Raw genomic sequence first — 54,516 nt, 5'->3', positions numbered from 1 at the left:
GGAGGGTGGTGCGGCGCTGCCCTGGGTGTTCCTCACCGCGATCAGCGTGCTGGCCGTACCGCTCGTGATCGGGCTCGACCGGCGGCCCGCGGCCACGAGCCAGTCCGCACCGGCCGGGGACGTCGCCCCCGTGGAGCAGCTCGACGGCGACCCCGTCGGCTGAGCCTGCCCCCGCATATTGAGCGCGCATCGCGCTCAACGCCTGCCGCCGCCCCAGCAGCACACCGGGCGGCGGTAGGCGTTTCCCGTGTTCGCCATTCATCAGCCCGCGGCCCGCGGCCCGCGGCCCTGCGGCCCGCGGCCCTGCGGCCCGCGGCCCTGCGGCCCTGCGGCCCGCGGCCCTGCGGCCCTGCGGCCCTATGCCGTCCCGGCCGGAACCAGCGCGCCGCCCGCGAGGCCGAGCGCGCGCCGAGCCGTTCGCCGCCGAGCGCGATGCCGGCCGCGGCGGCCCACAGTGGTTCCGTGCCGAGCAGCATGTTGACCCGGGGCGGGGACGTACGGCGCACGGCCCACATCTGCACGAAGAACGCGGCCAGCGTGCACAGCACGGACAGGAACAGCGGCCCCGTCCACTCCCCGGCGCCGGAGCCAGTTCTCCGCCTCCCCGGGGGTGTCGCCACACGCTCACCCCGTCACTCGCCGCGCCGCGCAGCCGCTCGACCACGATCCGGCCGCCGACCTCGCGAGGGAAGTCCCTCAGCGATCCGGCGTACTCGACGAGCCGTTGCCGCGCGCCGCGCAGTCCCGCCGCCTTGCCTCCGCCGTGCTCTGTACGCGGACGACGGCGCAGCCGCGGTTCATGAATGCCTACGCCGGCGCGTGACCCGACGGACATCGACGAGGACGACGCTTGGGCTGTTGCTGCTCATCGCTGTGTGTCCGCCTCCAGGGCCTCGGCGAGGGCCGCGACGGTGGGGTTTTTGAAGACCAGGACCGGCGGGACCCGGCGCCCGAGTCGCTCGCCGAGCCGGCCCGCGACCGTGGTGATGGTCAAGGAGGTGCCGCCGACGTCGAAGAAGTCGTCCTGTGGCCCGAAGTCCTCCTCGACGCCCAGGCACTCCCGCCACACTTCGGCGACGAGGAGCTGCTGTTTGGTGACGGTCCTGCGGGTGGTGGGGGCCGGCGCGGACACCGGGCGTGGGTCGGGCAGTGCGTCCCGGTCGACCTTGCCGTTCGGGGTGAGGGGGATCTCGTCGATCACCGTGTAGCTCTGCGGCAGCATGTACGGCGGCAGTTGCTCCGCCAGGTGGGCGCGCAGTTCCGCCGGGTCCGGGGCGGGCCGGCCGGGGTGCTCGGGGATCAGGTAGGCCGCCAGCTGGTCCACGCCGGTGCGGGTGCGGCGCACGGCCACCACGCAGTCGGTGAGGGTGGGATGGCTCTGGAGTGCGGACTCGATCTCGCCGAGCTCGATGCGGAAACCGCGCACCTTGACCTGGTGGTCGTTGCGGCCGAGGAAGACCAGATTTCCGTCGGGCAGCAGCCGGACCACGTCGCCCGTGGCGTACATACGGGCGCCGGGCTCCGCGACGTACGGGTCGGGCAGGTACGCCCCGGCCGTGCGGGCCGGCCTGCCGAGATAGCCGCGGCCGACCGCGCTGCCGCCGACGTACAGCTCGCCGCGACAGCCCGGGGCGACCGGGCGCAGCCCCGGGTCCAGCACGTAGAGGTGCGCGTTGTCGGTCGCCCGGCCGAACGGGACGCTCGGGCGATGGCTGTGCCGATCGAGCAACTCCTCGGTGATCGGGCAGAACGCCGAGGTGACGGTGGCTTCGGTGGGCCCGTACTCGTTGAAGACCTGGCATCCCGGCGCGGTGGAGGACAGGATGCGGCGAGCCACATCGTGCGGCACGGCCTCGGCGCCGGTGAACACCAGGCGTACGGAGGCGAGTCGCGGAGCGGGATCCGTACCGGACTCCAGGAGGATCCGCATCTGCGAGGGCGTCGCGTTGAGAGTGGTGATGCCGCGCTCGGCGACCTCTCGCAGAAACTCCTCGGGGTCGTAGGCGGCGGTGGGGCTCGCCAGGTGCAGTTCGGCGCCGGACACCAGGCACTGGAAGATCTCCCAGACCGAGTTGTCGAACGCTACCGAGTGGTTGAGCAGGGCCCGGTCCCGCCCGGTGAGCCGGCACAGCCGCTGGTTCCACTCCAGGAACCCGGTGATGTTGGCGTGGGTGATCGCGACGCCCTTGGGGTTGCCGGTCGAGCCTGACGTGTAGATCACGTACGCGAGGTGGTGCGGTTGCGCCTGCTCGGCCGCCCCGGGGTCCGCCCCCGGGTCCGCCCCCGGTTCTTGGTTCACCGCCACGAGCCGCACGCCGTCGCCGAACAGGGCCGAGGTGGGGTGCCCCGGGTCCGCGACGACCAGGCGTACGCCCGAGTCCGCCAGCAGGTACCGCAGCCGGTCCGTCGGGTAGCCGGGGTCGAGCGGGACGTAGGCGCCGCCCGCCTTCAGCACGCCCAGCAGGGCGACCACCAGCTCCACCGAGCGTTCCAGGCAGACGCCGACCAGGCTTTCGGGGCGCACGCCCCCGGCCCGCAGCTCCCGGGCCAGCGCCGAGGCCCGCGCGTCGGTCTCGGCGAACGTCAGCGACCGGCCGTCGCCCACGACGCAGATCGCGTCCGGGGTGGTCCGCACCTGGCGGTCCCACAGGCGGACCAGGGTGGTCGGCTCGGGCAGCGGCTCGGCCCGGTTGCCGAGGGAGAGGGCGCGCAGCTCGTCGGCCGAGACGATCTCCAGCTCGGACAGTTGGGCCGTGGCGCCGGACACCATCTGCTCGATCACCCGCAGGAAGTGCCGGCCGAGGCCCCGGACGAAGTCCGCGTCGAACAGGTCGGTGGCGTACTCGACGGAGATGCTGAGGTCACCAGCCCCGGCGGCGTGGTCCGTCACGTCGAGGGCGAGGTCGAAGCGGGCGGTGCCGAGCCGTCCCTCCAGCTCCTTGCGGTCGTACAGCTCGGTGAGGTGACCGGCACTCGGCTCCTCGTGCAGGGCGAACAGCACCTGGAAGAGCGGGTTGCGGCTCAGGTCGCGCTCCGGGCTCAGCTCCGCCACCAGCTTCTCGAAGGGCAGCTCCTGGTGCGCGTACGCCTGCCGCGCGACCTCGCGGACGCGGCCCAGCAGCTCGCGCCAGGTCGGGTCGCCGGACAGGTCGGTGCGCAGGACGACGGTGTTCACGAAGTAGCCGACCACATCGTCCAGTTCGGGGCGCGGACGGCCGCCTGCCAGGGTGCCGACGGCGACATCGCTCTCGTCGGCGTACCGGCCGAGCAGCACCTGCAACGGGGCCAGCAGGCCCATGAACAGGGTGACGCCCTCGGCCCTGCACAGCGTGCGCAGCCGGTGCGCCAAGTCGGCAGGAATGCGCAGCAGTTCGCGGCGGCCGAGGTGGCTCGCGATGGCCGGCCGGGGGCGGCTGGTCGGCAGCTCCAGGGCGGGCACGCCGGACAGCCGGGTGCGCCAGTGGTCGAGCAGCCGCTCCAGCTCGGCGCCGGTGAGTCGCTCGCGCTGCCAGGCCGCGTAGTCGGCGTACGTCACGGGCAGCGGTGCCGGGTCGGGGCGGCGGTCGGCGGCGAGCTCCGTGTAGAGCTCGCCCAGTTCCCGCACCATGAGGTCGACCGATGCGCCGTCGCAGGCTATGTGATGAAACGTCAGCAACGTGATGTCACGGCTCGGGGTGCGCAGCACGTCCGCGCGCAGCAGCGGTGGTCGGTCGAGGGCGAAGGGGGCGCGGATCCGCTCGGTCACCAGCGCGTCCAAGTCCTCCTCGGCGACCTCGGTGCGGCGCAGCGGCACCGGTCCCGGCTCGCGCAGTTCGGGGCGGACCCGGCCGGCGACGGCGACGAGGGCCGTGCGCATCGCCGGGTGCCGGTGCACCAGCGCGGACAGGCAGTCCTGCAGCAGCGTCAGGTCGACGCGCCCGCCGGGCATGCCCAGGGCGACCGGCAGGTGGTAGGCGGGCACTGCGTCGTTCAGCTGCTCGAAGAACCAGATCCGCTCCTGGCCGAAGGAGAGTTCGGCGGTCGCGGCCGAGGGGATCGGCTCGTCGTCCGAGGGCGCCACACCGTCCAGGGCGGCGGCGAGCGTGGCGGGTGTCGGATGGGCGAAGACCGACTGGGCGTCCACCGGCACGCCGAGCTCCGCACGCAGCCGGGCCACGGTCCGTACCGCGGTGAGGGACTGGCCGCCCAGGCCGAAGAAGTCGTCGTACGGGGACACGTCGTCGAGCCCGAGCACCTCGGCCCACACGCGGCGCACCGCAGCGGTGTGCGGCGGCAGCGGGGCGTCGTCGGGCATCGGCCCGCCCGCCCGGACCGGGCTGTGCGGGATCCGCTGCACGGCGCCGCGGTCGGCCTTGCCCGCGGGGGTGCGGGGCAGGGCGTCGAGCACTGCGTAGCCCTGGGCCACCATGTGGGCGGGCAGCCGCTGCGCGAGGTGGTCACGGACCTGGCGGGGCAGGTCCTCGGATATGTCCAGCGCTTGCAGAGCGTCCTGCGCGGGCACGAGGTACGCCACCAACTGGTCGCCGCCGGCTGCCTCGCGGTCGACGACCACCACCGCGTCCGTGACGAGGGGGTGGCTGCGCACACAGGCCTCGATCTCGCCGAGCTCGATGCGGAAGCCGCGCACCTTGACCTGGTGGTCGTTGCGTCCCAGCACCTCCAGCATGCCGTCTGCGGACCACCGGGCGAGGTCGCCGGTCCGGTACAGGCGCCCGGAGGCGTCCCCGAACGGGTCGGGTACGAACCGTTCGGCGGTCAGCGCGGGCCGGTTGAGGTAGCCGCGCGCCACGCCCGCGCCGCCGATCCACAGCTCGCCGGTGACTCCTGGGCCGACCTCCCGCCCACCCGCGTCGACGACGTGCAGCCGGGTGTTGGACAGGGCCGTGCCGACCGTGACCCGGTCGGTCACGGCGTCGATGCGGGCGGCGGTGGCCCACACCGTCGCCTCGGTCGGTCCGTACAGGTTCCACAGGGTGCCGCCGGTGGCGAGCAGGTCGCGGGCCAGCTGGGGATCGAGCGGCTCACCGCCCGACAGCAGTACCCGGCCGTGCCCGTCCGTCCAGCCGGACGCCAGCAGCATCCGCCAGGTGGTGGGGGTCGCCTGGACGACGCTCACACCCGCCTCGGCGATGGTGGCGGCCAGCAGCTCGGGGTCGGTGTTGGCGGCGCGCGGGGCCATCACCACCGTCGCTCCCCGGGTCAGCGGCAGGAACAGCTCCAGTATCGAGATGTCGAACGACAGCGGGGTCAGCGCGAGGACCCGGTCGCCCGCCCCGAGGCCGGGGCGCTCGGCCACACTCCCGAGGAACGAGGCGATCGCCGCGTGGTCGACGGCCACGCCCTTGGGCAGGCCGGTCGAACCGGAGGTGTAGATGACGTAAGCCAGGTGGTGCGGGTGTGCCACCGGGGCCACCGGTGCGGCAGGTTCCGCGGGGAGGTCCTCGACCAGCAGGACGTCGGCCACGCCGGACGCCAGGGCCTGCGCGCGGTGGTCCGCGTCGCACAACCAAAGCCGAGCCCTCGAGTCGGTGGTCATGTGCCGCAGCCGGTCGGCCGGGTAGCTCGGGTCGAGGGGCAGGTACGCGGCGCCCGACTTCAGGATGCCGAGGAGGGCCACGACCATCTCGACCGAGCGGCCGAGACAGACGCTGACCAGGTTCTCCGGTCCGATGCCGCGTGCCTGCAGCTCGGCGGCGAGTGCCGTGGCCCGGCGGTCCACGTCGGCGTAGGTGGCGCGGTGTGCTCCCGCGACGACGGCGACCGCGTCGGGCGTCGCGGCCGCCTGCTGCTCCCACAGTGCGACGAGGGTGGTCGGCGCCATGAACGATCCTTTCTCAGCCCCGTGCGGGGAAGGTGCGCGTGATCGTCTCTGCCAGCTGTCGTTCCGCCCCGCGCACGTACAGGTGGGGGGCACCCGGGAACAGGTGCAACGCGAAGTCGGCCGAGGTGTGCTTGCGCCAGTCGGCGAGCTCCGTCCCGTCGACGCTGTCGTCGTCCGAGCCGGCCAGAACGGTCAGGGGACAGGGCAGGGGTGCCTCGGCCCGGTGCGTGTACGTCTCGCACAGCGTCAGGTCCGCGCGCAGCAGCGGCAGCAGCAGCTCCTGCAACTCGGCGTCCACACCGTCGAATTCGGCTGTGGCGAGCAGCTTGTCGTCCGGCAGCGTGTGCCGCGGGTCGCGGTCCGGCAGGCCGGGGGCGCGCATGCCCGACAGGAACAGGTGGTCGGGTAGGCGCGTGCCGAGGGCACGTAGCCGCCGGGCCGTCTCGAAGGCGATCAGGGAGCCCATGCTGTGCCCGAAGAAGGCGTACGGCAGGTCCGTGTGGTCCGCGAGGAGCGGCGCGAGCGCGGCCACGGCCTCGTCCAGGGAGGTCAGGGCCGGTTCGGCGGACCGGGTCTCCCGGCCGGGCAACTGGACCGTACAGACCTCGACGGTGTCCGGCAGGTACGCCGCCAGCCGGTAGGCGGAGGCGCCGGCTCCGGCGTGCGGGAAGACGAACAGGCGCCGCTGCGCGGTGAGTTCACGGCTGCCGAGCCCGCGCAGCCAGGCCGCCGCGGGGTCAGCGGCCTGGCTGCGTGATGCTCGCACGGAGCGCGGGGTCAGGTCGGTCCACACCTGCTCGATGTGGTCCAGGCACTCCTGGCGGGTGCCCTGCGCGCCGGTGGCGGTCCAGCCGGCGGGCAGGGCACGATCGGTGAACCAGACCGAGTACTGCTCCTCGTGGTTCACCACGACGACGTACCGGTCCCCGGCGGGGCGCGGGGCGGGTGAGGCGCTCATGGGTCAGATCCCCACCCCGGTGAAGAAGTCGCTCTCGCGGCGGCCCCTGCCCGCGGCGACGACCCGGTCGTGCACCCACTTTCCGACGGCGAGGTCGAGTACGCCGAGTCCGAACGGCGAGAAGATCGCCGGGCGTCCGTGGTCCCGGCGCAGCCGCCCGCGCAGCAGGTCGCCGAGGGTGCCGTCGACGAAGTCCCGGTTGCCGGTGCGCTGTTCGGTCAAGTGCAGCGAGGTGCGCTCGCGTATGGCGTGGTCGACGTCATCGGTGAAGTTCTGGGCGGCGAGGATCATCTCGGGGGCGAGGTCGCGCAGGGACAGGTGCAGGACCACCGGGTTGTGGGCCAGCAGGCGGGGGTCGTGCAGGTGCGGTTCGCCGGCCACTGTGGTCAGCACCACCAGGTCGCAATCGGTGAACGCGTCCTCCACCGTGTCGGCGACCATGATCTCGGCCTCGGTGTGCTCGGCCATGACGGCGCCGAAGCGGCCCGCCGTCGCCGGATCGAGGTCGAAGAGCCGGAAGCCGTCGATCTCCCAGTCGAGATCACGCAGGAACCGCCACACGTGCTGGGCGATCAGACCCGTGCCCACGATGCCGACTCGGCGGGCACGCCGCGAGCCGAGCAGCGTCTGCGCGCCGAGCACCGCGGAGGCCGCGGTCCGCGTCGCCGAGACGATCGAGGACTCCATGCAGGCGAACGGGTAGCCGGTGACGCAGTCGTTGAGGATCAGCGTGGCCGAGGCGCGGGGGATTCCGTGCTGCGTGTTGTCCGGAAAGCTGGCGATCCACTTGTTGCCTGCGACCTCGAACTCGCCGCCCAAATAGGCGGGCAGGGAGATGATGCGCGACCGGTCCTGGTGCGGGAAGCGCAGGAACGAGCTGTGCGGGTTCGAGCTCTGTCCGGCGTCGTGCGCGAGGTAGGCGGCACGGACGACGTCGATGAGTTCCGCACGGTGACGGTCCGTCTCGGCGGCGACGTCGCCCGCGCCGATCACGGTCATGGGCGGTGGGGCCAGGGTGGACACGGGGTGGTTCTCCTTCAGTTGACGGCCAGGGCTTCGACGCCGGCGGGCTGTACCGCTTCCGCGCGCAGCTGCTGGACCCACGTGGGGTCGTAGACGGTCTGTGCGTAGGCATGGCCGCGGTCGGCGGCGATGAACGCGACCCGGGGACGGTGCGCGCCGGGACGGTGACGAGCGAAGTAGTCCTGGACGGCGGCATAGGTGCTGCCGGTCGAACCTCCCGCGTACAAGCCGAACTTGGCGACCAGGGCGTCGCAGGCCTCGACGGCGCGCACTTCGGAGACGATCTCGACCTCGTCGATCAGCGCCTGACCGCACAGCGGCGGCACGATGCTGGAGCCGATGCCGGGGATCCGCCGCTGCTTCGGCGGGCCTCCGAAGATCACCGAGCCTTCGGTGTCGACAGCGACGACCACGCAGCCCGGGTACGTTTCCTTGATCCGGTGGGAGAGCCCGGCGATCGTGCCGCCCGTGCCCACGCCGACGAAGAGGTAGTCGAGCGGGCCGGCCTGCTCGATCAACTCGCCCGCGGTGAAGCGGTAATGCGCGTCGCGGGCATCCGGATTCGCGTACTGGTTGGGCCAATAGGCCGAGTCGAGTTCGACCAGCAGCTCCTGCACCCGGGACAGCCGGGTCTTCAGATAGCTGCCCGCCTCATCGCGCACGGACACCTTCTCCACCCGCCGGCACAGCAGCCGGAGTTGGGCCTCGGTGGTCTCGTTGCAGTTCGGATCGATGACCGGGACGAACGAGATGCCGAGCATGCGGCAGTAGAAAGCCAGGGCCAGCGCGAAATTGCCGGACGACGACTCGACCACCGTGGTGTCGCGCGCTATCTCCCCGCGACCGATTGCCTGTTCCAGAATCCACAGTGCCGAACGGTCTTTGGTACTTCCGGCGGGATTGCAGAATTCCAGCTTGGCGACGACGTCACACTGCTCGTCCGCCAGGGGAATCAGCGGGGTTCCCATGAGGCCCCTGCGAATTTGCTTTGTCCGTTCGATCAGAAATTGATCAGCACGCCTGTGGAGCATGGGCCGAGTGTGGCACGGGGTCGGTCGAGGCGGCTCAAATGCGACTCAAGTGCGGTGCGACAAAAGCCTGTCGGGGGTAGCTGGGCCATCGTCGCGCGCACGGGGCGAGTCGAGACGCCCTGTGGACAGGGACGCCTTGGGCTCGTCGAGCGCGGACAGCAGAGCCGACACTGCTTGGCTGAAGTCTTGGGCAAGGCGGACGTCTTGCTGTATTGCTTCGCACATGTCGACGGCTGACTTCGTTACTGGAAGAGGGCAAGTTGAATTCCGGGAACCGGTAGACGCTGATCCCGCGTTCCCCCGCCGGCTCGGTGCGCGCGAGGCCCAGTCACTTGGAGAAGCCACAGCGCAAGCCCGCACACCCATTGGACACCGTGAGCCGGGCTGAACCGCATCGACGGCACACCTTTGCGTCAATCATGCTGACGGCGGCGGAGCCCGTGGTGACTGTGGCGGAGCGGCTCGGGTGCTCCTCGCCGTCGGTCACGCTCGGTTACTATGCACACTTCATGCCGGAGGCCGGGAGCAAGGGCCGCACTGTCCTTGACGGAATACTCGGGAGGCAGGGCGATCTGCCTGCCAGTCGACACTCTCCAGATCCTCTCCGGGCCTGAGTGTGTCTGACTTTGTGCGATTGCATGCTGCGGAGGAAGTGTGGATTGCGCGGTCGAACGGTCCTATAGCCTGGGAAAATGCTGACAGAAGTCACAGCGACCCGCTATGTCACGCCCCTTCGTGAGGGCGGCTCGCTTCCGGGGATTGTCGAGGGGGACGACCTCGGTACCTACGTCATGAAGTTCACCGGCGCCGGCCAGGGGCGCAAGACCCTCGTTGCCGAGGTGATCTGCGGGCAGTTGGGCCGTCGGCTCGGGTTGCGTGTGCCGGAGCTGGTCCGGATGCAGCTGGACCCCGTGATCGGTCTGAGCGAGCCCGATCAGGAGGTCCAGGAGCTGCTCAAGGCCAGCGGCGGGCTGAATCTGGGGATGGATTACCTCCCCGGCTCGCTCGGCTTCGATCCGCTCGCTTTCGAGGTGAGCGCCCGCGAGGCGGGGCGTGTGGTGTGGTTCGACGCGCTCATCAACAATGTGGACCGCTCCTGGCGCAACCCCAACCTGCTGGTGTGGCACGGCGAACTGTGGCTGATCGACCACGGTGCCACGATGATCTGGCACCACAACTGGCCGAGCGCCGAGAAGGCCGCGGTCAAGCCCTATGACGCCTCCGACCATGTGCTCGCCACCTTCGGTCCGGATCTCGCGTCGGCCGCGGCCGAATTCGGCCCGCAGATCACCGAGGAACTGCTGACCGAGGTCGCCGCCGACGTCCCGACGGAATGGCTGGTCGACGAGCCCGGCTTCGACTCGCCGGACGAGCTGCGCCAGGCGTATGTGAACACGCTGCTGGCACGTGCGCGGACGATCAGCGACCACATCACCCTCACCGTCGGCGAACGCACCAAGGACACGCCCTCCCGGGCACCCGAGTGGCTGGCGGGAAAGCTCCCGCGGAGGGCAGTGAAGTGAGCGGTCTGCACAACGGGCGCGACGTCTTCGAGTACGCGCTGCTGAAGGTGGTGCCGCGCGTCGAGCGTGGCGAAATGATCAATGCCGGTGTGGTCGTGTACTGCCACGCCCGGCGCTTCGTCGAGGCCAGGACGCACCTCGACGAGGCCCGGCTGCTGGCCCTTGACCCCGCCGTGGATGTGGCCGGGGTGCGGGCCGCGCTGGGCGCCGTCGAGGGCATCTGCCACGGCGGCGAGCAGGCGGGTCAGGCGGCGGGCGACGACCCCGGGCGCCGCTTCCGATGGCTGATCGCGCCACGGAGCACCATCGTGCAGCCGGGTCCGGTGCACACCGGCCTGACCACCGATCCCACCGTGGAGGCGGAGCGGCTGCTGGAGCTGCTGGTGCGCTGAGAGCCGTGGCGGACGGTCGGGTACGGGCCCCCGGTGGCGGGGCCCGCGCTCGCCCGGACGTCCGGTCGGGTGACGCGATCGCGCCCCCTTGAGGTTCATGTCGCAGGTGAGGTGGGTAACGGCGCGGCGGTGGGGCGTTGACAGCGGGTGGCCGGGCTTCTAGCGTCAGCCCTGCTGAAGCTACTAAGCGGTTGCTCACCTTCGGGACCGGGTGCGGCGGACCGCTTGTCGAGGTTTCGAGGGTGAGGAGAACCCGCATGTCCACCACCGAGCAGCGCGTCGCCATCGTGACGGGCGCGGCCCGCGGTATCGGCGCGGCCACCGCCGTACGCCTGGCCGCCGAGGGCCGCGCCGTAGCCGTACTCGACCTCGACGAGGCGGCGTGCAAGGACACCGTCGAGAAGATCAGCTCGGCCGGTGGCAAGGCCATCGCCGTCGGCTGCGATGTATCGGACTCGGAGCAGGTGGAGGCGGCGGTCGCGCGGGTCGCGGCCGAGCTGGGCGCACCGACCGTGCTGGTCAACAACGCAGGCGTGCTCCGCGACAACCTGCTGTTCAAGATGAGCGACAGCGACTGGGACATGGTCATGAACGTCCACCTGCGCGGTGCGTTCCTGATGTCCCGGGCATGTCAGAAGCACATGGTGAACGCCAAGTTCGGCCGGATCGTCAACCTCTCCTCCAGCTCGGCGCTCGGCAACCGTGGCCAGGTCAACTACTCCGCGGCGAAGGCCGGTCTGCAGGGCTTCACCAAGACCCTCGCCATCGAGCTCGGCAAGTTCGGCGTCACCGCCAACGCCGTCGCCCCGGGCTTCATCGTCACCGACATGACGGCCTCCACCGCCGAGCGCGTCGGTATGGGCTTCGAGGAGTTCCAGGAGGCGGCCGCGACGCAGATCCCGGTGCAGCGCGTGGGCCGCCCCGAGGACATCGCCAACGCCATCGCCTTCTTCACCGGCGAGGCGGCCGGTTTCGTGTCCGGCCAGGTCATGTACGTCGCCGGCGGCCCGCTCAACTGACCGCCCCCACCGACTTCAGGAGTACAGGACATGACCGAGCAGGACAGCGGGCTCCCCGAGCTCTCGGGCAAGGCGGCACTCGTCACGGGCGGCAGCCGCGGAATCGGCTACGGCATCGCGCAGGCGCTGGTCGCCCGCGGCGACCGGGTCTGCATCACCGGCCGTAACGAGGACGCCCTCAAGGAGGCCGTCGAAAGGCTCGGCGCCGACCGGGTGATCGGTGTGGCCGGCAAGGCACACGACGAGGACCACCAGGGCGTCGCCGTCGAGCGGGCGATGGAGGCTTTCGGCCGCGTCGACTACCTCGTCAACAACGCCGGTACGAACCCGGTGTTCGGCCCCATCGCCGACCTCGACCTGGGCGTCGCCCGCAAGGTGTTCGAGACCAACGTCGTCTCGGCGCTCGGCTTCGCGCAGCGCACCTGGCACGCGTGGCAGAAGGACAACGGTGGCGCGATCGTCAACATCGCCTCCATCGCGGGCATCAACGCCTCGCCCTTCATCGGCGCGTACGGCATGAGCAAGGCCGCGATGGTGAATCTGTCGCTGCAGCTCGCCCACGAGTTCGCGCCGACGGTGCGGGTCAACTCCATCGCTCCCGCCGTGGTGAAGACGAAGTTCGCGGCGGCGCTGTACGAGAACCGCGAGGAGGAGGCGGCGGCGGGCTACCCGATGGCACGGCTCGGCGTCCCGGAGGACATCGGCGGGGCCGCGGCCTTCCTGCTGTCCGAGGCCTCCGGCTGGATCACCGGCCAGACGCTGGTGGTTGACGGCGGACTGTTCCTCAACGCCGGCGTCTGACAGCGAGCGCCCGTCCCCGTCCGTGGTGCCGGTCCCCGAGGGGGCCGGCACCACGGCTCGGCGCGTCCGCCGCCCGGCCGGTCCCGCCCCCCGGGGCCCGGCCCGCGGGCGGCGTTGTCAGTGGTCGCCGGTAGGTTCTGGGTGGGAGAACGGAACATACACCGGAGGTTGTTGACGTGCTGACCGACATGCTGCCCGAGTCCTGGCGCGGCGTCCTCGGCGAGGAGTTGGAGAAGCCCTATTTCAAGGAGCTGACCGACTTCGTCGAGCAGGAGCGGGCCCGGGGCCCGGTCTATCCGCCCCGCGAGGAGGTCTTCGCGGCGCTGGCGGCGACGCCCTACGACCAGGTGAAGGTGCTGGTTCTCGGCCAGGACCCGTATCACGGCGCGGGCCAGGGCCACGGCCTGTGCTTCTCCGTGCGGCCCGGTGTCAAGACGCCGCCGTCGCTGCGGAACATCTACAAGGAGATGAAGGACGAGCTGGGGCATCCGGTCCCCGACAACGGCTATCTCATGCCGTGGGCCGAGCAGGGCGTGCTGCTGCTGAACGCCGTGCTCACGGTCCGTGAGGGCGAGGCCAATTCCCACAAGGGCAAGGGGTGGGAGAAGGTGACCGACGCGGTGATCCGCGCGGTGGCTGCCCGGCCCGACCCGGCCGTCTTCGTGCTGTGGGGGAACTACGCCAAGAAGAAGCTGCCGCTGATCGACGAGGAGCGGCATGTCGTCGTGCAGGGCGCGCACCCCTCCCCGCTGTCCGCGAAGAAGTTCTTCGGCTCTCGCCCCTTCACCCAGATCGACGAGGCCATCGCCGCCCAGGGCCACACCCCCATCGACTGGCGGATCCCCGACCTCGGCTGAGGCGGCCACCCGGTACACCCGGGCAGGTCCCGCACGCCGCGCGGGAGTTTCCCCTGGCGGTTAGCGTCGTGGAAACGGCAATGGCGGCGGCGAGTGAACGCGGGGAGTGTGCGGTGGCGGAGAAGCAGCGGCAGGAGGCACCCGAGGACAGCGTCCTGACCCGGATCGGCCAGGCGATCATGTTGCATCGTGCCGGGGACCGGGAAGAGGCACGCAACCGTCTGGCGGAACTCTGGCGGGAGATCGGGCCACAGGGAAACGCCTTCCACCGCTGCACCCTCGCCCATTACATGGCCGATACCCAGGACGATCCCAGGGACGAGCTCGCCTGGGATCTCAGGGCGCTGGCGGCGGCCGAGGGCTTCGTCACCGAGCGCTTCCCGGACACCGGCGGCATCCCGCGCGCGGCCGTGGCCGACGGTCCCGGGCCCCGGCACCCGCTCATCGCCCTGCGGGCGTTCTTTCCGTCCCTGCATCTCAACCTCGCGGCGGACTACGCAGGGCTCGACCGCCCGGCCGATGCGCGGGCGCAGCTGCGGCGGGCGAAGGTGTCAGCCAACGCCCTGGCCGACGGCGACTACCGCCAGGGGCTCAGAGAGGCGATCGACCGTCTGGAGTCGCGGATCGACGGCGCCGCAGGCTATTCGGCGTAGGCCCGCCGGCAGAGCTGCTGCACGGCGCCGCCTTGATCCCACTGTCCGTAGGCGCGGCCCAGCGCGCAGACATCCGTCCCGGACGGCGCGGCGGGTACGCCCCCCAGGTGCGGGGACCCGGGTGTCCCGGCGCGGCCCCCGGACGCCCCGCCGCTGCCGGAGCCCTGCCGGCCGCCCGCGTCAGGAGCGGACGCCGAGCGGCTCCCGCTGTGCTTCCGCCCGCTCCCGGATGTCCCGGCCCCGCCGTCCTCGGCCTTCCGCTTGCCGCCGGGTGCCGGGGAGGGCCGCCGGCCCTTGCGGTCGTTCCGCGGCGACGGTGCCGCCGTCGTCACCCGGTCCTTCGAGGGGGAGGAGATGCCCGGGCCGAGTGGTTCCACGGACGGAGCGGGGAGCGCGGGGCGGGGTGCGCCTTCGGGGGCCGGGCGAGAGATGACGGTCATACATCCGGTGGTGGTCGCCGCGACCATAGTCACCAGGACCGCTGCTGCGGGCAATTGGTACACACCGACAACTCTCCCCGGCCGGCGAAGGCTTGGAAAGGCCCCGCAGGAGTGATCAGCGTGCCGCGGAGGGGACGCGCCGACCGGATTAACGGAGCGGAGGTGCGGTCTCCCAGAGGGGGCCTTGCCGCCGGCCCCGCCACGGGCGGACGGCGGAACCTCGCGGACACGCCCTAGCGGTTCAGCATTCCGCCCAGGAGTGCAGCGCAGGACGTGCGGAAGGCATCGCGCGTCGGGAGGGTCGCGTGGTGACGAGGATCTGACCGCCGATCTCGTCGTGCCGCCGACGGCATCAACTCTGCCCCCCGCCGCGAGCTCTTTCCCGGCCTCCCCGAACCCCGCTGTGCCGGCTTCACGGCCTGGCGCTTCGTGGTCCCCGCCCCCGACCGCCCGTATCCGGCCGGCGAGACCTGGGGGCCGGGCAGCGCGTGGGGCACCGTCCCGCTGTACGACGGGCGCGTCTACGCCTACGCGATCGCGGCCCTACCTCCCGGAGGACGGGCCGCCGACGATGAACGGGCCGAGTTGCTGCGCCGCTTCGGCGACTGGCACGACCCCGTTCCCGCGCTCCTGGACACCGTCGACCCGGCCGCGGTGCCGCGCAACGACGTCTACACCCGCTGCCGCTCCGCCGCCCGCCTTCCATCGCGGGCGGGTCGCGCTGCTCGGCGACGCCGTGCACCCCATGACCCCGAACCTCGGGCAGGGCGGCCGCCAGGCGATCGAGGACGCCGTCGTGCCGGCCCATGAGGTGGACCACGAGGCCGCGTCGCAGGACGGTTTCGGTGCCGCTCTCGCCGCGTAAACGCGCCGGTGGCTGCCGCGCACCATGGACGTGGTGCGCCGGTCCGAGCGGATCGGCCGGCTGACCACCTGGCGGTCCCGGCCGGCCTGTGCGCTGCGCGCCGCACCGATGGTCGTCGCCGGCCGTCTCGCACCGGATCTGGCGCTGCGCAGCTTCGACGGCATCGCCGACTGGCGGCCGCCGGCGGGCACGTATGCTTCCGGCACGCGGGGCACCCGGACCGCGGTACTACCCAAGGAGCACGAGTGAAGGTCGGCTGCATCGGACTCGGAGACATCGCCCAGAAGGCGTATCTCCCCGTACTGGGCGCGCAGCCCGGCGTGGAACTGCATCTGCAGACCCGCACCCCCGCCACCCTCGAACGGGTCGGCGGCGCCCACCGGCTGGCCGTCGACCAGCTCCACACCGACCTGGATTCGCTGCTCTCCCAGGGCCTCGACGCCGCGTTCGTGCACGCGCCGACCGCCGTGCACCCCGAGATCGTGACCCGGTTGATCGAGGCCGGTGTGCCGACCTATGTCGACAAGCCGATCGCCTACGAACTCGCCGAGACCCAGCGCATCGTGCGGCTGGCGGAGGACCGGGGCGTCGGGCTCGCCGTCGGCTTCAACCGCCGTTTCGCTCCCGGCTACGCCCAGTGCCTGGAGCACGCCCGCGATCTGATCCTGATGCAGAAGAACCGCATTGGCCTCCCCGAGGACCCGCGCACGCTCGTGCTGGACGACTTCATCCATGTCGTCGACACCCTGCGCTTCCTGCTCCCCGGCGAGATCGAGCACGTCGACGTGCGCGCCAGGATCCGCGACGGGCTGCTGCACCATGTCGTCCTGCAGCTCTCCGGCGACGGATTCACCGCCATCGGCACCATGAACCGCCTCAGCGGCTCCGCGGAGGAGATCCTCGACGTCTCCGGCCAGGACACCAAGCGCCAGGTCGTGAACCTCGCCGAGGTCATCGACCACAAGGGGCAGCCGAGCGTGCGCCGGCGCGGCGACTGGGTGCCGGTCGCCCGTCAGCGCGGCATCGAGCAGATCGTCCTCGCGTTCCTGGACGACATCCGGGCCGGCCGCCGGCCGTCCGCCCAGGACGCGCTGCGCACCCACGAACTGTGCGAACGCGTCATCACCGAGGCGCTCGCGCAGGCCGCCTGAGCGCCCGCAGCCCCGCGACCCCACCGGCGACAAGCAGCGCGGCCACCGCGCCGTACACCGCCCAGTCGCCGAACCGGGTGTACGGGCTGGTGCCCTCGGCCAGCGGCAGGTCGTACACGGCGGCCGCGGCCCGGTCGGTGCCCAGCCGGCCCCCGACGGGCTCACCGCGCGGGCCGTACACCGCGCTGACCCCGGTGAGCGTGGCATGCACCATCGGCCGCCAGCTCTCCGCGGCCCGCAGCGCGGCGAGCGAGGCGTGCTGGTCGGGCGCCCAGCTGTTCTGGAACGTCGAGGTCGAGGACTGGGCGACCAGTACGCGCGCACCGTTCTGGGCGAGGCGGCGGCTCATGTCGGGGAAGGCCGTCTCGAAGCACACCAGCGGGCCGATGCGCAGGCCGCCCGCCGTGGCGACGGGAATCAGCTCCGGTCGGGTGCCCCGCAACCGGTCGGTGGCGGCGGCCTTGCCGACCTGCGTCGCCCAGCCCAGGAGGGACCTGGCCGGGATGTACTCGCCGAAGGGCACCAGCCGCATCTTGGCGTAGCGGTCACCGGTCGGGCCGTCCGGTCCGATCAGTACCGCGCTCTTGTAGATGCCCGGCCCGCCGGCATGGGGCGCGTCGGCGTTGACGAGCAGCTCAGCGCCGGTGTGCCGGGACAGCGCGGCGAGCCGGGCGGCGAGCGCGGGGTGGTCCGCCGGGTCCCTGTTGAGGCTGCTCTCGCCCCAGACGACGAGGCGTACCCCGCGCCCCGCCAGCGTGCGGGTCAGCTCTTCGCTGCGATCCAACCGGCCTTGGGGTCCGCCGGTGACACCGGGCTGGACCACCGCGACACGCACCGTGCCGGAGGGCCGCGGGACCGGGGCTCCGTACCAGGCCGCGGTGGTGGCGAGGGCGCAGACCAGGAGGCCGGCGGCGGCCGGCCGCCATGCCGCCGGCCGGGCGATCAGTTCGGCGAGAGCGGTGTTCACCGCGACGATCAGCAGGCTCAGCAGCCATACGCCACCGATCGACGCGAGCCGCAGCGCGGGCGGCAGCTGCCACTGGCTGGCGCCCAGCAGCCCCCAGGGGCCGCCCAACCCCTCCCAGGACCTGACCAGTTCGACCATCAGCCAGCCCGACGGCACCAGCACCAGGGCGGCGGCGCGCCGTCCCGCGCCGGTCGCGTCCGACAGCAGCTCCCGCACCAGCAGCCCCCACGGTGCCCACAGCGCGCCGAGGAACAGGGCCAGGACGAGGATGAAGATGTGCAGGCTCGGCAGCAGCCAGTGGTGGACGGCGAGCATGAACCCGGCGCCGCCCAGCCAGCCGTCCAGCGCCGCCCGGCGACGCGTCGGGGCGCTCCGTACCAGCAGCAGCCAGGGCACCAGCGCCACGTACGCCAGCCACCACCACGACGGCGCGGGGAAGGCGAGCGCGGGCAGCGCCCCGGCGAGCACCGCGGCGGCGCCGCGCGACCACGGGGAGCCGAGCCACCGCGCCGGATGGCCGAGCGGTCTGTGCATACGTCTCCCTGTTGCCGGGGCCGTGGGTCGGACGGTCAGTGTGCGCGGACGAGCCGATCAGGAACAGGGTGCCCCGGCGACGGTGGCTGATTCGTGCCGCCACCGCGGTGAACCGCGCTACGAGCGGCGCGGTGAGGTCCCCTGCGGACAGGTCAGGCCGCGGAGGGCGGCACCTGTCGCCACTTCTCGTGGACGACGACGCCGCTCAGCCGCCAGCCGTCCGCGGTGCGGCGGGCGGTGAACGCGTAGCGGCCCGCGCTGGTGTAGTTGGGGGCGGTGGGGCCGCCCTCGCCGTCCGCGGTACCGGCAAGTCGCATCGGGTTGAGGTAGTCGGCCTGGACCGTGGCCGTGTCGCCGCTCGCGCCGTCGAGCGACCCGACGCGGACGCGGCGGTTGACGATGAGGTGCTGGCGTACGGAGAAGAGGCGCAGTGTGTCGGCGAGCCAGGTCGCGATCTCCTCGACGGAGCCCTCGATCCCGCCGGCGGACCGGTAGTCGGCCCGGCCGTCCGGAGTGAACAGGGCCAGGTAGGCGGGCCAGTCGCCGTCGTCCACGGCGATGGCGTAGCCGGTGATCAGATCGTCGATCGCGAGGCGGTCCATGACAGTCGAGTGTTCCGCGCGCTGCGTCATCGCCTCAGTTTTCGGCATGGCGAGGCCCCCGCCAAGAGGCGGGGGCCAACCGGCGCGGCGTCACGGCACCAGCGCGGTCTCCTTGACCTGCTCCGGGCCGGAGTCCGGATCGGAGCCGCGGGCCGTCAGCGCGATGCCCGCGGCGGATCCCTGGCCGGGCTCCGCACCGGAGTCGGTGGCGGCGAACTGGGTCCGGTGCAGCTGCGCGTAGCGCCCGTCGGCCGCGAGCAGCGTGTGGTGCGTCCCGCGCTCGATGATCCGCCCACCCTCGACGACCAGGATCAGGTCGGCGGCCCGCACGGTCGACAGCCGGTGGGCGATCACCACGGCGGTCCGGCCGGCCAGCGCCTCGGTGAGCGCTTCCTGCACCGCCGCTTCCGAGGTGCTGTCCAGGTGGGCGGTGGCTTCGTCCAGGATCACCACCCGGGGGTGGGCGAGCAGCAGCCGGGCGATCGTCAGCCGCTGGCGTTCGCCGCCGGAGAGGCGGTAGCCGCGTTCGCCGACGACGGTGTCCAGGCCGTCGGGGAGCGAACGGATCAGCTCCTCCAGCCGGGCGCGGCGCAGGGCGTCCCACAGCTCTTCCTCGGCCGCCTCCGGCTTGGCCAGCAGCAGGTTCTCGCGGAGGGAGTCGTGGAAGAGGTGCCCGTCCTGGGTGACCATGCCCAGGGCGTCGCGCAGCGAGGCGGCGGTCAGATCGCGGACGTCCACACCGGCCAGCCGGATCGCGCCGGAGTCGGTGTCGTACAGGCGCGGCAGCAGTTGCGCGATGGTCGACTTGCCGGCGCCGGAGGAGCCGACCAGGGCCACCATCTGGCCCGCTTCGGCGCGGAAGGAGATGTCGTGCAGCACTTCCTCGCCGCCTCGGGTGTCGAGGGTGGCGACCTCCTCCAGCGAGGCCAGCGAGACCTTGTCGGCGGAGGGGTAGGCGAAGCGTACGGAGTCGAACTCCACCGAGACCGGCCCCTCGGGCACCGGGCGGGCGTCGGGCTTTTCGGTGATCAGCGGCTTGAGGTCGAGCACCTCGAAGACCCGCTCGAAGCTGACCAGGGCGCTCATCACCTCGATGTGCGCTCCGGACAGTGCGGTCAGCGGGGCGTAGAGCCGGGTCAGCAGCAGGGCGAGCGAGACGATCGCGCCGGCTTCCAGCTGCCCGCGCAGGGCGAAGAACCCGCCCAGCCCGTAGACGACCGCAAGCGCCAGGGCGGAGACCAGGGTCAGGGCGGTGACGAAGTACGTCTGCACCATCGCCGAGCGGACGCCGATGTCCCGCACCCGCCGGGCCCGCGAGGCGAATTCCGCGGACTCGCGGGACGGACGGCCCATCAGCTTGACGAGGGTGGCGCCCGGCGCGGAGAAGCGTTCGGTCATCTGGGTGCCCATGGCGGCGTTGTGGTCGGCGCCTTCACGCCGCAGACCCGCGAGCCTGCGGCCCACCCGGCGCGCGGGCAGCACGAACACCGGCAGCAGGACGAGTGCGATCAGCGTGATCTGCCAGGACAGGCTCAGCATCACCACCAGGGTGAGCAGCAGCGTCACGATGTTGCTCACGACCCCGGAAAGGGTGTCGCTGAACGCCCGCTGGGCGCCGATCACATCGTTGTTGAGGCGGCTGACCAGCGCTCCGGTGCGGGTGCGGGTGAAGAACGCCACCGGCATCCGCTGCACGTGGTCGTACACGGTGGTGCGCAGATCGAGGATCAGCCCCTCACCGATGATCGCCGACAGCCAGCGGGTCAGCAGGCCGAGGCCGGCCTCGGCGACCGCGATGACGGCGATCAGCCCCGACAGGCCGAGGACGACGGAGGAGGAGTCGCCGTTGACGATGGTGTCGACCACTCGTCCCGCCAGGAGCGGGGTGGCCACCGCGAGCATCGCGGTGACGGTGCTGAGGATCAGGAACCACACCAGGTGACGGCGGTGCGGGCGGGCGAACGTCAGGATGCGGCGCAGCGTCCCCCGGGAGAAGGGGCGTTTGTCCTGCTGCGCGGTCATCGTGCTGTGCAGCGAATGCCAGGCGGTGACTTCCATGTCCATCGCGGCCTCCTGTGTGTCGTGGTGTCACGGCATCGCCGTGACTGACCGGCGACCTGCTTGGAAACTAGGACCTAAACCAATGTTGAGGTCAAGCGATTCCCGTCCGGTCACCCTCCCGCGCACCCACACGGACCAGCGGCCACCCGGCTGTGGCCGGACGGCGTCGCCAGGGGCACCGTCTTCCGGACGTCCTGCGGGCCGATAGCGTGCGGTGGTGAGCACCGCCATCGCCGAGACCCTTTCCGTTCTTCTGCTGCTGGGGGTACTGGTATTCGCCGTGCAGCGGCCGCGCGGCGCCTCCGAGGCGGTCGCCGCCGTGCCCGCCGCGGTGATCGTCGTGCTGATCGGAGCGGTGCCGCCGTCCGACGCCTGGTCCCAGGTGCACAGCCTGCTCCCGGTGGTGGGCTTTCTCGCCGCGGTGCTGGCGCTGGCATACCTCTGCGCGCGCGAGGGCCTCTTCGAAGCGGCCGGTGCGGCGCTGGCACGGCTGTGCACAGGCCGGCCGCGCCGCCTGCTCGCCGGGGTGTTCGTCCTTGCCGCGGTGGTGACGGCGGTGCTCAGCCTGGACGCGACAGTGGTGCTGCTGACGCCGGTGGTGCTGGCCACCGCCGCCCGCGCCGGCGCACGTCCGCGACCTCACCTCTACGCCTGCGCCCACCTGGCGAACTCCGCGTCGCTGCTGCTCCCGGTCTCCAACCTCACCAACCTGCTGGCGCTGGGGGCCGCCGGGCTGTCCTTCACCCGGTTCGCGGCCCTGATGGCGCTGCCGTGGGTGGTGGCCGTGGCCGTCGAGTACGTCGTCTTCCGCGGCTACTTCGCCCGGGAGCTCGCGGCGGACGGCGGAACTCCGGGGCGGACGGGCGGCCCGCCGGAAACCCCTGCGGCCGCCCCGGCGCCCGGCCTGCTCACCGCCCCGGCCCACCTGTCGGCCTCGGCGGCCCTGCCGGCGCCGCCACCGCTGCCGGTCTTCGCCCTCGTGGTCCTCGCCCTCACCCTCGCCGGTTTCGTGGTCAGCTCCTTCGCCGGGCTGAACCCGGCCTGGGCGGCGCTCGCCGGCGCCCTCGTCCTCGCGGTCCGCGCGCTGCGCCGCAAGGAGACCACCGCGACGGCGTTGGTCAAGGCCGCCAACCCGCTGTTCTGCGTCTTCGTTCTCGCCCTGGGCGTCGTGGTCCAGGCCGTCGTCGACAACGGGCTGGGGGAGGCGGTGGACCGGCTGCTGCCGGACGGCTCGTCGCTGCCCGCGCTGCTCGGGCTCGCCGCGTTCGCGGCCCTGCTGGCGAACCTGATCAACAACCTGCCCGCGGTCCTCGCGCTGCTGCCCTTCGCCTCGCAGTCCGGCGCGGGACCGGTGCTGGCGGTGCTCATCGGCGTGAACATCGGCCCGAACCTCACCTACGTCGGCTCTCTCGCCACCCTCCTGTGGCGGCGCATCCTGCACGGTCACGGCGCGGCCCCGGACCTCGGGTCCTTCACCCGTCTGGGGCTGCTGACCGTCCCGGTGACACTGGCCGCGTCGACGGTGGCGCTCTGGGCCGGCCTGCGTGTCATCGGCACCTGAGGGCTGCCGCCCGGCCCTGCTGACGACCTGCCACTCACCCACCCGCTGAGGCCGTACCGGCAGGGAAGGGGAGCCTGAAGGGCCCGCACGCCTGCCCGCTCGCCGGTTTGCCTTGAAGGGCGCTCCAACTCGTAGCGTCCGGCGTACGACCTGACCGAAGGGGAACATCGTGCGGTACACACTGTTCGGCAAGACCGGCCTGCGGGTGAGCGAGTTGAGCCTCGGTGCCATGACCGTCGGCGACGACTGGGGCTGGGGCGCCGCCAAGGAGACCAGCGCACGGATCCTCGACAGCTACGCGGACGCCGGCGGCAACTTCATCGACACCGCCAACAACTACACCAACGGCAGTTCGGAGACGATCCTCGGGGAACTCCTCGAAGGCCGCCGGGACCGTTTCGTGCTGGCCTCCAAGTACACCTGCGCGACCCGCGACGGCGACGTGAACGCAGCCGGCAACCACCGCAAGAACCTGGTGCGTTCGGTGGAGGAGAGCCTCGATCGGCTGCGCACGGACCATCTCGACATCCTGTGGGTGCACGCCCGCGACAACTTCACGCCCGTCGAGGAGGTCATGCGGGCACTCGATGACCTGGTACGGGCCGGCAAGACGCACTACATCGGCGTCTCCGACTGGCCCGCCTGGGAGATCGCGCAGGCGAACACCCTGGCCGAGCTGCGCGGCTGGACCGCCTTCGCGGGCTCGCAGCTGCTCTACAACCTGCTGGAGCGGACGCCGGAGAGCGAACTGCTGCCGCAGGCACGGGCCTTCGACCTGGCGGTACTGGCGTGGAGTCCGCTGGCGGGAGGCAAGCTCACCGGAAAGTACCGGCGTGGGGGGACGGGCCGCCTCGACACCGTGGGAGCGGGCGCGGCGGCCGGCAACGAGGACGAGATCATCACCGCGGTGCTGGAGATCGCCGAGCAGGGTGGCTGGAGCCCGGCGCAGGTGGCCCTCGCCTGGCTGCGAAGCCGCCCCGGCAACATCATCCCGATCGTCGCCGCGACCAAGGAGAGCCAGCTGACCGACAACCTCGCCGCCGTCGATGTCACGCTCGACGCCGATGCCGTCGAGCGGCTGGACGCGGCGAGCGCGGTGCCGCTCGGCTTCCCGCACGACTTCCTGCGGGAGCCCGGCATCACCCGGAACGTCTACGGCGACCGCTGGGCCGACATCGAGGACCGGCGCTCCACCTACCGCCGGACGACGAGCGAGATCCGCTGACACACGAGTGCCCGAAGGCCGGTCGCCCTGATCCTGGTCGATGGCGGACGCCGCCGGTGCGTGGCGCGAGGACAGCAGGGTTCCGCGCGGCCCGGAGCCTTTGCCATCGAGGGCGATTTTGAGACAACTTCTTTAGGGGCCTCCGGCCGCGACTCGACGACGCGGCCGGAGGGTAAGCCGTAGACACGTAAGGGCACAGTCGACGACCCGGGCATGTCCGCAACCCCACCGGACCGGATCGCGCCGGGCGCTCCCCTCACCTTCCGTATGCCTCCGCCGTAACGCGCGTGGCCATACCGCGCGCCTGGCACGAAAGTGGGTCGGGCCGATGGACGAAGGTCAGGACTGCCAAGGTTTCGCCGGGATGCTCCACGAAACCGGCGCCGTCACCGTACTGGAACTCCGTGGTGAGCTGGACATCTTCGCCGCGGGCAAGCTGTCCGAGCGACTGGACGGCCTGACCGGTCACCACCGCCCCGACCTGGTGCTCGACCTGCGCGCGGTGACCTTCATCGACTGCGCCGGCCTGTCGCTGCTGTGCCGCGCCCGCCACCGGGCGCGCGAACGCGGCGGCCGGCTGCGCCTGGCAGGCGTCGCCGACAGCGAGAGCGTCCTGCGGCTGCTGCGCCTGACGGGCCTCAGCGGCGACTTCGTGATCGTGCCGGACCATGTCGTGGCCGACGCGCTTCGCGCGGCGCGATGCGCGGTGCCCGACATCGTCCCCGACCGCGCCCCCGGCCCCACCGGCGTCATCATCGGCGTCACGGACATCGCCGGGACCGCGGTCGGGTGACGCCCGGCCTCTCGGCGGCCGCGCGGACGCCGGGCCGGCCCGGGGCGCGGGCCGGCCCGGTGGCGCGCCGCGGATCAGGCGGGCAGGGCGGCCTCGATGGCGGTGACCACCTCGTCGGCCTCCGGCTCGGTGCGTGGCCGGAAACGGCCCACCACTGCGCCCTGGTGGTCGACGAGGAACTTCTCGAAGTTCCACTGCACCTCACCGGACGCCCCCTCGGCGTCCTCGTGGGTGGTGAGCTGCTCGTAGAGCGGGTGCCGGTCCGCGCCGTTGACGTCGGTCTTCTCGAACAGCGGGAAGCTGACGCCGTACGTCGCCGAGCAGAACGTCGCGATCTCCTCGGCCGTGCCCGGCTCCTGGCCGGCGAACTGGTTGCTGGGGAAGCCGAGCACGCTGAAGCCGCGGTCCGCGTAGCGCTCCTGGAGGCGCTCCAGCCCGGAGTACTGCGGGGTCAGCCCACACTTGGACGCCACATTGACCACCAGCAGCGCTTTGCCGCGGTAGTCGGCGAGCGAGGCGGGCTCACCGGTCAGGGTGCGCAGCGGGATGTCGTACAGGCTCACGGTCATGCTCCTCAATGCGGTTGCGCGGATAGGGACGTCCGTCATCGGTGCCAACAGCGGCACCCGGCTTGATCTTCCCGGGTTCGTCCACCGGCCAGGAGACGACCGGGCGCAGCGCCCCTGCGCGCCACTCCTTGAGCAGCTGATCGAAGATCGGGGTCGCCTCCTCCGGGGGGCGCCGGGCCTGCGGCGGAGGGGGCGGCGGCGACTGGTGCGGAAGCGTGAGGCGCTGGAAGGGGTGACCGGCGGGCTGCTTGGCGTCCATGCCCGGACTCAACCCGGAGACGGGCTCGCGAGTTGCGGGACGCGGCCGGTACGGGCCCCAGATGCCCCTGCGGCGGTGACAGTCAGAAGATACGTTCCAGCGAAGCCGGGGTCGCGGGCCGCTCCGCCCGCCGCGGCCACCCCCGCGCGCATCATCCGCCGGCAGGCTCTCGCACGCCGTGCGGACGGCCAGGGCTCGGGCCCTCTCGGCCTCCGTGAGCACCGGCCATCCGGCGTCGGCCGGTCAGCCGGTCCGCTCGCTCGCGCTGCGCTCCACGCAGAACTCATTGCCCTCGATGTCGGCCAGCGTGACCCAGCCGGTGCCGTCGGCCCGGCGGTGGTCGGCCACCAGGGACGCCCCGAGTGCCAGCAGGCGCTCAACCTCCTCGTCCCGGCTGCGGTCCTGCGGCTGGAGGTCGAGGTGGACGCGGTTCTTCACGGTCTTGCTCTCGGGCACCGTCACGAACAGCAGAGCGCTGCCCGCGGCGGTGACCGTGGCCTCCGGGTCGCCCGGGAAATCGTCCGAGGCCAGCGACCCGTCCAGCGCGGACGCCCAGAACTCTCCCAGGCGGTAGGCGTCGGTGCAGTCGATGGTGAGGTGGCGTACGAGTGAAGTCATGGGCGTCACTCTGTAGTTGGCGGGCCGGTGTGTCCAACCCATTCTCCCGCCGGCCGGGGGGGCAGCCGATGGCCGCCCCGCGGGCATCCGCCACTCCCTTACGGCATCCTGGACCGCCGTCGTCTACAGTTGCAGAATTCTGCAATTCAACAGGTGACGCGACGGCCGGTCGGCCTGAATGCGGAGGGCATGCGTGGGCGGTTTCGCCGAGTCGGTACGGGAACGGGTGCGAGCCGCGCGGGCCGCGGTCGAGGAGGCGCGGGCCTCGGGCGACGCCTACGTGCTGGCCGTGGCCGAGGACGAACTGGACGACGCGGTGCGGGTGGCCCGTAGCGTCGACATCGACCCGGGCCCGGCGCCCGGCGACGAACCGGGGGACGAGCCACCGGACGGGGCGCGGGCGTGAACGGCGCGCAGATTCCCCTTTACCAGGCGAAAGCCGAATTCTTCCGGATGCTGGGGCACCCCGTCCGGATCCGGGTGCTCGAACTGCTGCAGGACGGGCCGCTGCCCGTGCGCAGCCTGCTGGCCGCGATCGAGGTGGAGCCCTCCGCGCTGTCCCAGCAACTGGCGGTGCTGCGCCGTTCGGGCATCGTGACGGCCACCCGCACCGGCTCCACCGTGGTCTACGAGCTCGCCGGCGGCGACGTCGCGGAGCTGATGCGCGCCGCGCGGCGGATCCTCAGCGACGTCCTCGCCGGGCAGCACGCGCTGCTGGCCGAGCTGCGGCAGGCCGAGGCCGGCTGCGTCCCGGCGCCGCGCGATGTGGCGTCGGCCGCCCCGGTGACGACCGTGCCCGGCGTGGGGGTGGTGTCATGACACGCGCTCCCCGCACGGAGGCCGTGGCCCGGCGGAGCGCCCCCCTGCCGTCCGATGACGGAGCCGGGTGACGCGTATGGCCGGCCCATCGAGGCGTAAGGGGCCGCCGCCCTGGCGAGCGGTCCGCTCCCGTACCTGCATACCCCCGGCGGCCGGGCCGGGCACCGCACGGCCCTGCCGCGGACGCCCGCACGGCCGGGGCCCGCGCCGCACCACGGGGCCCACCTGCCCCGATCTCGCCCTTCGCCACCGCACGGCGCCACGGTGCTTCGGACCGAGGGGCCAGTGGGCAGCGGTCCGCCCGGGCGCGCAGCTGGCGAGGCTGTCCGGCGTGACACTGCCGTCCCGGCGGGCGGTGCGGCGCAGCGCGTGGCGGCGGATCCTGCTCACCATCGTCGTCACCCACCTCGTGCTCGTCTTTCTGGCCCTGGTCATCTATCTGGGCCGGCACGCCGGTACGTAGCGGCCACCACGGACATCACGGCGGCGACGTCTCGTGTCCCCCGTCAGGCCCCGGGGCGTCTCCACCGCCGGCCCCGGCCCGCCACAGCCAGGCGATGTCGCGGCCGAACGACCACACGAGGAGCCCCAGTGCCACGGCCACCACGGTGCCCGCCACCGGCCGTGGCAGCACCCCGGCGCCTGCCACGACCAGCACGATGCCCTGCAGCGCCGCCACCGTCTTGCGGGCGAACCGGGGAGGCAGCGCACCGCGCAGCCACGGCAGGACCCAGGACGCCGCGACGAAGGCGTAGCGCATGACGCCGATGCTCAGGGCCCACCCGCCGAGCGACCCCGCGACGTGCGCGCTGAGCACCAGGATGAGGAAGGCGTCGACCTCCATGTCGAAGCGCGCGCCCAGCGCGCTGGCCGTCCCGGTCCGCCGGGCGACCTGGCCGTCGGCCGCGTCCAGGAGCAGTGCCACGGTGGCCAGACCGGTCAGCACCGCGACCGGCGCCCGCCCGGCGAAGGAGTGGGCGACCAGCGCGGTCACCCCGCCCACGAGCACCGCCCGGGTGAGCGTGACGCGGTTGGCCGGGCCGAAGGGCCCCGTCCGGGAGCGGCGCAGCGCGAGCGTGAGCAGCGCCCAGAGCGCCGCCGCGTACACCGCGCCGGCCAGCCACCCCAGGGGCCCCAACCCGGTCGCCCAGCCCAACAGGGCCAGCAACAGCAGCTGTCCGCAGGCGCCCAGCGTGACGTCGGGCGAGAACGGCCGGGCGCCGTAGCGGATTTGCGTGGTCACCGTGCCTCCCTGTGCTTGTGGCGGAGCTGATGAGTGCCGCGTATCGTAACGGCGTCCTCAAGATCGCCCGCTCTCCGGAACGGGCGCGTCGCAGGTCCAGGAGGGTCCCGATGCCGCGAATCGCCCGTGCGTTCTGGCTCCGCGCCCCGGGGGAGGGCGAGATCCGGACGGTCGAACTGCCGCGGCCCGGACCGGATGAGGTGCTCGTGCGTACTCTCTGCTCCGGCGTGAGCCGCGGGACGGAGACCCTGGTCTTCCGCGGCGGCGTGCCGCGCAGCCAGTACGACACGATGCGGGCGCCGTTCCAGGACGGTGACTTCCCCGGGCCCGTCAAGTACGGCTACCTCAACGTCGGCGTGGTCGAGGAAGGGCCACGTCCGTTGCTGGGCCGCACGGTCTTCTGTCTCTACCCGCACCAGACGCACTACGTCGTCCCGGCGGACGCGGTCACCCCCGTGCCGGACCACGTCCCCGCGCCCAGAGCGGTGCTCGCCGGCACGGTGGAGACCGCGGTGAACGCCGTCTGGGACGCCGCGCCGCTGCTCGGCGACCGGATCGCGGTGGTCGGCGCCGGGATGGTCGGGTGCAGTGTCGCGGCCCTGCTCGCCCGTTTCCCCGCGGTCCGGGTGCAGTTGGTCGACGCGGACCCGGCGCGTGCCCGCATCGCCGAGGCGCTGGGCATCGGCTTCGCGCTGCCCGAGGACGCCCTCGGCGAGTGCGACCTCGTCGTGCACGCCAGCGCCACCGAGGACGGGCTCGCGCGGGCGCTGGAGCTGCTCGCCCCGGAGGGCACGGTCATCGAGCTGAGCTGGTACGGCGACCGGCGGGTGAGCCTGCCGCTGGGGGAGTCCTTCCACTCCCGCCGACTGGTGGTGCGCAGCAGTCAGGTGGGAGCGGTCTCCCCGGCCCTGCGGGCGCGCCGGACCTTCGCCGACCGGCTCGCGGTCGCCCTCGACCTGCTCGCCGACCCCGTCTTCGACGCACTGATCACCGGCGAATCGGCCTTCGACGACCTGCCGTCGGTGCTGCCCCGGCTCGCCGGCGGCGACCTGCCGGCGCTGTGCCACCGAATCCGTTACCCCGAGGGCGGCGGCGCGTAGGAAAGTCCGGCAAAGTCCGCTGCCGCGGACTCCCGCCGGCCCCGATCCAACCGGCCGGCACACCCGACTCACTCTGGAGGAACACCGTGTTCAGTATCACCGTCCGCGATCACCTGATGGTCGCGCACAGCTTCCGTGGCGCGGTCTTCGGCCCCGCCCAGCGACTGCACGGCGCGACCTACGTCGTGGACGCGACCTTCCGCCGCGCCGAACTCGACGCGGACAACATCGTCGTCGACATCGGCCTCGCCACCCAGGAACTCGGCGGGGTGATCGGCGAACTCAACTACCGCAACCTCGACGACGAACCGGCCTTCGCGGGCATCAACACCTCGACGGAGGCGCTGGCCAAGGTCATCGCCGACCGGCTGGCCGACCGCGTACACGCCGGCAACCTCGGCGAGGGCGCCCGCGAGCTGGCCGGGATATCGGTCAGCCTGCACGAGTCACACATCGCGTGGGCGACCTACGAGCGGACTGTATGAGCCGGCCCGTTGCCACCGCGGCGGCGGAGCGCGAGGTGCACTTCTTCCTGCCCGGTGACGTCGACGACCCGGCAGTGCCCAGCGGTGGGAACGTCTACGACCGCCGGGTCTGCCATGGTCTGCCGGCGGCCGGATGGCGGGTGCACCGCCACGCCGTACCCGGCAGCTGGCCCCGGCCGGAGGCCACGGACCGCGAGGAACTGGCGCGGCGCCTGGCCGCGTTGCCGGACGGTGCCGTGGTCCTGCTCGACGGGCTGGTCGCCTGCGGCGTCCCCGATGTCGTCGCCCCGGCCGCCACACGGCTGCGGACGGTCGTCCTGCTGCATCTGCCCCTGGGCGACGAGACCGGGCTCGCCGCGGACCGGGCGGCCGATCTGGATGCCAGGGAGCGGCGAACGCTGCGGTCCGCAGGGGCCGTTGTGGCCACCAGCGAGTGGGCCGCCCGTCGGATCGTCGACCACCACGGGCTTCCCACCGCCCGCGTCCATGTCGCCCGCCCCGGCGTCGATGCGTCCCCGTGCGCTCCGGGAACCGATGGAGCCGGCCGGCTGCTGTGCGTCGCGGCGGTGACTCCGCGCAAGGGGCAGCACCGCTTGGTGCGGGCCCTCGCGGCCGTCGCCGACCTGCCCTGGAGCTGCGTCTGCGTCGGAGGGCTGCGCCGCGAGAAGGCGTACGTCGACGAACTGCGCCGGAACATCGCGGACTTCGGCCTCGGTGACCGCGTTCATCTCGCCGGCCCGCAAGCGGGCGCGGAGTTGGAGGCGAGCCGCGCCGCCGCCGACCTCGTGGTGCTCACCTCGTCCGCCGAGACCTACGGCATGGTCGTCACCGAGGCGCTCGCCCGCGCGACTCCGGTGCTGGCGACCGCGGTCGGCGGTGTCCCGGAAGCCCTGGGGCGGGCCCCGGACGGCAGCCTGCCGGGCCTCCTCGTCGCGCCCGACGCACCCGGGGACCTGGCCTCGGCGCTGCGCGCCTGGCTCGGCGATCGTGAACTCCGCGGCAGGCTGAAGGAATCGGCTCGACAGCGGCGTGCCATGCTGGAGGGGTGGGAGATGACGTCGCACGATCTGGCCGAAGTGCTGGAAGGTCTTCGGCTCGCACCCCGGAGCGCCGGATGAATGCGGTCGGCGCACCTCGATTCGCCGCGGAGTGGCTCGCGCTACGGGAGCGCGCGGACGCCGCCGCCCGCGCGCCCGAGCTGCTGCATCCGCTACGCGCCCGGCTGAACGCGCAGCTGCCGCGGAGTTCCCCGACGCCCTCGGCCGGCCCGGAAGCGCTCCCGGCCCCTCACGAGCTGGTGATCCGTGATCTCGGCTGCGGCACGGGCTCCATGGGGCGCTGGCTCGCCGTCCGACTGCCCGGCCCGCAGCGCTGGATCCTGCACGACCACGATCCCGCGCTGCTCGCCCACGCAGGTGACCGCTTGCCGTCAACGGCCGCCAACGGCAGGCCCGTCACGGTCACCACCGAGTGCGGCGACCTCACCGGCCTCACCGCCGGCACCCTCGCCGGTACGTCCCTGCTCACCGCCTCCGCGCTGCTGGACCTGCTGACCCACGACGAGATGGCCGACCTCGCCGCGGCCTGTGTCGCGGCCGGCTGCCCGGCCCTGCTGGCGCTGTCCGTCACCGGCCGGGTCGAACTCACCCCGTCGGAACCCCTCGACGCCGCGATCGCCGCGGCCTTCAACGACCACCAGCGCCGTACGGACGGCGGCCGCCGGCTGCTCGGCCCGGACTCGGTCGCGGCCGCCACCGAGGCCTTCGAGCGACACGGTGCGACGGTGCTGACGCAGTCCAGTCCGTGGCGGCTCGGCGGCCCGGAAGCGGCGCTGACCGCCAGTTGGCTGCGCGGCTGGGTCGGCGCGGCCGTCGCGCAGCGGCCGGATCTGGCGCTGCGCGGCATCGCCTACCTTCGGCGGCGCCTGGCGGCCTGCGCGGCGGGTGAGTTGAGCGTCACGGTGCACCACACCGATCTGCTGGCGCTACCGCGGCCGGTCAGCGGGACCGGCTGATGAGCGGGTCCCGCTGGGCGTGGCTCAGGGTCCTCGGTGGCCTGGCGATCCTCGCCGTGCTGCTGTGGCACCTGGGCTCCGCCGCCTTCTTGGCCGGCGTGCGCAGGGTCGACGCGGCCACCCTGACGGCCGCCCTCGCCATCGGCCTGCTGACGACGGTGGGCAGCGCCTGGCGCTGGTGCCTGGTGGCCCGCGGGCTCGGCCTGCGGCTGCCGCTCGGCCGGGCCGTCGCCGACTACTACCGCGCCCTGTTCCTCAACGCGGCGCTGCCCGGCGGCGTCCTGGGCGACGTCCACCGCGCGGTACGGCACGGCCGCACGGAGGGCGACCTCGGGCGAGGCGTCCGCGCGGTCGTCCTGGAACGGGTCGCCGGCCAGGTCGCCCTGTTCGCCGTCGGAGCCGCGGTGCTGCTCGTCCCTCCGTCCCCGGCCGGGGCGCGGCTCCGTGAGCTTCTCACCGCGCCCGGTGCCGCGCCGGTGATGGCGGCGGCGTGTGCGGCGGTGGGCGTGACGGCCGTCCTGCTGTACCGACGGCGCGGCATCTCGCGAGGCCGCCGCGGTCTGGGCGCCGCGCTGTCCGAAGCGCGCCGGGGGCTACTCGCACGCGGCGTATGGCCCGGCGTCGTGCTCTCGTCCGTGGTGGTCCTCGCCGGCTACCTCGGGATGTTCCTGCTCGCCGCCCGCGTCGCCGGAGCGACCGCGCCCCCGGCCGTGTTGCTCCCGCTGGTGGTGCTCTCGCTCCTCGCCATGGCCCTGCCGCTCAACGTCGGTGGCTGGGGCCCGCGGGAAGGCGTCGCCGCATGGTCCTTCGGCGCGGCCGGGCTAGGCGCCGCGCAGGGGCTCACCGCCGCCGTGATCTACGGGGTGCTCGCCTTCGCCGCGAGCCTGCCGGGCGCCGCCGTACTGGTCGTCCGAGGTGTGGCGGGGCTGCGCGGCGTCGTCCCGCAGGTCGAGTGCGAAGAGGGTGTCCGCGCCGAGCGTGGCGCGCCGCAGCGGCGGGCGTAGCGCGTCCCGCATCACCGGGGTGCCGGGAAACCGCAGACCGGGTACGCCGTCGCCGAGCAGGACCGGGGCGATGGTGAGATACAGCCGGTGCAGCGCCTGTTCGCGCAGAAAACGGGACACGGTGACGCCGCCGCCCTCGACCAGCACCCGGCCCAGACCGCGCCGGGCGAGCGTCCCGAGCAGACGCTGTGGGGCGAACGCGTCCGGGTCGGGCAGGACCACGGTCTCCACGTCGCTCGCGTGGCCTTCCGGACCGGTGCCGCCCGACGCGCCGTTCGCGTGCTGCCCCACCAGCCACAGGGTCGGGGCCGCGCCATCGGTGAACACCTGGTGCCCGCGCGGCACCCGCCCGCGCGGATCGATTATCACGCGCACCGGGTTGTCCCCGGCGCACGCCCGCACCGTCAGCCGCGGATCGTCCGCGAGCGCCGTACCGGCCCCGACGACCACCGCGTCCGCCAACGCCCGCAGCCGGTGCAGATGGGCGCGGTCCTCCGCTCCGGTGACGTAGTCCGCGTCGCCGGTACGTGTCGCGATGAAGCCGTCCAGGCTCTGGCCGAGCTGTGCGAAGGACAGCCGGGGACCGGCCAGGCACAGCGGCAGATAGCGCTCGGCCAGCTCCGCGGCCTCGGCGGTGGCGGGCGCTGCCCACCGCAGTCCGCCCTGCCCGTCCGGGATCAGCCCGGCGGCCTCGGCCTCCCGCGCGGACCGGATACGGCGAAGCCGGTCCCACGCCTCCACCGCGTCGAGTTCCCTCGCCGAGTCGGTCACGGTGCGCCCTTCCTCACTCTCGGGATCGCGGCAGCCAAAGCGCCGCGGGTGGTGGTCAGAACCCGCATGATGCGCCGCCGCGGTCCCCGGGTTCCGCCTCTTCCGGGCCCAGCAGAGCCGCGTACTCCCCGAACGCGTCGACCAGGCCGGCCAGCAGCTCCTTCCCCTTCCGGGCCGAGGCCAGCGACGGCCGGCCGATCACCCCTGATGCGGTGTACGGGGTCAGGCCGAGGGTGAGCAGATGCTTCCGGCCGTCGGCGACGTGATCAGCAGCGGCATACCCGGGGCCGACCAGCTCAGGGTGGGCGTGCAGCAGGAGGGAGGTCTCCGCCTCTCCTGCGTGCATGTCGCTGTGCGAGGTGGTCACCACTCCGGCCCGGCGGCGTGCGGCGTCCCAGTCGGCCGACCCCGGGAAGAGCGCCATGCGGGTGCCGGTTCCCGCGGATTCCTGCACCACGTTCCGCAACACGTAATTCCCGCCGTGGCCGTTGACGAGCACGAGACTGCCGATCTCGGAACGGCGGAGCGAGGCGGCGATGTCCGTCACGACGGTGTGCAGGGTGGCCGCGGAGATGCTGACCGTGCCCGGCCAGGCGGCGTGTTCGTGGGAGCAGGAGATCGTCAGCGGCGGCAGCAGCTGTACCGGGTGGGCTGCGGCGATCTCCGCCGCGATGGTGCAGGCGATGACGGTGTCGGTCGTCAAGGGAAGGTGCGCGCCGTGCTGTTCGAAGCTTCCGATGGGGAGCACCGCCAGCTTCGCCTGTCGTTCCCGTACGTCGTGTGTGGTGTCCGTCGGTAGCAGGCCGGTGGTCGAAGCCCGTTGTCCCGGAGCGGTCATGGTGGGGCACGGCCTTTCGTCGCTCGGTCTTCCCTTCGGCGCAGCAGTCGCAGCATAGGCGGCGAGCGGTGCCTCCGAGCAGGGGAGTCGCGCACCGCCCTGGGGCAGTGCGACTCGTCAACGTCGCAGTTGGCGCGCCTTGTCATCTTGTGAGCGATTACCGCCGTCCGTTCTCCCGCGCACGTACGATCGCGGGATGACGGAGCCCGGTGCCGATGTCGCGTTCGACCATGCCGCTCGCCAGTCCGGAGTCGTACGGCAACTCCCGGAAGACGACCGGCACATGGTGGTGAGACGCCCGCCGGATGCCGCGTGCCGTAGGGCCGTGCAGCGGGTCGCCGAGGTGCGCATGCCGACGGCGTACGGCGAGTTCCTGGCCGTCGGTTATCTGGACCGCCAGGGCGGAGTGGAGCACGTGGCGCTGGTGCACGGCGATGTCGCCGGCAGGACGGTCCTCGCCCGACTGCACTCGGAATGCCTGACCGGAGACGCCTTCGCCTCCACGCACTGCGAATGCGGCGAACAGCTGTCCGGGGCCCTCCGGGCGATCGCGGCGGAAGGGCGGGGCGTGCTGGTCTATCTGCGTGGCCATGAGGGCCGCGGAATCGGGCTGGTGGCCAAGCTGCGGGCGATGGGGCTGCAGGAGGACGGGCTGGACACGGTCGAGGCGAATATCGCCCTTGGCCTGCCGGTCGACGCCCGCGACTACGGAGCCGGCGCCGCCATCCTGCACGATCTCGGTGTCCGGTCGGTGCGCCTGCTGTCGAACAATCCGCGCAAACGCGAGGCGTTGGTGCGGCACGGCGTCCCCGTCGAGGCGCAGGTCCCGCTGCTGACGCCGCCCGGAGCGGAGAACCTTCGTTATCTGCGCACCAAACGCGAGCGGCTCGATCACGACCTGCCGCACCTGGACCACATTCCCGGCCCGTCCTGAGGCACCGGTGGCCCGCCGGGAGGACATCCGCCTGAGCACACGGAAGGGGCCCGCGACCGCCGTCGCAGGCCCCTTCCGTGGTGGTGCGGTGCTGCCGTCAGGGTGTGACCGGCACACTCCGCGCGGCGGGCGCCTCCTCCGTCGGGACGACGCGCTCCGCGAGGTGACCGAAGATCAGCCCGAAGGCGGTCCACAGCACCAGTTGGATGGCGATCGCCGACAGCCGGAACTGCCAGAGCAGCGTGCCGGAGAAACCGTGCGGCACCTCGTTCATGGACGGCAGGAAGGCGTATGCGAGGCCGACAGCCACGACGAAGGCCGCGCCGCCCGCCACCGTGGCATACCAGTTGCCCAGCTTCGGAGCGAGTCGCCGACCGAGGATCGTCGCGGCGACGGCGAGCAGGATGCCGAGCAGCATCATCAGGAAGTACAGAGCCGTGCGCTTGCCGATGGTGTCGGGGTCGCCGACAGCCGGCGGATTGGCCGGGTACTTCAGGAACGGTACGAGGTAGACGGCCAGCAGGGCCGCGGCGGACAGCAGGACGGCGGTGGCCCGGGCGCCGAAGCGGCCGATCCGGCCCAGGGCGAAGCAGAAGGCCAGCGCGGCGATCCCGCCCAGGGCCACGCCGTAGACCAGTACGCCGGTCGCCAGACCCGCCGTGGACTGCACACCGCGGCTGACGACCTCCACCTCGTGCTCGTGGCCCTGGCCGTGGCTGTGCGCCTGCGCTTCCTCGAACGCGATGGCGGCGTCCACCCGCGGTTCGCCCAGGAAGTAGGCGACGAGGAGAGCGACGACACCGGCTGCCAGACCCGCGAGCATGCCGCGCACCAGGAGTTTTCTGATGGTGACGGAGTTCATTTTTGCGGGGTCCGATCAGTGGCAGGGGAAGCCGAGAAGGTGGCGGCCGTCGTGGACCCACTCGTGGACGTCCGTACCGGACAGCAGTGAGGTGGCGCCCTGCTCCGCGCCGATGAAGTACAGCAGGACCAGCATCAGGACGCCGAAGAACAGCGCCCACGGGGCGATCGCCTTGAGGGGGAGCGTGGCCGGGGTGACGACGCCGGTCGTCGGCGGTGCGATGGTCTGAGCCATGGCGGAACCTCCTGATAGGGGAACTCGCGTCCCGTGTAGTGGAGTGCGTGACGACATGGCGGGTCTGGCTCGCCCGGTCCCGGCCCCCGAAGGGCCGAGTCGAAACCGGACATACAGTGGCGCGACCGCGCCGGGATCCCACCGGCTTCCGTCATGTCGTCGTCAATATCCTCGGGAAGGTACCGCGAAGCGGCGGGCGGGCCAAGGCCGTGGAAGGGGCGGAGTGGGGCAGTGGAGGGGCGCGCAGGACCGACAACTCGCCTTACCGGACGCTCTGTTATCGCTGGGGCACACCGAAAGAGGGGTTCATGACAACTCGGGTGACGTTGATCTCACCGGCCGCCGGGGACGCGCAGCGCGAGGTGCGGTTCGACGACGACGCGCCGCTGAGCGAGGCCGGGCTGCGTCGGGTCCGTGCCGCTGCCGGCGGCCTCCCGGTGGCCGACCGGACCGCCGTGTCCCCATCCGTGCGCTGCCGTCGGACGGCCGGTGAGCTGGGGCTCCCCGTCGAGTCCGCGCCGGAGCTGGCCGGCTGCGCGATGGGTGCCTGGCGCGGCCGGACGCTGGCGGAGGTGGCCGAGGCGGATCCCGCGGCGGTGTCCGCCTGGCTGTCGGACCCCGGCTTCGCGGGGCACGGTGGCGAGTCGCTGCGGGAGCTGTGCGGCCGGGTCGAGAGCTGGCTGGCCGATGTGGCCGGCGCCTCCGGGCGCGTGCTGGCAGTGGTGGAGCCGGACGTGGTGCGAGCGGCGGCGGTCTGCGCCCTGCGGGTGCCGGTGGATGCCTTCTGGCGGATGGATGTGCCGCCGTTGACCGCGACCGAGCTGAGCGGTCGGGGTGGGCGCTGGAATCTGGGGCTGGGGTGGGCACTGGGGCGTCCGTAAGGGGCTCGGCCCGCCGGGGCCGTGCGAAAAAAAATGACTGCGCATCTATCCATAAAAGGGACATAAGTGCAGAATAAAGAGTGCGTGGTCAGATGCCTCGCGGTACGGCCGGACTTGTGAACCAAGGAGGCGAGTCGCATGGCCGACGTCTCACACACCAGGGGCGACCTCGCAGGTCACCCCGACGCGACCGAGATGCAAGCCAGATACGACCGGGTTCTCGGTGGGCGTGACGTGGTACTCGTGGACGGACCGGTGTTCCTCGTCGGCCTGTACTGCGCCGCTTCGCCATGGATCATCCATTACACGGGCTCGCAGTCCGCGCTCGTGACGCACAACCTCATCGTCGGCATCGCGATCGCGCTGCTGGCGCTCGGGTTCACCGTGACGCCGGACCGTATGTACGGCCTGAGCGGTGCGATGTGCGCGATGGGTGCCTGGATGATCGTGGCGCCCTGGATCGTCGGCACCAACCCGGACGCCGGTGTCATCTGGAACAACATCGTCATCGGCGGCCTCACATTCCTGCTGGGTGCGATGTGCGTCGCCGTGGCGTCCAGAACCCGCCGCGTGACGTGAAGCCCGCTCCCGTAAAGGGCTGCTGACAACCCGTCGGCCCGCCTGCCGCCCAACGGACGGCGGCGGGCCGGTGCGTGTCCGCCCGGCGCCGGAAGGCGGTCATCCCGGCGGCGGTACGTCCGGTCGGGGCCGTTCTCCGGCGTAGCCGGGGTACGGAGCGAAGGGGCGGCCGAAGAACCCTGCCAGCACGAGACCGCCCGCGATGAGCAGGCCGTCCCCGAAGGCGATGCCGACGGCGAGCAGGCCGGCCGCGGCGAGCAGTGCCGGCCGGGCGGCGCCGCGCCGGTATGTGTCGCGCCGGAGCGCAGGCCGTGGGCCGACGGCCGGGGCGGCGCGGGAGTGTGGGGTGCGGTGGCGCCGGAACCGTTCGGCGACGTCGGCGAGTTGGCGGTCCTGCTCGGGGGGCACGCGGCGTCCCTCCTTGTGCGGGGGCAGGTCGGCGTACGCGGGCACGGCGTGAAGGGGCGGCGCCGCTGCGGGCGGACGGGGCAGTAGGCGGGGAAGAGGGAATGTGCGCCCCGAGCCAACGCGGCCGTGGGCATGCGTGGGTCACCACGTCACAGGCCTTGTTGTGCCCTGCGGCGCCCTGCCCGTAACTCTGTTGACCTGACCGGTGACGCTCATGGACCGGATCGGACCGGACCGGAGGTGCCGGCGGGCGACGGGCCGTCGTCACTGCGCCGGCCGGCTCTGTGGTCCATGTCAGGGATGGGGCGGGTGAGGCGTCGGCGTCCTCCCGCACGCGTATGCGCGAACCGGGCACAGTGGGGTAAATCGTGTTCAAGGGTCATCCGGCGGCGCCCTCCTGGGTGGCACGGCTGATCCCCGTGGCGGAGGCGCCGCCGACCCGCCGGACCACCGTCCTGCCACCCGGAGAGGTAGTGCCACGTGACTGCTGTGCCCGTCGATGACCACGCGGACTTCGCTGACGCCGACCGCGGATTCATCGCCGCGCTCGACCCGCCCCACGTCCTCGCGGCGGACGGCCGCGTGGTCTGGGACGCCGAGGCGTACGGGTTCCTGGCGGGCAACTGCCCTGATACGGCGAACGAGAGCCTGTGGCGCCAGGGCCGGCTGGTCAGCAGGCAGGGGCTGTACGAGGTGACGGAGGGCATCTACCAGCTCCGGGGGCTGGACCTGTCCAATATGACGCTGGTGGAGGGCGAGCACGGCGTCATCGTCATCGACCCGCTCCGCTCGGCCGAGACCGCGGCCGCGGGGCTGGAGCTCTACCGTCAGCACCGCGGCGACCGGCCGGTCACCGCGCTGATCTACTCGCACTCCCACGAAGACCACTTCGGCGGCGCGCGCGGCGTGCTGCCGCACGGCCAGGACCGGGTTCCGGTGCTGGCTCCCGCCGGCTTCCTGCGGCACGCGGCCGGCGAGAACGTCTACGCGGGGACGGCCAGGACCCGGCGCGCCGTCTACATGTACGGCACGGAGCTGCCCAAGGGGCCGGCCGGCCAGATCGGCTGCGGTCTGGGCACCACGACCTCCACCGGCACCCGCACCCTCATCCCACCCACCGTGGACATCACCAGCACCGGACAGGAGGAGATCGTCGACGGTGTGCACATCGTCTTCCAGCTGACGCCGGACACCGAGGCGCCGGCGGAGATGAACTTCTACTTCCCGGCGCACCAGGCGCTGTGCCTGGCGGAGAACGTCACCCACACCCTGCACGACATCCTCCCGCTGAGCGGTGCGGCCGTCCGCGACAGCAGGGCATGGGCGCACCGCCTCAACGAGGCCCTCGCGCTGTTCGGCGACGACGCGGAGATCGCCTTCGCCTCCCACCACTGGCCGACCTGGGGCAAGGAGCGGGTCGGCGGCCTGCTGACGCATCAGCGTGACCTCTACGCGTATCTGCACGACCAGACGCTGCGGCTGCTCAATCAGGGACTGACCGGCACGGAGATCGCGGAGGAGCTGCGGCTGCCGCCGGCGCTGGAGCGGGTGTGGGCCAACCGCGGCTATTACGGCTCGGTCAGCCACAACGCCAAGGCGATCTATCAGCGCTACATGGGCTGGTTCGACGGAAACCCCGCCCATCTCTGGGAGCACCCGCCGGTCGAGCAGGCCAAGCGCTACGTGCAGGTCCTGGGTGGCGTCGAGGCGGTGTGCGACGCGGGCAAGCGGCTCGCCGACGGCGGCGATCTGCGGTTCGCGGCCACTCTCCTCAATCACGCGGTCTTCGCCGACCCCGGCCATACGCGGGCCCGTCTGGAGCTGGCCGCGGTCTACGAGCGGCTGGGTCACGGCTGTGAGAACGGCACCTGGCGCAACTTCTATCTCACCGGGGCGATGGAGCTGCGCGGCACCCTCGCCGAGGTGCGCCCGGAGACGACCGGCCCGGAGATGGCCGTCGCGCTGACCGTCGACCAGCTCCTGGATTCACTCGCCATCCGGATCGACGGGCCCAGGGCCGCGGAGTTCACGCTCTCCTTCGACTGGTACGTCACCGATCAGGACCGCACCTGGCGCCTGGCGCTGTCCAACGGTGCGCTGACCCACCGCAGCTCGCCCGGCCCGCCGGGTCCGTCCGGGGAGCGGCGGCCGGACCTGACGCTGCGGCTCACCAAGGTCCAACTGCTCGGTCTGCTCGCCGGCCGGGGGACGGCCGAGGTCGAGCAGGAGGGGGACGCGGGGGCGCTGCAGCGGCTCATGAGCCTGCTCGTGGAGCCGAGCCCCGATTTCCCCGTCGTCACGCCCTGACCGGTCTCCCGCGAGACGAGGCTGCGTGTTAGGTTAGCCTTACCTAACCATGAATGCGAGGGGTGAGGCATGGGGGCAGGGGAGCTCTCCGGGCGGACGGCACTGGTCACCGGGGCCGGCGGCAGCGCGGGGGAGGCCGTGGCGCGACTGCTGGCAGATCACGGTGCGCGGGTGATCGCCGTGGACCGCGACGCGGACGGTATCGCCGCACTGCGATCCGCGTACGGCGCCGCGCGCATGACCACCCGCGCCGTCGACATCACCGACCGCGCCGCCGTCGAGAATCTGGTGGACGAGGCCGAGCGCACCGTCGGACCACTGGACATCCTCGTCAACGCCGCCGGCGTGCGGCGCGCCGCACCCGTCGTCGAACTCAGCGACCAGGACTGGGACGATCTCTTCGCGGTCAACACCACCGGCGTCTTCCATCTCTCCCGGGCGGTCGCCCGCCGCATGACCGCCCGCCGGGCCGGCAGCATCATCACGGTGGGCTCCCACCCCCTCGGCGTGCCCCGGGCCGGTCTGGCCGCGTACGCCGCCTCCAAGGCCGCTGCCGCGTTCTTCACCAAGTGCCTCGGCAACGAGCTGGCACCCAGTGGTGTGCGGTGCAACGTCGTCTCGCCGGGCGCCCCTCGGGGCACCGGGCCGCGGCGTCGCCCGGCCCCGGCGGGCACCGGTGGCTCCGCCCGCGGCGCGGCACGGACCACACAGGGGTCGGCCACGCGGCCAGGACCGACCGCCGAGACCCACGACCTCGCCGAAACCATCGCCTTCCTCGTCTCCGACCGCGCCCGCCACATCACCATGCACGATCTGCACGCCGACGGAGCCCTGGCGCTGCGCGCCTGACCACGGATGCGTGCCCGCGTCCGCCCGGCACCTCCGCCGCGTCGGCGGAGCCCGGCCGCAGGCGCCGTACCCCGTCCCGACACCCGCCCCGCACCAGCGAAAGGCCCTGTCATGGCGCTGCCCGTCACCGCCCCCTCCCCGACGCACACTCCGGACGCGGTGCGCGGGCACCGCGCCGCGGCAGCCGGACTGCCGCTCACCACCGCCCAGGCCGGTCTGTGGCGCAGACAGGCCCTCGACCCCGGCAGCCCCGCGCTGAACAGCGCCGAGTGCATCGAGATCCACGGCCCGCTGGACCCCGTGGTCTTCGCCGAAGCGCTCCACCGGACCGTCGGCGAAACCGACGCCCTGCGCGTACGCATCGAGGAAACCCCGCACGGCCCGCGGCAGTTGGCCCTGGCGATAGAAGCGCCCGGACACGGCTTCCCGCTCCAGATCGCGTCGCTCCTCGACCAGGGCGACCCCGACGCGGTCGCCGGCTCCTGGATGCGTGACGACCTCGGCCACCCCTTCGACCTCGGCGCGGGCCCCCTCTTCCGGCACGCCCTCTTCCAGGTCGGTGAGCGCCGCTGGCTCTGGTACCAGCGGGTGCACCGCCTCGCGCTGGACAGCTTCGGCCACGCGCTGGTCACCCGCCGGGCGGCCGAGATCTACAGTGCCCTCGCGGCGGGGGAGGAGGCCGGGGCCAGCCCCTTCGGGCGGCTCGCCGGCCTGGTCGCCGAGGACGCCGCCTACCGCACCTCCGAGGCGTACGCCGCCGACCGCGCCCACTGGAACCGCGTCCTGGCCGGCTGCCCCGAGACCCCCACCCTGGCCGGGCGCCGCGCTCTGCCGTCGCGCACCTTCCTGCGCCGCACCGTATGGATCAGCACCGAGGTCACCAGGCGGATCGAGGCGCTCGCCGGCGCCGTCCGCGCCACCTGGCCCGAAGTCCTCATCGCCGCCCAGGCGTGCTACCACGCCCGCGCCACCCGCACCGCCGACGTCGTGCTCGGCCTGCCGATGCGTGGCCGGATGAGCCCCGCGGCGCTACGGGTTCCCGGCACGGTCTCCCACGTACTGCCGCTGCGCCTCACCGTCGGCCCGCGGGCGACCTTCGCCGACCTCACCCGGCAGGTCGTCCTCGGTGTCCGCGCCGCCCGCCGCCACCAGCGCTACCCCTACGAGGACCTCCGCCGCGACCTCGGCAGGCCCGGCACGGCCGGGGCGCCGGCCGGCCCGCTGGTCAACGTCCTGCCCTTCGACCACGGGCCGGACTTCGCCGGAGCCCACTCCGACGCGCACAACCTGTCCGCGGGCCCGGTCGACGACCTCACCGTCCACGTCTACGACCGGGGCGACGCCGCCGGCCTGCGCATCGACCACGACGCCAACCCCGCCCTCTACGGCGAGCGGGAGCTGGCCGCCCACCAGGACCGGTTCCTCGACCTCCTCGGCCGGATCGCGGACACCGACCCGCACGCCCCGCTCCCCACCGGGGACGCGGCCCTCGCGCGGGTACCGCGGCGCGAGCGACACCCCGGGTATCTGGTGGAGTAGGGGGTGAGAAGGTCGCCCGCGTCCGCCGCGGGCGCGTCAGATCGGGAAGGAACCGACGAACCATGTGTGCCACTGCCGCACCCGCGTCGACCGGAGCGGGCCGATGAGCGACGACGACTCCGTACTCCTGCACACCGAAGGGCGGGCCGGATATCTCACCCTCAACCGGCCGCGCGCCCTCAACGCCCTCCACCACACCATGGTGCGCCGGATCGACGAGGCCCTGAGCGCATGGGAGCGGGACCCCGCCGTGGCGACCGTGGTGATCCGGGGAGCCGGTGAGCGGGGCCTCTGCGCCGGCGGCGACATCCGCAGCATCCACGACGACGTCCGCTCCGGCGGCGGGGCGGCCTCGAAGACCTTCTGGCGCGACGAGTACCACCTCAACGCCCGGATCGCCCGCTACCCCAAGCCGTACGTCGCCCTGATGGACGGCATCATCATGGGCGGCGGGGTCGGCGTCTCGGCCCACGGCTCCGTACGGATCGTCACCGAGCGCTCCCGCGTCGCCATGCCGGAGACCGGCATCGGCTTCGTGCCCGACGTCGGTGGGACGTACCTGCTGGCCCGCACCCCTGGTGAGCTGGGCACCCATCTCGCGCTCACCGGCGGCGAGATGGACGCGGGCGACGCGTTGCTGTGCGGGCTCGCCGACCACTTCCTCCCCGCCGAGCGGCTGCCGGAATTCACCGCCGCGCTCGCCGGTACGGACGTGGCCGAAGCGCTGCGGCAGCACACCGAGGTGGCCCCCGGCGGCGAACTGGCCGGACACCGCACGTGGATCGACAGCTGCTACGCGACCGACTCGGTCGAGGAGATCGTCGACCGGTTGGAGCGCAGCGGCGAACAGGCCGCCAAGCAGGCCGCGCAGACGCTTCTGAGCAGGTCGCCCACGGCGTTGAAGGTCACCCTCGCGGCACTGCGCAGGGCTCGCGCGCTCGACTCCCTGGAGCAGGTGCTCGACCAGGAGTTCCGCGTCTCGTGCACCGCGCTGACCGCGCCGGACCTCGTCGAGGGCGTCCGTGCGCAGATCGTCGACAAGGACCGCGCTCCGCGCTGGTCGCCGTCCCGGCTGAGCGAGGTGACTTCGGCGCAGGTCGAGCGCCACTTCCGGTCGCTGGGCGACGAGGAACTCGGCCTGGCCGGCGGCCCGGACGCCGGGACGGAGCCGGTCTGAAGCCACCCGGCGCCGCGGGTCGGCAGGGTTGCGGCCGGGGCCGGACTCAGACCGTGGAGTCCCCTGCGAGCGCGTACAGCAACTCGTAGGTGGTGTGCACCATGTGGCAGGTGCGGCCGCGGCGGGTGGCGGTGGCGGCGAGGCCGGTTCCGGAGGCGGGGTGGTAGCCGAGGAACGCCTGCTGGCCGAAGGTCGCCCCGACGTGGAAGAGCATCGGCCCGCCGGCGGCCGGATGCTGATACCAGGCCAGGGTGTGGGTGTGCCGGTGCCGCCAGCCGCGCCGCAGCAGCGGCACCTGCACATCGTGCAGTGGCTCACGCAGTGGCGTGTCCTCGGGGAAGAGGTGCGCTTCGAGGTAGGTGAGCAGATCGCCGGGGACCGCGCGGACGGCGCCGGCGGCGACGAAACCGGCCATGTCGGCACCGGCGACCGGCGTGCGGCCGTTCGTACGGTGGCCGATGGCGTCGGTCCCGGTGGTGCCGGGCGCCAGCGTGGTGCCGGTCAGTCCGAGGGGGCGCAGCACCCGGTCGGTGAGCAGCGTCGGGTAGTCCGCGCCCGCGGCCGCGCTCATCGCCGGGCCGAGCAGCGCAAGACCGAAGTTGGAGTAGTGCCAGCGGGTGCCGGGACGGTGCGGGAGCCGGGTGCGGGCGAACGTCCTGACCAGGCGCTCGGTGTCGTAGCCGGCGTAGCCGTTGCGGTAGGGGTGCAGCAGGGCGTCGGCCACCAGATCGCGGGGGATGCGCGGCAGCCCCGAGGTGTGCGTGGCCAGCTGCCGCAGGGTGATCCGGCGCAGGTCGGCGGAGACCGGCGGCAGGCCGGGCAGGTGGTCGGTGACCGCGTCGTCGAGGGACAGGACGCCGGATCGGGCGAGCGAGGCGAGCAGCAATACCGTGTACGTCTTGGAGAGCGAGCCCAGTTCGTAGCGCAGCGCCTCGCGCGGCATCGGCGGCGGGAGGGCGGTGCCTCCGCTGACGACGGTCCGCCGGCCGTGCCGGGTGATGGCCAGCACGACGTCCGGCGCGTCGATCTGCGCCAGCGCGTCCGTGAGGCGGTCGGTGAGGCGGTCCGCGAGGGCGGCGGGTCGCGGTGCGCTCATCGGACGGCGGACAGCGCCCGGGAGGTGGCCATGGCGGAGGCGAACGCGGCGACCAGGGTGGGGTGGTGCACCAGGTCGAAGACCTCCGCCGCGTCACCCTCCGGCATCTCGCGGTGAATGGGCATCGCACCGGAGGCGGACTGCGCGGCCGCGTACCGCTCCCACAGATCCGCGTCGAGCGTGGGCCGGGGCAGGCAGGCGTCGACGACGAGGAGTTCGCCCAGCAGATCCCAGTGTTCGAGGTCCGCCCAGTCCTCCATCCAGGCGGGCAGGTACAGCGCGAGATAGGAGGCGATGTCCGGGGGGATGCGGTCCGGCGCCTCACCCCAGTTGGTGAGGTGGAAGACGGTGTGGGTCAGGTCGTAGGCGATGTGCAGCTGGACCGTCCAGGGCTCGGGCATCCGGCCCAGCCAGGTGCGCGCCACGCTCTCGTCGAAGTCGCTGCTGGGTGTCAGGCCGAGCTTGCGTTCGGCGTTGAGCACTCCGAGGCGGCGGTTGGGCGCCATCTCCAGCGCCGACCAGGTGGTGGTCCGTCGGGCGACCTCCACGGCCTCCTCCAGACCGGGATGGCGGCGGCCCAGCTCGTGGAAGGTCGCATAGACCTCCAGCGGCACCGGCGAAAGGGGCTCTTCGTACTGGAGGGCCGCCAGCACGTTGCCCCCGTCCAGCAGCTCACGCCAGGCGAAGTCCAGCAGCGCTCCGGCGCGGGCGTGCTGCTTCGATCCCGCCACGCCCTCCCGGAAGAGCACATGCATGTTGAGCGCCAACTCCCCGATCGGCTTGAGCCGTTCGATCACCGCGCTGCCGGTGGCGCGGTCCTCGGTTGTCAGCCGGAAGTGGTCGCGGTGGTCGTCGAGCCAGGCCAGAGCCCGGTCGCCGACGGCGTGCAGCAACGCGGGGGGAGCGGCGGTCAGGGTCACGTGGGCTGCCTTCGCTTTCTCAAGGGGTCGCGGCCACCGCCACAACGGCACCGCCGTCCGCCGTGGCCTCGTCCGAGGCGATGCGGGCGAGGGTGCCGGCGAAGGCGGTCACCAAGGTCGAGTGGTAGCAGGCCGTGAACGCCTCGGCGCCGTCACCCGGACCGGGAGGCGCGCCGCCGATCTCGGGCACGCTGCCGTCGGGCGCCTGGGCGTCGGCCAGGCGCTGCCAGGCCACCGGGTCGTACGGAGCCGCGGGCAGGCAGGCCGTCACGGCCAGCAACTCACCCACCAGGTCCCACAGTTGCTCCTCCAGCCAGGTCTCCAGCCAGGCGGGCAACCACAGCCGCAGATACTCCGCGAGCTCCCCGGAGAGCTGTCCGCGGGCGCGCCCCCAGTCGGTGAGATGGAAGACGTCATGGGTCACGCCGTACGCCGCCTTGCGGTCCAGCGTCCACGGCTCGGGCATCGAGCCGAGCCCGGTGAGCTTCAGCACGGCGTCGAACGCGGCGTGCGGGCGCAGACCGATCCGCTGCTCCGCGTTGAGCACGCCGAGCGTACGGGTGTGGTCCTCGCGCGCGATCCGCCAGCTGCGCAGTCCGGTCGTCGCGGGCAGCAGCTCCTCCACGGCGGTGTTGCGCAGACCGGCCTGCGCGAACACCCCGTACAGCTCCACCGGATAGGTCGCCCGGGGCTCACCGCGGATCAGCTCGGCGAACAGCTCACCGTCCCGCGTCTCCTCCCAGGCGAAGGCGAACAGCCCGGCCGCCTGCTTCCGGACGGCGGCGCGGGGGTGCGACGTCCGGATCAGCTGGGTCAACTCCGCCAGTTCACCGAGGGGCTTGAGCGTCAGGTTGGGATCGGCGTCCGTCGTGACGTTCGGGGGCAGGCGGAAGTGTGCGCGTGCCCGCTCCAGCCACCCCAGACTGTCACCGACCATGCGGTCGAGCAGCTCCGGGGCGCCCCGGCCCCCGGTCACCCGCCCCGTCCGTAGAAGCGCCGGGCGGCCGCCACATGCAGCGTCACGCGGGCGTCGCCACCGCTCATCTGACGGACGAACACCAGCCCGGCATCGAGACCCAGCGAGGGCGGCGCCTCGGGCAGCCGGGCCAGCCAGCGTCCCAGTCCGGCCGCCTGCAGCCAGTCCCTGCGGCGAACTGCCCGGACGAAGCCGCGGGCAAGGTCGTCGGTGCGCGCCGCCAGGCTGTCGGCGAGCGTGGGCGCGAGGCCGGGGAGCGCGAGAGCGGCCAGTTGTGACACACGGTGAGAGAGTCTCGGCCACGGATCGGTGCTCACCCATGCCGCACCGGCGTGTGGCGCCTGTGGCCAATGGTCCGCGCCGCTGGGCAGGTAGGCGTGCGAGGCCTCGATCAGGCCGCGGTAACTCCACACCGACACCTCGGAGGCGTCGGTTCCCGGCGGGTAGGCCGCCAGGGCCTCCCGCACCACCGTTCTGTCGTCCTCGCCGCCGCGTACCGCCCGGTGGTCCAGCGCGTACGGCGCGAGCGCGTCGGCGCCGAGCACCCGGATCGCGGCCAGCGCCAAGGCATCGCCCTGGCGCAGAACTCGGGACAGCGCATAGGGGTCGCCCTCACCTCGGAGGGCGAGGGCGACTCCATGTGCGGCATCAGCGATCACAGCGCTCAGCGGGACTGCTCCCTGCGTCTGTTCAGCCAACGCCTGCCCCTTAGCGGGCGTCGGTCTTGGGGCGGGGGGTGGGGGGTGAGATAAGGAGCAGGGCTGCGAGGAGCAGTCCGCCGCCGCACTCCCGCGTGTCGCGGAAGACACCGTGGGGTTCGGCGGAGTCCAGCATGCCTTCGACCTCTGCGGTGAGAGCGGTCGTCTCCACCGTGCGGTCCGTCACCATACGATCATCTCCTTCTGTTGCGGAGTTCCAGCGTTACATCAGCCCTAATCGGTCGCAAACGGAAGAAACCGTCTCAGCGGTCTTCTTCGTGTCCTCCGGGTTGAACGAGGGGTCCGCTGCGCGCGGCACCGCTCGCGGTGGCCGGATCCAGGACCATCAACTCGCGTTCCCTCAAGGGTGGTTGAGTGCAATCGTGAGATTCGTCGATCGGCCCCGGGGCTGGTTCCACTGCGGGTGGGCTGCTTCGAATGTCCCCCGGATGGCCCCGTACTCCGACGCAGGAGAGTGGTGCCGGAGTCGGCCGATCGGGTCGCCGTGGCCCGTCGTGGACCCCTCGTTCCCTGACAACGGCCGGGCCCTGGCCCGCGCTCGAGCGGTCCGCTGCGCGACGCTCGACGCCACCGGTCGTGAACTCGACGTCCAACGGGGCGACTTGCTCACCCTCGGCGCGTGGTGAAGCGCTGTCGTGCGGTGGTGACGGGGCCGGGAAAGGCCGCGCGCCGCCGGGCGTCAAGGCGTGGCGAGGGCGATCTCGGTCGACTTGATGAGCGCGGTGACGGAGGAGTCGGGGGCCAGTCCCAGGTCGGTGACCGCGTCCTTGGTGATCGCGGCGGTCAGTACGCCGCCGGCGACGCTGACCTTGACGCGGGCCATCGCGCCGCCGCTGGTGACCTCGGTGACGGTGCCGGGGAGCCGGTTGCGGATGCTCAGCCCGTCGACCGCGCCGGTGGCCAGGGAGACCTCGGTGGACTTGATGAGCGCACGCACCGCGGAGTCCTCGGCCAGGCCCAGTTCCTCGGCCGACTCGCGGGTGATCGCCGCGGTGATCTCCTGGCCGCCCGCAAGGCGGACATGTACGGCCGCCATCACCTCGCCGGTCGTGACGGCGGTGACGGTGCCGGACAGCTGATTACGGATGCTCAGGCTCATGGGCTGCCTCGTCGCTGAGTGGAATACCGAATGAAGGGATAAGTGAGGGAAAGTTCAGTAATGCGCCATGCGTTCCCGCACTCTAGCCACCGCACCGCAACCGGGCCCGAGATCGCCGCGCCGCACCGGCGAGCGGCCCTCCGCTCCGCTTCGGACCTTCCTCCAACCGGGCTGGCGCATGCTATGGAGACTCGCCTCATACATTGCACATGCCAGCCGAAGGCGCATATCTTGTCGCACATGCAGTCCTACACGATTGGTCAGGCGGCGCGTCTGCTGGGCGTCAGCCCCGACACGGCCCGCCGCTGGGCGGACGCCGGCAAGGTCGCGACCCACCGCGACGAGGGCGGCCGCCGACTGATCGACGGCCGCGACCTGGCCGCCTTCTCCACCGAGATCGCCCAGGACGGCGCCGGCGAGGAAGACGCCTCCTACACCTCCGCGCGCAACGCCTTCCCCGGGATCGTCACAGCCGTCACACTCGGCGACGTGGCGGCGCAGGTCGAGATCCAGGCCGGGCCGCACCGGCTGGTCTCCCTGCTGACCCGGGAAGCGGTCGAGGAGCTGGGACTCGAAGTGGGCGTGCAGGCCACCGCCCGCGTGAAGTCCACCAGCGTGCACATCGACCGCACCTGAAACCCCCACCGCACGACCATTCCTCCGCAGCGGCGTCGCCGTCCCCGGCGCGGCTTTCCATCCGCTCGGGCGCGCTCCCGCGCCCGCGTAACAAGGAGTCACGCCATGTCCCCCGTAGTTCCGCGCCGCCGCGCCCTCGCAGCGATGGCTATCGCCGCCCTGCTCGTCCCGCTGGCCGCGTGCGGCAATGACAGTAAGAAGGACAGCGGTGAGGAGAAGTCCGGCGCCGCCCCGCGGACCGAGCTCACCGTGCTCGCCGCCTCCTCGCTGACCGATGTGTTCAAGACCGCCGGCGCCGCCTACGAGAAGGAGCACCCGGGCACGAAGCTGACGTTCTCCTTCGCCGGGTCGCAGGAACTCGCCGCCCAGGTCAAGCAGGGCGCCCCCGCGGACGCCCTGGTCACGGCCGACACCAAGACCATGGACGGGCTGAAGGCGGACGCCGGCCGGTCCACCGTCATCGCCAAGAACCGGCTGGTCATCGCGACCGGCGAGGGCAATCCCAAGAAGATCGGCGGGCTCAAGGACCTCACCGGCAGCAAGCTGAAGGTCGTCCTCGCCGCGCCGGAGGTTCCGGTCGGCCGCTACAGCAAGCAGGTGCTGGACGCCCAGAAGCTCAGCGTGCACCCGGTCTCCCAGGAGCCCAACGTCCGCGCGGTCCTCAGCAAGGTGGAACTCGGCGAGGCGGACGCCGGCATCGTCTACAAGACGGACGCCGCCACCGCCTCCGGCAAGGTCGACGCCGTCGACATCCCCGATGCGCAGAACGCCGTCGCCGCCTACCCGGCCGCGACCTTGAAGACGTCCGAGCACGGGGCCGCGGCGGCCGCGTTCGTGAAGTGGCTCAGCACGCCGGAGGCGCAGAAGATCCTTCGCCAGGCGGGCTTCCAGAAGCCGTAGCCGCACCCGCGCGCACGGCACTGTCCGGCTCGGGGGAGCGGACAGCGCCGTGCGGCGGCGCGCACCACAGGCCGTACCGCACACCGGCCCCGAACCCAGGAACTCCGATGAGACGCCCCCGCACTCCCGCCCGGCAACCGGCGGGCCGCTCCCGTGTCCCCGGAGCCGGTACGCCGGTCGCCCTCGCCCTGCCGGCGCTCCTGGCGATCGCCTTCCTGCTGCTCCCGCTGATCGGCATTCTCGCCCGTACCACCTGGAGTGACCTCGGCAGCCATCTGAGCACCCCGGGGGTCGTCGAGGCGGTCCGGTTGTCGCTGCTCGTCTCCTTCTGGGCGCTGGGGCTCTCCTTGGTGCTCGGAGTGCCGCTGGCCTGGCTGCTGGCGCGCGTCAACTTCCCCGGCAAGGCGCTGGTGCGCTCCCTTGTCCTGCTGCCCATGGTGCTGCCACCGACCGTCGGCGGCGTGGCCCTGCTCCTCGGCTTCGGCCGCCGCGGGCTCCTCGGGCCGTGGCTGGAGAACACGTTCGGGCTCACCCTGCCGTTCCACAGCTCCGGCGCGGTGGTCGCCGCCACCTTCGTCGCGATGCCGTTCCTCGTCATCAGCCTGGAGGGGGCGCTCGCCGGACTGCGGCCGAGCTACGAGGAGACCGCGGCCTCCCTCGGTGCCTCACCGGTGCGCGTCTTCTGCACCGTCACCCTCCCCATGGTCGCCCCCGGCCTGGCCGCCGGCGCCGCGCTGACCTGGGCACGGGCGCTCGGTGAATTCGGTGCCACCATCACCTTCGCGGGCAACCTGCCCGGCACCACCCAGACCCTGCCGCTTCAGGTCTATCTGCTGCTCCAGGACTCCCCGGAAGCCGCCACCTCGGTCTCCCTGCTGTTGCTCGCCATCGCGATGGGCGTCCTGGTGGCGCTGCGCGGTCGGTGGACCGCGGGCGCCGCCGACCGAGCGAGCCGGCGCCCCGCCGCACGCCCTGCCGAGGACGCCGACCTGCCGACGCCGCCCGCCGTCGGCCCCGCACTTCCCGCCGACGAACCCCTCGGGCCGCAAGAGCGTTGGCCGCTGCATGCCGACGTCACCGGCTTCACCCAGCTCACCCTCGACGCCGAAGCGGGCACCACCATCGCCGTGGTCGGACCCAACGGTGCCGGCAAGACCACCCTGTTGCGGGCCCTTCTCGGCCTGACCCCGCGAGCCCGTGCCACCCTGCGCCTGGGCGACAGCGATGTCTCCGCGGCGGCTCCGCACCGCCGCGGCGTCGCCTGGGTGCCGCAGGACGGCGCGCTCTTCCCGCACCTGTCCGCGCTGAGCAACACGGCGTACGGGCTGCGAGCGCACGGCGTCCCGCGTTCCGAGGCCCGCCGGCAGGCGCAGCGATGGCTCGACCGACTCGGCGTCGGCCCGCTGGCGCACCGCAGACCGGCCCAGCTCTCCGGAGGGCAGGCCCAACGCGTCGCTCTGGCAAGGGCGTTGGCCGCCCGGCCACGTCTGCTGCTCCTCGATGAGCCGCTCGCCGCCCTCGACCAGACGACCCGCGCCCACGTGCGCCACACTCTGCGCGGCCACCTCGCGGAGTTCGGCGGCGTCTGCCTGCTCGTGACCCACGACCCGGTCGAAGCGGTCTCCCTGGCGGACCGCGTACTGGTGCTCGACGGCGGCCGCGCCCTCCAGGACGCCACGCCCGCCGAGGTCACCCGGCACCCCCGTTCGCCGTGGGTGGCCCGGATGCTCGGCCGCAACGCCTGGCCGGGGGTCGCCGCCGGCGACGGCCTCAGCCTGGCCGGTGGCGGGCATCTCGTCGTCGCCGACCGGCTGCCCGAAGGGAACCGCGGCCTGGCGATCATCGCGCCCGAGGCAGTATCCGTCCACGTCACCAGGCCCGCGGGCAGTCCCCGCAACGTCTGGCCGGGCACCGTCCGCGAGATCACCACCGCCGGCAGCCGGCTGCGTGTCCTGGTGACCTCGCCCGAGGCCCCCGATCTCGTCGCCGAGATCACTCCGCAGGCCGCGCTCGAACTCGGCCTCGCCGACGGGGTTTCCGTATGGACCAGCGTCAAGGCCACGGAGGTCTCGCTGGTCACGCTGTGAGGGGGCGGCACGCGGGTGGGTTGCTCCGGCCGGCGCTCGACCGGCGCACCGCCCCTGCCCGTCGTGCGGGCGCTGTCCCCGGTCAGTGCGGCGTGGGCGCCGGGGCCAGGACGAAGACGGGAATCTCGCGGTCCGTCTTCTTCTGGTAGTCGTCGTAGTCGGGGTACGCCTCCACGGCGCGGCCCCACCACAGGGCCTTCTCCTCCCCGGTGACCTCACGGGCAGTCATGTCCTGCCGCACCGGCCCGTCCTGAAGCTCCACCCGGGGGTCGGCGACGACGTTGTGATACCAGACGGGGTGCTCGGGGGCGCCGCCGAGGGAAGCGACCACGGCGTAGGTGCCGTCGTGCTCCACCCGCATCAGCGGACTCTTGCGGATCTTGCCGCTCTTGGCTCCCCGGGTGGTCAGAATGACGACGGGCATTCCCCGCATCGTCGTCCCTTCCTTGCCGCCGGAGCTCTCGTACGACGTGACCTGGTCACGTACCCACTGGGTCGGGCTCGGCTCGTACTCACCCTGAAGAGGCATGCTGCGCGTCCCATCTGCGAGGTCTTGCGTCGGTCCATCGTGGCCCCGGCGATCCGCGGTCCTGGCCGCCACGACCTTCGCTCAACGACCGGGGGCATCGCAATCATTCCGCCCCCGCCGTCGTGTCGGCACTGGCATGCCCCGGAACAGCGGGCGCGGGCAGACGGTCACCGGTCTTGGCCCGCGCCCTGCCTGGCGACGTTGTCGGTCATCCTGCGCAGGACCTTGAGCGCGGTGACGTAGTCCTCGTCGGTGATGCCCTCATGGATCTCCGCCCGCAGGTCGATCACGAGCTGCTTGATACGGGCTTTGGCGGTGCGCCCGGAGTCCGTGAGCGACAGGCGATGGTCGGTGCCGATGGTGAGCCAGCCGCGGTGCAGCAGTTGGTCGATGGCGCGAGCGATCTCCTGCGGGCCGTCCCCGACGTGCGCGAGCTGCTCGATGACCTCCTCGCGAACCGGCCCGTCGCCGGCGTCCGCGCGGTTGAGGGTCCACCACTGCGGCTGGGCGACATCGATGCGGGCCATCTCGTCGCGTATCCGCCCGATGACCGCCCGGTGGGCCAGACCGCTCCAGTACCCGATGGGCTGGGTGGCGAGGTCGTCGTCCGTGGCGGCCGGGTCGGCGGGGGTGAGCACGGTCCTCTGGTCCATGAGCCGTCGATCCCTACGCTGGAGCGGTTGGTATGGGGCGACGCTAGGACCTCAACTGCGGTAGAGGTCAACAAAGGTCGTGAACGGCAGCTGCCCGCCTGCCGGGTGAGCCGGCAGGCGGGCAGGTCGGCGCGCTCGTCACCGAGTGGGAGAGGGGCTGTCGGCCCCCGCGTCCCGCTCCGTCACGCGACGAGCTCCTGGGTCCGCAGGTTGCGCTGGTGCTGTTCGGCCCAGTTGGTCAGGGCCGCTCCACACGCGTGGTCGAGATGGCGCAGGCCGCTGAGGTCGAGATCCACCTCTCGGTCGGCGGGCAGCGCTTCGAGCTGGTCGAGGAGCTTGGGCAGCCGCAGGAACGTGGCGTTGCCGAGCACCCGTACGTGCACCGGGCCCCCGTCCTTCGGGTCGTCGATCTCCAGGTGGATGTGGGAGGTCTCCCACGCGGTCTTGGCGACGGCCAACAGCAGTCCGATGAGGACGCCTTCGAACATGTTGATCAACACGATCGACAGGGCGGTGACGAACAGCACCACCGCCTCGCCACGGTGTTCGCGCCACAGCGGACGCAGTTCGCGCAGCGGTATGAGCTTGCAGCCCGCGTGGACCAGGACGCCGGCCAGCGCCGCGATCGGCACCACGCCGAGCGCTGCCGGGAACGCCGCGGCGAACACCAGCAGCCAGACGCCGTGCAGCACACGCGATGCCTTGGTCTTGGCCCCCGCCTGCACGTTGGCGGCACTGCGCACGATGACAGCGGTCATCGGCAGCGCGCCGAGGATGCCGCAGACGGCGTTACCGGCACCCTGGGCCATCAGCTCCTTGTCGTAGTTCGTACGCGGCCCGTCATGCAGCCGGTCGACCGCGGCGGCACTGAAGAGGGACTCGGCGGAGGCGATCAGCGCGAAGGCGAGCACCGTGCCGATCACACCCACCTCGGTCAGCCGGCCGATGTCGGACAGACCGGGCGGCTGGATCGCGTCCAGCAGGCCACTGACCTGGACGCGGTCGACGGGCAGATCCAGCACCCATACCGCGACGGTCGCCAGCGCGACAGCGGCCAGCGGCGCGGGCAGGACGCGTGCGGCGCGCCGCCAGCGGGGCCACAGCACCAGGACGGCGATGGTGCTGACACCGATG

56 protein-coding genes, 2 pseudogenes and 1 riboswitch (2 of these 59 cut by a window edge) are annotated in these 54,516 nt (G+C 72.5%); of the genes and pseudogenes, 31 read left to right on the top strand and 27 right to left on the bottom strand.

Annotated features, from left to right (window positions below):
- A protein-coding gene (locus ACH4FH_RS17290) for an MFS transporter (RefSeq protein WP_398556671.1) crosses the window boundary here: on the top strand, window positions 1-163 show its end. The gene continues 1,202 nt to the left of window position 1, outside the view; only the last 163 of its 1,365 coding nucleotides appear in the window; its start codon lies off the left edge, out of view; its stop codon occupies window positions 161-163.
- Window positions 164-357: 194 nt separating this feature from the next.
- Here ACH4FH_RS17290 and ACH4FH_RS17285 read toward each other — a convergent pair.
- The 5 genes and pseudogenes from ACH4FH_RS17285 to sbnA form a co-directional block, all read right to left on the bottom strand.
- Window positions 358-584: pseudogene (locus ACH4FH_RS17285) on the bottom strand (EamA family transporter); the annotation flags it as partial.
- Between the two features lie 281 nt (window positions 585-865).
- On the bottom strand, window positions 866-5,821 hold the full coding sequence (locus ACH4FH_RS17280) for an amino acid adenylation domain-containing protein (protein WP_398556670.1): 4,956 nt from the start codon (window positions 5,819-5,821) through the stop codon (window positions 866-868).
- A 13-nt stretch (window positions 5,822-5,834) separates the two neighbouring features.
- Entirely contained in the window at window positions 5,835-6,779 is a 945-nt protein-coding gene (locus ACH4FH_RS17275; RefSeq protein WP_398556669.1) for a thioesterase domain-containing protein, read from the bottom strand.
- 3 nt (window positions 6,780-6,782) lie between these two features.
- Window positions 6,783-7,778, bottom strand: coding sequence for a 2,3-diaminopropionate biosynthesis protein SbnB (sbnB, locus tag ACH4FH_RS17270; protein ID WP_398556786.1), 996 nt, complete (start codon window positions 7,776-7,778; stop codon window positions 6,783-6,785).
- Between the two features lie 38 nt (window positions 7,779-7,816).
- A complete protein-coding gene (sbnA, locus tag ACH4FH_RS17265) occupies window positions 7,817-8,833 on the bottom strand; it encodes a 2,3-diaminopropionate biosynthesis protein SbnA (protein ID WP_398556668.1) in 1,017 nt (338 codons plus the stop codon).
- Window positions 8,834-9,525: 692 nt separating this feature from the next.
- Here sbnA and ACH4FH_RS17260 point away from each other — a divergent pair.
- The 6 genes from ACH4FH_RS17260 to ACH4FH_RS17235 all read left to right on the top strand — a co-directional run bounded on the left by ACH4FH_RS17260 (window position 9,526) and on the right by ACH4FH_RS17235 (window position 14,078).
- Entirely contained in the window at window positions 9,526-10,356 is an 831-nt protein-coding gene (locus ACH4FH_RS17260; RefSeq protein WP_398556667.1) for a HipA family kinase, read from the top strand.
- Window positions 10,353-10,748, top strand: a complete 396-nt coding sequence (locus ACH4FH_RS17255; RefSeq protein WP_398556666.1) for a DUF3037 domain-containing protein — start codon at window positions 10,353-10,355, stop codon at window positions 10,746-10,748. Before ACH4FH_RS17260 ends, ACH4FH_RS17255 begins: the two co-directional genes overlap by 4 nt.
- Window positions 10,749-11,005: 257 nt before the next feature.
- The gene (gene fabG, locus ACH4FH_RS17250) at window positions 11,006-11,767 is read left to right on the top strand and encodes a 3-oxoacyl-ACP reductase FabG (RefSeq protein WP_398556665.1); all 762 of its coding nucleotides are present in this window, start codon (window positions 11,006-11,008) and stop codon (window positions 11,765-11,767) included.
- A 30-nt stretch (window positions 11,768-11,797) separates the two neighbouring features.
- The gene (locus tag ACH4FH_RS17245) at window positions 11,798-12,568 is read left to right on the top strand and encodes an SDR family oxidoreductase (RefSeq protein WP_398556664.1); all 771 of its coding nucleotides are present in this window, start codon (window positions 11,798-11,800) and stop codon (window positions 12,566-12,568) included.
- Window positions 12,569-12,756: 188 nt separating this feature from the next.
- Window positions 12,757-13,425, top strand: a complete 669-nt coding sequence (locus ACH4FH_RS17240) for a uracil-DNA glycosylase (protein WP_398556785.1) — start codon at window positions 12,757-12,759, stop codon at window positions 13,423-13,425.
- A gap of 80 nt (window positions 13,426-13,505) precedes the next feature.
- The gene (locus ACH4FH_RS17235; RefSeq protein ID WP_398556663.1) at window positions 13,506-14,078 is read left to right on the top strand and encodes a hypothetical protein; all 573 of its coding nucleotides are present in this window, start codon (window positions 13,506-13,508) and stop codon (window positions 14,076-14,078) included.
- Here the strand turns inward: ACH4FH_RS17235 and ACH4FH_RS17230 are convergent.
- A complete protein-coding gene (locus ACH4FH_RS17230) occupies window positions 14,066-14,518 on the bottom strand; it encodes a hypothetical protein (protein ID WP_398556662.1) in 453 nt (150 codons plus the stop codon). The genes ACH4FH_RS17235 and ACH4FH_RS17230 overlap by 13 nt on opposite strands.
- A gap of 571 nt (window positions 14,519-15,089) precedes the next feature.
- On the opposite strand from ACH4FH_RS17230, the gene ACH4FH_RS17225 reads away from it, so the two are divergent.
- Genes ACH4FH_RS17225 through ACH4FH_RS17215 form a run of 3 tightly spaced genes read left to right on the top strand, consistent with a single transcriptional unit; the run spans window position 15,090 to window position 16,534 of the window.
- Window positions 15,090-15,383: an FAD-dependent monooxygenase gene (locus ACH4FH_RS17225; protein WP_398556661.1), complete on the top strand. Its 294-nt coding sequence runs from the start codon at window positions 15,090-15,092 to the stop codon at window positions 15,381-15,383.
- A gap of 33 nt (window positions 15,384-15,416) precedes the next feature.
- Complete coding sequence (locus tag ACH4FH_RS17220; protein ID WP_398556660.1) at window positions 15,417-15,632, top strand: hypothetical protein; 216 nt, start codon at window positions 15,417-15,419, stop codon at window positions 15,630-15,632.
- Complete coding sequence (locus ACH4FH_RS17215; RefSeq protein WP_398556659.1) at window positions 15,629-16,534, top strand: Gfo/Idh/MocA family protein; 906 nt, start codon at window positions 15,629-15,631, stop codon at window positions 16,532-16,534. Before ACH4FH_RS17220 ends, ACH4FH_RS17215 begins: the two co-directional genes overlap by 4 nt.
- Here ACH4FH_RS17215 and lnt read toward each other — a convergent pair.
- The 3 genes from lnt to ACH4FH_RS17200 form a co-directional block, all read right to left on the bottom strand.
- Entirely contained in the window at window positions 16,506-18,035 is a 1,530-nt protein-coding gene (lnt, locus tag ACH4FH_RS17210; protein ID WP_398556658.1) for an apolipoprotein N-acyltransferase, read from the bottom strand. The two genes, ACH4FH_RS17215 and lnt, sit on opposite strands and share 29 nt — an antisense overlap.
- A gap of 152 nt (window positions 18,036-18,187) precedes the next feature.
- Window positions 18,188-18,667 carry a nuclear transport factor 2 family protein gene (locus ACH4FH_RS17205; RefSeq protein ID WP_398556657.1) on the bottom strand — a complete coding sequence of 160 codons (480 nt, stop codon included), beginning with the start codon at window positions 18,665-18,667 and terminating at the stop codon, window positions 18,188-18,190.
- 60 nt (window positions 18,668-18,727) lie between these two features.
- Window positions 18,728-20,701: an ABC transporter ATP-binding protein gene (locus ACH4FH_RS17200; protein ID WP_398556656.1), complete on the bottom strand. Its 1,974-nt coding sequence runs from the start codon at window positions 20,699-20,701 to the stop codon at window positions 18,728-18,730.
- A gap of 214 nt (window positions 20,702-20,915) precedes the next feature.
- On the opposite strand from ACH4FH_RS17200, the gene ACH4FH_RS17195 reads away from it, so the two are divergent.
- From ACH4FH_RS17195 to ACH4FH_RS17185, 3 genes are all read left to right on the top strand, one after another.
- On the top strand, window positions 20,916-22,259 hold the full coding sequence (locus tag ACH4FH_RS17195) for an SLC13 family permease (RefSeq protein ID WP_398556655.1): 1,344 nt from the start codon (window positions 20,916-20,918) through the stop codon (window positions 22,257-22,259).
- A 169-nt stretch (window positions 22,260-22,428) separates the two neighbouring features.
- A complete protein-coding gene (locus tag ACH4FH_RS17190) occupies window positions 22,429-23,484 on the top strand; it encodes an aldo/keto reductase (protein WP_398556654.1) in 1,056 nt (351 codons plus the stop codon).
- A gap of 364 nt (window positions 23,485-23,848) precedes the next feature.
- Window positions 23,849-24,277 carry an STAS domain-containing protein gene (locus ACH4FH_RS17185; RefSeq protein WP_398556653.1) on the top strand — a complete coding sequence of 143 codons (429 nt, stop codon included), beginning with the start codon at window positions 23,849-23,851 and terminating at the stop codon, window positions 24,275-24,277.
- Window positions 24,278-24,351: 74 nt separating this feature from the next.
- On the opposite strand, the gene ACH4FH_RS17180 is transcribed toward ACH4FH_RS17185, so the two are convergent.
- The 3 genes from ACH4FH_RS17180 to ACH4FH_RS17170 all read right to left on the bottom strand — a co-directional run bounded on the left by ACH4FH_RS17180 (window position 24,352) and on the right by ACH4FH_RS17170 (window position 25,723).
- Window positions 24,352-24,840, bottom strand: coding sequence for a glutathione peroxidase (locus ACH4FH_RS17180; protein ID WP_398556652.1), 489 nt, complete (start codon window positions 24,838-24,840; stop codon window positions 24,352-24,354).
- Window positions 24,800-25,105, bottom strand: a complete 306-nt coding sequence (locus tag ACH4FH_RS17175) for a hypothetical protein (RefSeq protein ID WP_393895050.1) — start codon at window positions 25,103-25,105, stop codon at window positions 24,800-24,802. The genes ACH4FH_RS17180 and ACH4FH_RS17175 overlap by 41 nt, the downstream gene beginning before the upstream one ends.
- Before the next feature lie 243 nt (window positions 25,106-25,348).
- Window positions 25,349-25,723: a VOC family protein gene (locus tag ACH4FH_RS17170; protein WP_398556651.1), complete on the bottom strand. Its 375-nt coding sequence runs from the start codon at window positions 25,721-25,723 to the stop codon at window positions 25,349-25,351.
- A 193-nt stretch (window positions 25,724-25,916) separates the two neighbouring features.
- Here ACH4FH_RS17170 and ACH4FH_RS17165 point away from each other — a divergent pair, with 193 nt between their 5' ends.
- From ACH4FH_RS17165 to ACH4FH_RS17155, 3 genes are all read left to right on the top strand, one after another.
- Window positions 25,917-26,129 carry a hypothetical protein gene (locus ACH4FH_RS17165; protein WP_398556650.1) on the top strand — a complete coding sequence of 71 codons (213 nt, stop codon included), beginning with the start codon at window positions 25,917-25,919 and terminating at the stop codon, window positions 26,127-26,129.
- Window positions 26,126-26,542, top strand: coding sequence for an ArsR/SmtB family transcription factor (locus ACH4FH_RS17160; RefSeq protein WP_398556649.1), 417 nt, complete (start codon window positions 26,126-26,128; stop codon window positions 26,540-26,542). The genes ACH4FH_RS17165 and ACH4FH_RS17160 overlap by 4 nt, the downstream gene beginning before the upstream one ends.
- 331 nt (window positions 26,543-26,873) lie before the next feature.
- On the top strand, window positions 26,874-27,005 hold the full coding sequence (locus ACH4FH_RS17155; RefSeq protein WP_398556648.1) for a DUF6126 family protein: 132 nt from the start codon (window positions 26,874-26,876) through the stop codon (window positions 27,003-27,005).
- Window positions 27,006-27,020: 15 nt separating this feature from the next.
- Here ACH4FH_RS17155 and ACH4FH_RS17150 read toward each other — a convergent pair whose 3' ends face one another.
- On the bottom strand, window positions 27,021-27,785 hold the full coding sequence (locus ACH4FH_RS17150) for a CDP-alcohol phosphatidyltransferase family protein (protein WP_398556647.1): 765 nt from the start codon (window positions 27,783-27,785) through the stop codon (window positions 27,021-27,023).
- 110 nt (window positions 27,786-27,895) lie between these two features.
- On the opposite strand from ACH4FH_RS17150, the gene ACH4FH_RS17145 reads away from it, so the two are divergent.
- The 5 genes from ACH4FH_RS17145 to ACH4FH_RS17125 all read left to right on the top strand — a co-directional run bounded on the left by ACH4FH_RS17145 (window position 27,896) and on the right by ACH4FH_RS17125 (window position 32,388).
- Window positions 27,896-28,885 (top strand): zinc-binding alcohol dehydrogenase, encoded by a 990-nt coding sequence (locus tag ACH4FH_RS17145; protein WP_398556646.1) that lies wholly within the window; start codon window positions 27,896-27,898, stop codon window positions 28,883-28,885.
- A gap of 86 nt (window positions 28,886-28,971) precedes the next feature.
- Entirely contained in the window at window positions 28,972-29,370 is a 399-nt protein-coding gene (locus ACH4FH_RS17140) for a 6-pyruvoyl trahydropterin synthase family protein (RefSeq protein WP_398556645.1), read from the top strand.
- On the top strand, window positions 29,367-30,488 hold the full coding sequence (locus ACH4FH_RS17135; RefSeq protein ID WP_398556644.1) for a glycosyltransferase family 4 protein: 1,122 nt from the start codon (window positions 29,367-29,369) through the stop codon (window positions 30,486-30,488). The genes ACH4FH_RS17140 and ACH4FH_RS17135 overlap by 4 nt, the downstream gene beginning before the upstream one ends.
- On the top strand, window positions 30,485-31,384 hold the full coding sequence (locus tag ACH4FH_RS17130) for an SAM-dependent methyltransferase (RefSeq protein WP_398556643.1): 900 nt from the start codon (window positions 30,485-30,487) through the stop codon (window positions 31,382-31,384). Before ACH4FH_RS17135 ends, ACH4FH_RS17130 begins: the two co-directional genes overlap by 4 nt.
- Window positions 31,384-32,388 carry a lysylphosphatidylglycerol synthase transmembrane domain-containing protein gene (locus ACH4FH_RS17125; protein ID WP_398556642.1) on the top strand — a complete coding sequence of 335 codons (1,005 nt, stop codon included), beginning with the start codon at window positions 31,384-31,386 and terminating at the stop codon, window positions 32,386-32,388. The genes ACH4FH_RS17130 and ACH4FH_RS17125 overlap by 1 nt, the downstream gene beginning before the upstream one ends.
- A 102-nt stretch (window positions 32,389-32,490) precedes the next feature.
- Here the strand turns inward: ACH4FH_RS17125 and ACH4FH_RS17120 are convergent.
- Window positions 32,491-33,129: pseudogene (locus ACH4FH_RS17120) on the bottom strand (RibD family protein); the annotation flags it as partial.
- Between the two features lie 85 nt (window positions 33,130-33,214).
- Entirely contained in the window at window positions 33,215-33,997 is a 783-nt protein-coding gene (locus ACH4FH_RS17115) for a creatininase family protein (protein WP_398556641.1), read from the bottom strand.
- A gap of 349 nt (window positions 33,998-34,346) precedes the next feature.
- Between ACH4FH_RS17115 and ribA the strand changes: the two genes are divergently transcribed.
- Window positions 34,347-34,931 carry a GTP cyclohydrolase II gene (gene ribA / locus ACH4FH_RS17110; RefSeq protein WP_398556784.1) on the top strand — a complete coding sequence of 195 codons (585 nt, stop codon included), beginning with the start codon at window positions 34,347-34,349 and terminating at the stop codon, window positions 34,929-34,931.
- A gap of 97 nt (window positions 34,932-35,028) precedes the next feature.
- Here the strand turns inward: ribA and ACH4FH_RS17105 are convergent, their stop codons facing one another.
- Together ACH4FH_RS17105 and ACH4FH_RS17100 are read right to left on the bottom strand one after the other, a co-directional pair.
- Complete coding sequence (locus tag ACH4FH_RS17105; RefSeq protein WP_398556640.1) at window positions 35,029-35,793, bottom strand: CbtA family protein; 765 nt, start codon at window positions 35,791-35,793, stop codon at window positions 35,029-35,031.
- A gap of 15 nt (window positions 35,794-35,808) precedes the next feature.
- Entirely contained in the window at window positions 35,809-36,027 is a 219-nt protein-coding gene (locus ACH4FH_RS17100) for a CbtB-domain containing protein (protein ID WP_398556639.1), read from the bottom strand.
- A 62-nt stretch (window positions 36,028-36,089) separates the two neighbouring features.
- Window positions 36,090-36,177, bottom strand: a riboswitch (cobalamin riboswitch).
- A gap of 158 nt (window positions 36,178-36,335) precedes the next feature.
- Here ACH4FH_RS17100 and ACH4FH_RS17095 point away from each other — a divergent pair.
- Window positions 36,336-36,908, top strand: coding sequence for a histidine phosphatase family protein (locus tag ACH4FH_RS17095; protein WP_398556638.1), 573 nt, complete (start codon window positions 36,336-36,338; stop codon window positions 36,906-36,908).
- 138 nt (window positions 36,909-37,046) lie between these two features.
- Window positions 37,047-37,487: an SPW repeat protein gene (locus tag ACH4FH_RS17090; RefSeq protein ID WP_398556637.1), complete on the top strand. Its 441-nt coding sequence runs from the start codon at window positions 37,047-37,049 to the stop codon at window positions 37,485-37,487.
- A 99-nt stretch (window positions 37,488-37,586) separates the two neighbouring features.
- Here the strand turns inward: ACH4FH_RS17090 and ACH4FH_RS17085 are convergent, their stop codons facing one another.
- The gene (locus tag ACH4FH_RS17085) at window positions 37,587-37,895 is read right to left on the bottom strand and encodes a hypothetical protein (protein WP_398556636.1); all 309 of its coding nucleotides are present in this window, start codon (window positions 37,893-37,895) and stop codon (window positions 37,587-37,589) included.
- 480 nt (window positions 37,896-38,375) lie between these two features.
- Here ACH4FH_RS17085 and ACH4FH_RS17080 point away from each other — a divergent pair, with 480 nt between their 5' ends.
- From ACH4FH_RS17080 to ACH4FH_RS17065, 4 genes are all read left to right on the top strand, one after another.
- Window positions 38,376-40,202, top strand: coding sequence for an alkyl/aryl-sulfatase (locus ACH4FH_RS17080; RefSeq protein ID WP_398556635.1), 1,827 nt, complete (start codon window positions 38,376-38,378; stop codon window positions 40,200-40,202).
- A 69-nt stretch (window positions 40,203-40,271) separates the two neighbouring features.
- Entirely contained in the window at window positions 40,272-41,051 is a 780-nt protein-coding gene (locus ACH4FH_RS17075) for an SDR family NAD(P)-dependent oxidoreductase (protein WP_398556634.1), read from the top strand.
- 111 nt (window positions 41,052-41,162) lie between these two features.
- Window positions 41,163-42,590: a condensation domain-containing protein gene (locus ACH4FH_RS17070; RefSeq protein WP_398556633.1), complete on the top strand. Its 1,428-nt coding sequence runs from the start codon at window positions 41,163-41,165 to the stop codon at window positions 42,588-42,590.
- Window positions 42,591-42,693: 103 nt separating this feature from the next.
- The gene (locus ACH4FH_RS17065) at window positions 42,694-43,767 is read left to right on the top strand and encodes an enoyl-CoA hydratase/isomerase family protein (protein WP_398556632.1); all 1,074 of its coding nucleotides are present in this window, start codon (window positions 42,694-42,696) and stop codon (window positions 43,765-43,767) included.
- Window positions 43,768-43,813: 46 nt separating this feature from the next.
- Here the strand turns inward: ACH4FH_RS17065 and ACH4FH_RS17060 are convergent, their stop codons facing one another.
- The 6 genes from ACH4FH_RS17060 to ACH4FH_RS17035 form a co-directional block, all read right to left on the bottom strand.
- Window positions 43,814-44,863: a serine hydrolase domain-containing protein gene (locus ACH4FH_RS17060; RefSeq protein ID WP_398556631.1), complete on the bottom strand. Its 1,050-nt coding sequence runs from the start codon at window positions 44,861-44,863 to the stop codon at window positions 43,814-43,816.
- Window positions 44,860-45,783 carry a DUF6895 family protein gene (locus tag ACH4FH_RS17055; protein ID WP_398556630.1) on the bottom strand — a complete coding sequence of 308 codons (924 nt, stop codon included), beginning with the start codon at window positions 45,781-45,783 and terminating at the stop codon, window positions 44,860-44,862. The genes ACH4FH_RS17060 and ACH4FH_RS17055 overlap by 4 nt, the downstream gene beginning before the upstream one ends.
- 19 nt (window positions 45,784-45,802) lie before the next feature.
- The gene (locus ACH4FH_RS17050) at window positions 45,803-46,759 is read right to left on the bottom strand and encodes a DUF6895 family protein (RefSeq protein ID WP_398556629.1); all 957 of its coding nucleotides are present in this window, start codon (window positions 46,757-46,759) and stop codon (window positions 45,803-45,805) included.
- Window positions 46,756-47,457, bottom strand: a complete 702-nt coding sequence (locus tag ACH4FH_RS17045; RefSeq protein WP_398556628.1) for a hypothetical protein — start codon at window positions 47,455-47,457, stop codon at window positions 46,756-46,758. The genes ACH4FH_RS17050 and ACH4FH_RS17045 overlap by 4 nt, the downstream gene beginning before the upstream one ends.
- Before the next feature lie 10 nt (window positions 47,458-47,467).
- Complete coding sequence (locus ACH4FH_RS17040) at window positions 47,468-47,647, bottom strand: hypothetical protein (RefSeq protein ID WP_398556627.1); 180 nt, start codon at window positions 47,645-47,647, stop codon at window positions 47,468-47,470.
- 510 nt (window positions 47,648-48,157) lie between these two features.
- Window positions 48,158-48,577 carry a molybdopterin-binding protein gene (locus tag ACH4FH_RS17035; protein ID WP_398556626.1) on the bottom strand — a complete coding sequence of 140 codons (420 nt, stop codon included), beginning with the start codon at window positions 48,575-48,577 and terminating at the stop codon, window positions 48,158-48,160.
- Between the two features lie 240 nt (window positions 48,578-48,817).
- Here ACH4FH_RS17035 and ACH4FH_RS17030 point away from each other — a divergent pair, with 240 nt between their 5' ends.
- The 3 genes from ACH4FH_RS17030 to ACH4FH_RS17020 all read left to right on the top strand — a co-directional run bounded on the left by ACH4FH_RS17030 (window position 48,818) and on the right by ACH4FH_RS17020 (window position 52,200).
- Window positions 48,818-49,213, top strand: coding sequence for a molybdopterin-binding protein (locus ACH4FH_RS17030; RefSeq protein ID WP_398556625.1), 396 nt, complete (start codon window positions 48,818-48,820; stop codon window positions 49,211-49,213).
- Between the two features lie 105 nt (window positions 49,214-49,318).
- The gene (gene modA / locus ACH4FH_RS17025) at window positions 49,319-50,113 is read left to right on the top strand and encodes a molybdate ABC transporter substrate-binding protein (protein WP_398556624.1); all 795 of its coding nucleotides are present in this window, start codon (window positions 49,319-49,321) and stop codon (window positions 50,111-50,113) included.
- Between the two features lie 107 nt (window positions 50,114-50,220).
- A complete protein-coding gene (locus ACH4FH_RS17020) occupies window positions 50,221-52,200 on the top strand; it encodes an ABC transporter permease (RefSeq protein ID WP_398556623.1) in 1,980 nt (659 codons plus the stop codon).
- 82 nt (window positions 52,201-52,282) lie between these two features.
- Here the strand turns inward: ACH4FH_RS17020 and ACH4FH_RS17015 are convergent, their stop codons facing one another.
- The 3 genes from ACH4FH_RS17015 to ACH4FH_RS17005 all read right to left on the bottom strand — a co-directional run.
- On the bottom strand, window positions 52,283-52,729 hold the full coding sequence (locus ACH4FH_RS17015; protein ID WP_398556622.1) for a nitroreductase family deazaflavin-dependent oxidoreductase: 447 nt from the start codon (window positions 52,727-52,729) through the stop codon (window positions 52,283-52,285).
- 167 nt (window positions 52,730-52,896) lie between these two features.
- The gene (locus tag ACH4FH_RS17010) at window positions 52,897-53,382 is read right to left on the bottom strand and encodes a MarR family winged helix-turn-helix transcriptional regulator (RefSeq protein WP_398556621.1); all 486 of its coding nucleotides are present in this window, start codon (window positions 53,380-53,382) and stop codon (window positions 52,897-52,899) included.
- Between the two features lie 182 nt (window positions 53,383-53,564).
- Window positions 53,565-54,516, bottom strand: the 3' portion of a protein-coding gene (locus tag ACH4FH_RS17005; RefSeq protein WP_398556620.1) for a SulP family inorganic anion transporter. 509 nt of this gene lie beyond the right edge of the window; only the last 952 of its 1,461 coding nucleotides appear in the window; the start codon falls outside the window, past its right edge; its stop codon occupies window positions 53,565-53,567.

The organism is Streptomyces sp. NPDC017993 (genome assembly GCF_044328065.1).
Classification (GTDB): domain Bacteria; phylum Actinomycetota; class Actinomycetes; order Streptomycetales; family Streptomycetaceae; genus Streptomyces.
This window is presented reverse-complemented; position numbering and strand designations above follow the sequence as displayed.

Excerpts from the sequence above, each read along its gene's own strand:
- ACH4FH_RS17090 (WP_398556637.1), top strand. The coding sequence starts at position 37,047 with ATGGCCGACGTCTCACACACCAGGGGCGACCTCGCAGGTCACCCCGAC.
- ACH4FH_RS17275 (WP_398556669.1), bottom strand. The coding sequence starts at position 6,779 with ATGAGCGCCTCACCCGCCCCGCGCCCCGCCGGGGACCGGTACGTCGTC.
- ACH4FH_RS17135 (WP_398556644.1), top strand. The coding sequence starts at position 29,367 with ATGAGCCGGCCCGTTGCCACCGCGGCGGCGGAGCGCGAGGTGCACTTC.
- modA (WP_398556624.1), top strand. The coding sequence starts at position 49,319 with ATGTCCCCCGTAGTTCCGCGCCGCCGCGCCCTCGCAGCGATGGCTATC.
- ACH4FH_RS17225 (WP_398556661.1), top strand. The coding sequence starts at position 15,090 with ATGAACGGGCCGAGTTGCTGCGCCGCTTCGGCGACTGGCACGACCCCG.
- ACH4FH_RS17035 (WP_398556626.1), bottom strand. The coding sequence starts at position 48,577 with ATGAGCCTGAGCATCCGTAATCAGCTGTCCGGCACCGTCACCGCCGTC.
- ACH4FH_RS17015 (WP_398556622.1), bottom strand. The coding sequence starts at position 52,729 with ATGCCTCTTCAGGGTGAGTACGAGCCGAGCCCGACCCAGTGGGTACGT.
- ACH4FH_RS17070 (WP_398556633.1), top strand. The coding sequence starts at position 41,163 with ATGGCGCTGCCCGTCACCGCCCCCTCCCCGACGCACACTCCGGACGCG.
- ACH4FH_RS17245 (WP_398556664.1), top strand. The coding sequence starts at position 11,798 with ATGACCGAGCAGGACAGCGGGCTCCCCGAGCTCTCGGGCAAGGCGGCA.
- ACH4FH_RS17060 (WP_398556631.1), bottom strand. The coding sequence starts at position 44,863 with ATGAGCGCACCGCGACCCGCCGCCCTCGCGGACCGCCTCACCGACCGC.
- ACH4FH_RS17260 (WP_398556667.1), top strand. The coding sequence starts at position 9,526 with ATGCTGACAGAAGTCACAGCGACCCGCTATGTCACGCCCCTTCGTGAG.
- fabG (WP_398556665.1), top strand. The coding sequence starts at position 11,006 with ATGTCCACCACCGAGCAGCGCGTCGCCATCGTGACGGGCGCGGCCCGC.
- ACH4FH_RS17125 (WP_398556642.1), top strand. The coding sequence starts at position 31,384 with ATGAGCGGGTCCCGCTGGGCGTGGCTCAGGGTCCTCGGTGGCCTGGCG.
- ACH4FH_RS17185 (WP_398556653.1), top strand. The coding sequence starts at position 23,849 with ATGCTCCACGAAACCGGCGCCGTCACCGTACTGGAACTCCGTGGTGAG.
- ACH4FH_RS17240 (WP_398556785.1), top strand. The coding sequence starts at position 12,757 with ATGCTGCCCGAGTCCTGGCGCGGCGTCCTCGGCGAGGAGTTGGAGAAG.
- ACH4FH_RS17095 (WP_398556638.1), top strand. The coding sequence starts at position 36,336 with ATGACAACTCGGGTGACGTTGATCTCACCGGCCGCCGGGGACGCGCAG.
- ACH4FH_RS17115 (WP_398556641.1), bottom strand. The coding sequence starts at position 33,997 with ATGACCGCTCCGGGACAACGGGCTTCGACCACCGGCCTGCTACCGACG.
- lnt (WP_398556658.1), bottom strand. The coding sequence starts at position 18,035 with ATGCACAGACCGCTCGGCCATCCGGCGCGGTGGCTCGGCTCCCCGTGG.
- ACH4FH_RS17040 (WP_398556627.1), bottom strand. The coding sequence starts at position 47,647 with ATGGTGACGGACCGCACGGTGGAGACGACCGCTCTCACCGCAGAGGTC.
- ACH4FH_RS17065 (WP_398556632.1), top strand. The coding sequence starts at position 42,694 with ATGAGCGACGACGACTCCGTACTCCTGCACACCGAAGGGCGGGCCGGA.
- ACH4FH_RS17280 (WP_398556670.1), bottom strand. The coding sequence starts at position 5,821 with ATGGCGCCGACCACCCTCGTCGCACTGTGGGAGCAGCAGGCGGCCGCG.
- ACH4FH_RS17020 (WP_398556623.1), top strand. The coding sequence starts at position 50,221 with ATGAGACGCCCCCGCACTCCCGCCCGGCAACCGGCGGGCCGCTCCCGT.
- ACH4FH_RS17205 (WP_398556657.1), bottom strand. The coding sequence starts at position 18,667 with ATGACGCAGCGCGCGGAACACTCGACTGTCATGGACCGCCTCGCGATC.
- ACH4FH_RS17200 (WP_398556656.1), bottom strand. The coding sequence starts at position 20,701 with ATGGACATGGAAGTCACCGCCTGGCATTCGCTGCACAGCACGATGACC.
- sbnB (WP_398556786.1), bottom strand. The coding sequence starts at position 7,778 with ATGACCGTGATCGGCGCGGGCGACGTCGCCGCCGAGACGGACCGTCAC.
- ACH4FH_RS17230 (WP_398556662.1), bottom strand. The coding sequence starts at position 14,518 with ATGACCGTCATCTCTCGCCCGGCCCCCGAAGGCGCACCCCGCCCCGCG.
- ACH4FH_RS17235 (WP_398556663.1), top strand. The coding sequence starts at position 13,506 with ATGGCGGCGGCGAGTGAACGCGGGGAGTGTGCGGTGGCGGAGAAGCAG.
- ACH4FH_RS17030 (WP_398556625.1), top strand. The coding sequence starts at position 48,818 with ATGCAGTCCTACACGATTGGTCAGGCGGCGCGTCTGCTGGGCGTCAGC.
- ACH4FH_RS17145 (WP_398556646.1), top strand. The coding sequence starts at position 27,896 with ATGCCGCGAATCGCCCGTGCGTTCTGGCTCCGCGCCCCGGGGGAGGGC.
- ACH4FH_RS17170 (WP_398556651.1), bottom strand. The coding sequence starts at position 25,723 with ATGACTTCACTCGTACGCCACCTCACCATCGACTGCACCGACGCCTAC.
- ribA (WP_398556784.1), top strand. The coding sequence starts at position 34,347 with ATGCCGACGGCGTACGGCGAGTTCCTGGCCGTCGGTTATCTGGACCGC.
- ACH4FH_RS17075 (WP_398556634.1), top strand. The coding sequence starts at position 40,272 with ATGGGGGCAGGGGAGCTCTCCGGGCGGACGGCACTGGTCACCGGGGCC.
- sbnA (WP_398556668.1), bottom strand. The coding sequence starts at position 8,833 with ATGCTCCACAGGCGTGCTGATCAATTTCTGATCGAACGGACAAAGCAA.
- ACH4FH_RS17130 (WP_398556643.1), top strand. The coding sequence starts at position 30,485 with ATGAATGCGGTCGGCGCACCTCGATTCGCCGCGGAGTGGCTCGCGCTA.
- ACH4FH_RS17010 (WP_398556621.1), bottom strand. The coding sequence starts at position 53,382 with ATGGACCAGAGGACCGTGCTCACCCCCGCCGACCCGGCCGCCACGGAC.
- ACH4FH_RS17105 (WP_398556640.1), bottom strand. The coding sequence starts at position 35,793 with ATGAACTCCGTCACCATCAGAAAACTCCTGGTGCGCGGCATGCTCGCG.
- ACH4FH_RS17100 (WP_398556639.1), bottom strand. The coding sequence starts at position 36,027 with ATGGCTCAGACCATCGCACCGCCGACGACCGGCGTCGTCACCCCGGCC.
- ACH4FH_RS17175 (WP_393895050.1), bottom strand. The coding sequence starts at position 25,105 with ATGGACGCCAAGCAGCCCGCCGGTCACCCCTTCCAGCGCCTCACGCTT.